Origin of the sequence: Streptomyces sp. NPDC050508 (genome assembly GCF_040655155.1) — a bacterium.
Lineage (GTDB): Bacteria > Actinomycetota > Actinomycetes > Streptomycetales > Streptomycetaceae > Streptomyces.
The window spans coordinates 1-50,316 of the sequence record NZ_JBFAJJ010000037.1 but is presented as its reverse complement, the minus strand read 5'-3'; the positions used below and the strand labels follow the sequence as shown (position 1 = coordinate 50,316).

Here is a 50,316-nt window from a genome sequence, read left to right as displayed (position 1 = left end):
CTTGTCCACCTCGATGCCCCCAATGCCCCCGATGTCCCAGGCGTCCTCGATCTTCGAGCCGAGGGACACGGCACACTCCCGCGCCTCCGGCAGATCACGGCTGTACTGGTATCGCTTCTACACGTCCTGGGGCGCGCCGCTGCCCAGCAGGGCCGACGCGTTCTCGAACGGCGTGAGCTCGTGCACGGGCGCCACCTCGGGCAGTCCGTGGCAGGTGAAGCCGAGCCGGGTCATGGCCCGGATGACCTCGCCGCTGTTGAAGTCGCGGGGGTCCTGCCGGGTGATGACCTGCCCCACCTGCTTGACGGGGTAGCGGCGCCGCCCGATGGTCACGGACTCACCCGTGACCAGCTCGGGCTTGATGCCCTTCATCGTCTCCAGGACACCCAACTTGGTGAGGTCGAAGGGATACCGGGCGATGACACAGCGCATGTTGCCTCACAGAGAGAAGGAGGATCGGGGGCCGAACGGGCGCCCGAAGGCGCCGAGTTGGTCCTCAGGCCGCAGGACCGAAGGACGACCGTCGCTGTCCCCGGCTGCTGCTTCCGCTGCCGCCACTGCTCCCGCTGCGCCGCGCCGCACCACCGGCGGACCGGCCGCCCTCGCCGGCCGGACGGCCACGACGGCCCCGCGACGACGAGGAGGACGGGCTACGGCGGGTGCGCTCGCGCTCCACGACCGGGGCCTGGATGACGACCGGGACGCCGGACGGGGCCTGGGCGCCCGTGATCCGGGTCAGCTCCTCCTCGCCCGACCGCACCGAGGTGACCTCGGGGGTGACCCCGGCCGCGGTCATCAGGCGGGTGAAGTCACGGCGCTGGTCGGGGGTGACCAGCGTGACGACACTGCCGGACTCGCCCGCACGGGCCGTACGGCCGCCGCGGTGGAGGTAGTCCTTGGGGTCGGTGGGCGGGTCGACGTTGACGACCAGGTCGAGGTTGTCGACGTGGATGCCGCGCGCCGCGACATTGGTCGCCACCAGCGCCGTCACATGCCCGTCCTTGAACTGGGCGAGGGTGCGGGTGCGCTGCGGCTGGGACTTGCCGCCGTGCAGACCGGCCGCGCGGACGCCGTTGTTCAGCAGGTGCTTCACCAGCCGGTCCACCGCGTGCTTGGTGTCCAGGAACATGATGACCCGGCCGTCGCGCGCCGCGATCTCGGTGGTCGCCCGCTGCTTGTCCGTGCCGTGCACGTGCAGGACGTGGTGCTCCATCGTCGTGACCGCGCCCGCGGAGGGGTCGACGGAGTGGACGACGGGGTCGGTCAGGTAACGGCGGACCAGGAGGTCCACATTGCGGTCCAGGGTGGCCGAGAACAGCATCCGCTGGCCGCCCGTCTGCACCTGGTCGAGGAGCGCGGTGACCTGGGGCATGAAGCCCATGTCGGCCATCTGGTCGGCCTCGTCGAGGACGGTGATGGACACGCTGTCCAGGCGGCAGTCGCCGCGCTCGATGAGGTCCTTGAGGCGCCCCGGAGTCGCGACCACGACCTCCGCGCCACCGCGCAGCGCCCCGGCCTGGCGGCCGATCGACATACCGCCGACGACGGTGGTCATCCGCACGCTGACGGCGCGGGCGTACGGGGTGAGCGCGTCGGTGACCTGCTGGGCCAGCTCGCGGGTGGGTACGAGGACGAGCGCGAGGGGCGCTCGCGGCTCGGCCCGGCGGCCTGCCGTACGGGCCAGCATCGCGAGGCCGAAGGCGAGGGTCTTGCCGGAGCCGGTGCGGCCGCGGCCCAGTACGTCACGGCCGGCGAGGGAGTTGGGGAGCGTCGTCGCCTGGATCGGGAACGGGACGGTGACGCCCTCGTGGCCGAGCGCGGCCAACAGCTTGGCGGGCATGTCGATTTCGGCGAACGACTCCACGGCCGGAAGGCCGGGGGTCACGGTCTTCGGCAGCGCGAACTCGCCCTGCAGCGCGACCGGTCGGCCGCCGCCGCCCTTGGAGCGGCGCGGCGCGCTGGAGCGGTTGCCGGACGGGGCTGCCGAGCGGTAGCCGCCGCTCTTTCCGGATTCCGGATTTCCATTGCGCTTTCGCGAGAAGCGGTCATTCGTACGTGCGCGGTTCAAAATGTGGAACCTTCCTTGATATGGCACGTATCAAGGAATTCCCGCGGTGAATGAACGGCGCAGAGAATCGCAAGAACGAGCCGGTGGCTTCGGCGGAATAGCGCCGAAAGCATGGGAAACGCAGCGAGCTGGGGCCCGCACCCCAAGGTGCGGGCCCCAGCTGCGAAGTTAACGTCGGTGTTACGCAGGAACGATGTTCTCGGCCGTCGGGCCCTTCTGGCCCTGCGCGATGTCGAAGGTCACCTTCTGACCCTCCTGCAGCTCGCGGAAGCCCTGGGCGGCGATGTTCGAGTAGTGGGCGAAGACGTCAGCGCCGCCACCGTCCTGCTCGATGAAGCCGAAACCCTTTTCCGCGTTGAACCACTTCACGGTGCCACTGGCCATTTTGTTCTCCTTCGGGGCGGTCAGCGGAGTCCGCACTGTGCGGGCTCCGTGTCGCCGTGATGATCACCCCGCCGGAAGAAAAACCGGACACACAAAAAAATGCTCCACCGCCTCGGAGGGCGGTGCGGGCATCTGAAGGGTTTGGCAACCACAACTGCAACTGAGATCAATAGTAGCACGGCGCGATCGGCCGTGTGCGGTCGTTAATTCCGTTTCTCATGTCGCGAACATAGATATTCGATCTCCCGCCGGGCTACGCAAGGCCTTCGATCCAGTCGCGGATGACCTTGGCCGTGGTCGGCGCGTCCTCTTCGAGCACGCTGAGATGGGTGCCGGAGGTGTCCGTGGTGTCCTGGACGCCAGGCCAGGACGACCGCCACTCCGGTGGCATGTCCGCCAGCGGCTCGGAGGCGCGGACCAACAGGGTGGGCACCTGCGTGAGTTCGGGCTCCCAGCCGCGGAACATCCGTGTGTACGCGCCCAGGGACAGCAGCGACAGATCGTCCACCAAGGTGTCGAACCTCTCGCCGACCGCCAGCGGGATCCGTGCGGGCAGGGACAGCAGCCACGGCTCGGCCTCCCGGTCCGGGGTGATGTGGTACGAGTCGATCAGGACGAGTCCGGCCGGGGGAGCGCCGAGGGCGGCTAGCCGGGCGGTGAGCGCGTGCGCGGCCGAACCGCCCATGGAATGGCCGACCACCACGTGGCGGCGGTCACCGAGCTGGTGGCGCACGGCCGTGGCGTGCGACTCGATCAGCGTCTCCAGGTCCCGCGCCACCGCGTCTCCGTGATCGATCCCGGCGTGCTGCACCTCGAATACGTCCCGCTCGCCCTCGAAGCAGGGAGCGAGCCCCGCGTACCAGGGGCGGCCCAGGTTGGAGGCGAAGCCGGGAACGCAGACGAGAGCCGGTCCCCGGGTGCCGGCGGCCAGCCGCAGTGGCGGCAGTGCGTGCCGGGCCGCCGCCTCGGGACCGAAGGCGGGTGCGCCGATGGACGCGGTCACCAGAAGATGCATGGCCGAGACGACGTCACCGGTTTCGCAGACCTGCCGGTACAGCGCCGGCAGCGACTGCCCGGCCCCGCGTCCGCGCCCATGGGACCGGGCCTGTGACGGGACGGTCGTGGTGGCGACCTCGTCGGGCAGTGCGCCGCGCAGCTCGCCGTACAGGTGCTCGGCGAGCTGTTCGGTGTCCGGCCAGTCGTAGGCCACGGTGACCGCCAGCGGTGTCCCGGTGAGCAGGCTCAGCCGGTTGCAGAGCATCACGCGCATCAGGGAGTCGAGGCCCAGTTCCGCGAAGTCCCGGTCCACGGCGTCGACTTCCGTGTGTCCGAGCACGGCGGCGACCTCGGTACGGATGAGCGACCGCAGTGCCGGTAGCCGCTCTGGCGGCGGCAGTTCCGCGAGACGGTTGCGCCAGGACCCGGCGGTGTCGTCCGGCACCCCGCCTCCGGCCGCCGTCGCCGCGGAGGCCGACTGCCGGTCCGTGCGCAGCAGGCCGCGCAACGGCGGCGGGAGAACCGTCCCGGCCGGGAGCGCCCGCGGTGAGCGGTCCAACGGCAGTGGTGCGAGGACCGGTTCGGCGCTGCCGAGCGCGGCGTCGAAGAGCGCGAACGCCTGCTCCGGAGAGACCGCGCGCACCAGGCCGCCGTGCACCCGGCCGCTGCGGGCCGCCATGCCGTCCTCGTCCGCCCACGCGCCCCAGGTCAGCGACAGCGCGGGCAGGCCGAGGGCCGCGCGGTGCCGGGCGAGGGCGTCCAGGAAGGAGTTCGCCGCCGCGTAGTTGGCCTGACCGGGGTTGCCGAGCAGCCCGGCCGCCGAGGAGAACAGCACGAACTGCGACAGGGGCAGCTCCTTCGTCGACTCGTGCAACTGCCAGGCCGCGTCGGCCTTCGGCCGCAGCACCGCCGCAAGCCGCTCAGGTGTCATCGACGCGAGCACGCCGTCGTCCAGCACACCGGCCACGTGCACCACGGCGGTCAGGTCGGGCCCGAACGTCTTGAGTACGGCGGCCAGTTGGTCCCGCTCGGCGATGTCGCAGGCCACCAGGTCCACCTGCGCGCCCGCCTGCTGGAGAGCGTTCCGCAACTCCCGCGCGCCCGGCGCCTGTTCGCCGCGCCGGCTGAGCAGGACCAGCCGCCGGATTCCGTGCCGGTCGACCAGATGCCGGGCCAGCATCGCCCCCAGGGACCCGGTGCCGCCGGCGATCAGGACGGTGCCCCCGCCGAGAGAGCCGTCGCCCTCCGAAGGGGGTGCAGCCGCCAGTCGGGGCACGCTCAACATGCCGTCACGGACGGCCAGTTGGGGTTCGCCCGTGGCCAGGGCGACGGGCAGTCGTCGGAGCGACTCGGGGCGGCCGTCCACGTCCACGAGGGTGAGGCGGCCGGGGTACTCCGCCTGCGCGGTCCGCAGCAGGCCCCAGACCGTGGCGGCGGGCAGGTCGGGTGATGCCTCGGCGGCACCGCGGGTGACCACGGCCAGGCGTCCGGGGCCGGCGAGATGTGTTTGCAGCAACTGCATGGCCCGTACGGTCAGACGGTGTGCCTCGGCGACCGGGTCCGTGCCCTCGCCGCCGGGAGCGGCCAAGGACGCGACGACCGTCTCCGGTGCCTCGTCGGACCAGGAGGCCTCGTCGTCGGCGGAGGCGAGGAACGCGGCCAGGCCCAGGTCGTCCGTCTCCGACACCGCCACGGCGGGCACCTCGCCGGCGGCCGGAACACCGGTCCAGCGCAGCCGGTACAGCTCTCCGGCCGAGGTGGGGCCCATCTCGGGTGCCGGTCGGGTCGTCATCGACTCCAGCCGGGCCACGGGTGCCCCCGTGGGAGTCGCCAGGTCGAGGGTGATCGAGTCCGGGCCGGCCGTCGTCATGCGGACGCGCAGCGCCGTCGCGCCTGTGGAGTGCAGGGTCAGGCCCCGCCAGGCGAACGGCAGGCGGGGAGGACCGGTGGGCGGTGCGGCGAGCAGCCCCGGGTGCAGGGCCGCGTCCAGCAGAGCCGGGTGGAGCATGTGGCGCCGCGCTTCCGCGACTGGCAACGGGCCGACCTCGGCGAACAGTTCCTCGTCCCGCCGCCACAGCGCCGTGACACCCTGGAACGCCGGACCGTACGCCAGCCCGGCCGCGGCCACCCGGTCGTAGGCGCCGGAGAGGTCCACCCGTGTGGCACCAGTCGGCGGCCAGGTGGTGAGCGGGACCGCGCTGTCGAGGGCACCCGGAACGGCAGGGCCGAGCCGACCGGTCGCATGCTGCGTCCAGGCGCCGAGCGCACCCGACTCCTCCAACCGCGCGTACACGTCCGCGGTACGGCGCCCCGCGTCGTCCGGCTCACCCAGAACCACCTGGACCTGGACGCCCTCCTCGTCGTCGGCGGGCAGGAACAGCGGGTTCAGCAGGGCGAGTTCCTCCAGTACGGCGAGACCGCACAGGTCGCCCGCGTGCAGCACCAGGTCGGCGAACGCGGAGCCCGGCACCAGGGTGTGGCCGCCCACGACATGGTCGTGCAGCCACGGCTGGGCCGCACCGGACAACCGGCCGCCGCACAGCAGCCGTTCCGTGCCCGGCACGGTGACCGTCTGCGTCAGCAGCGGATGCCCGGAACCGGCGCTCGCGTCCGTGCCGGTGTCGGGCAGCCAGTAGCGCTGCCGCTGGAAGGGGTAGGTCGGCATGCCGTCGACGCGTCGGGCACCGCTGTCCGCGTACACCCGACGCCAGTCCAACTGCACGCCGTGCACGTGGAGTTGGCCGAGTGTGTCGAACAGGGTCCGTGGCTCGACGCCGTCCCGCCGGGCTGCCGCGGTGAAGAGGAGCTCCTTGCCGGTTCCGGCCAGGCTCGCCGCGGCCTGGGCGGTGAGGTGGGCGTCCGGGCCGAGCTCGGCGAACGCGGTCACCCGTCCGTCGTGCGCCAGCCAGTGGACGGCGTCCCCGAACCGCACGGCCTCACGGGCGTGCCGTACCCAGTACGCGGCCGACCGCAGTTCCTCGCCGCCGGCCGGAAGTCCGGTCAGGCCCGACACCACAGGGATGTCGGGCGATCGGTACGTCAACCCGCCCGCGATCCGGGCGAATTCGGCGAGCATCGGCTCCATGAGCGGGGAGTGGAAAGCGTGGCTGACGCGCAGCCGGACGGTACGACGGCCTCGTACGGCGAAGCGCTCCGCCAGCGTCAGCACCGGCCGCTCCGCGCCGGAGACGACGACCGAGCGAGGGCCGTTCACGGCGGCGACGGCGACCCCGTCGGTCAGCTCGGACCTCACCTCCGCCTCGGTGGCGTCGAGCGCCACCATGGCACCGCCTTCCGGCAGCTCCCGCATCAACCTCCCCCGGGCCGCGACCAGTTCGACGGCATCCGACTCGGACAGCACGCCCGCGCAGTGCGCCGCCGCCAGCTCGCCGACCGAGTGACCTGCCAGGAACTCCGGCTGCACACCCCAGGATGCGAGCAGCCGGAAGACGGACACCTCGAAGGTGAACAGGGCGGCCTGGGCGAAGTCCGTACGCTCCAGCAGCGCGCCCGCGTCGGCGTCCCAGAGCACCGAGCGCAACGGACGCTCCAGGTGTGCGTCGAAGCGTGCGCACAGGGAGTCCAAGGTGGCCGCGAACACCGGGAACGCGTCGTACAACTCCCTTCCCATGCCGGTCCGTTGGGCACCCTGACCGGTGAACAGCAGGGCCAGGCGGGCGGTGGTGCGCGGTGGTGCGGTCGCCGTCAGGGCGTCGAGGGCGGTGAGTGCCGCCGTACGGTCGTCGGCGGTGACGGCGGCTCGGTGGGGGAGCGCGGCCCGGGTGGTGGCGTGGGTGAACGCCACGTCCAGCAGGGCGAGTTCGGGGTGCTCGCGGAGGAAGGCGGCGGTGCGTCCGGCCTGTGCCCGCAGGGCGGCCGGGGTCGCGGCCGAGAGGAGCAGCGGGGGAGTCGCCGTACGAGGAGGGGACGGTTCGTCGGTCGCCTCGGGTCCGGCCTCCTCCAGGATCACGTGCGCGTTGGTGCCGCCGATTCCGAACGCCGACACCGCCGCGCGCCGTGGCCGTCCGGGCTCGGGGAGCCATTCCTCGTCCTGGGACAGCAGTCGTACGGTGCCCGACGACCAGTCCACGTGCGGCGACGGCTCTTCGGCGTGCAGGGTGCGGGGGAGGCGGTCGTGGTGCATCGCCAGCACGGTCTTGATGACGCCGCCGACACCGGCCGCGGCCTGGGTGTGCCCGAGGTTGGACTTCAACGAGCCCAGCCACAGGGGGCGTTGGGCGGGCCGGTCCTGACCGTAGGTGGCGAGGAGCGCGTGTGCCTCGATCGGGTCGCCGAGCGCGGTGCCCGTGCCGTGCGCCTCCACGGTGTCGATGTCGGCCGGCGACAGCCCCGCGTCGGCCAACGCCGAGTGGATCACCCGTTGCTGGGCAGGGCCGTTGGGGGCGGTGAGACCGTTGGACGCGCCGTCGGAGTTGACGGCCGAGCCGCGCAGCACGGCCAGTACGGGATGGCCGTTGCGCCGTGCGTCGGAGAGCCTTTCCAACAGGACCAGGCCGACACCCTCGCCCCAGGCCGTACCGTCGGCCGCCGCCGAGAAGGGCTTGCAGCGGCCGTCCGGCGCCAGCCCGCGCAGCCTGCTGAAAGCGATGAACGGGCCGGGCGACGACATGACCGTGACCCCGCCGGCGACGGCGAGGGAGCACTCCCCGTCGCGCAGGGACCGTACGGCGGAATGCATCGCGACCAGCGACGACGAGCACGCGGTGTCCACGGTCACGGCGGGCCCGCGCAGTCCCAGCGTGTAGGCGATGCGGCCGGAGGCCACGCTGCCGGCCGAGCCGAGGGCGAGATGCGCCTCCAACTCGTGCCCGCCGCGGTGCAGTAGACGGCTCGCGTAGGTGGCGTGCATGACGCCGACGAAGACGCCGGTGTCGCTGTCGCGCAGACCGGCCGGGTCCATGCCGGCCCGCTCCAGGAGTTCCCAGCCGGTCTCCAGGAGCAGTCGCTGCTGGGGGTCGGTGGCGAGCGCCTCGCGGGGCGACATGTTGAAGAAGGCCGCGTCGAAGTCGGCCGCGCGGTCGAGGAATCCGCCCCGGCGGGTGGCGGACTTGCCGAGGCGGTCGGGGTCCGGGTCGTAGAGGTCGGCCACGTTCCAGCCGCGGTCGGTGGGGAAGTCGGAGGTCGCGTCGGTGCCGTCGGACACCAACTGCCACAGGTCCTCCGGGGATTCCACTCCGCCCGGGTAGCGGCAGGCCATGGCGACGACGGCGATGGGCTCCCCGGGTTCGGTGCGCTGGCCGCCGCCGGAGGTGCGCGCGGACCCGGGGCGGCCGTCGTCGTGCAGCGCGTCGCGCACCAGGGCCACCACGGCGGTGGGCGTGGGGTGGTCGAACACCAGCGTCGCGGGCAGCGTGAGACCGGTAGCCGTGCCGAGCCGGTCGCGCAGCAGCACACCGCCGAGCGAGGTCAATCCCTGTGCGCTGAAGGGCACTTCGGAGTCCAGATCCCGGACGGGGACGTCGAGAGTTCGTGACGTCACTTCGAGGACCAGGTCGAGGACGGCGTCGGACGCGGCAGCGAGCCGCTCGCGCAGCGCGGCCGAGGCGGTCGTACGTTCCGCGGCGAGGAGCGCCGGTACCTGCTCGGCGAGCGCGGCCCGGGCGAGCTTGCCGGACGCGGTACGGGGCAGGGACGGGGTCGGATAGATCTCGTCCGGCACCTTGAACCCGGACAGCCGTTCCCGGCAGGCGGCGAGCGCCCGCGCCGTGTCGACCCCGTCCGGGCCGGGCACGACGAACGCCACCGGCACCTCGCCCAGCACGTCGTGCCGCCGGCCGACCACAGCGGCGTCGGTGACATCGGGGAGGGCCAGCAACACCTGCTCCACTTCGGAGGGGTTGATGTTCACACCGCCCCGGATGATCAGTTCCTTGACCCGGCCGGTGACATGGAGGTGGCCGTTCGTGTCGCGTCGGCCGAGGTCCCCGGTGCGGTACCAGCCGTCGGTGAACGCCTCCGCGGTGGCATCCGGACGGTTGTGATAGCCGGTCATCAGCCCGGGACCACGGACCCAGATCTCGCCTTCCTCGGTGGCCTGTCCACCGGTGGACGGATCGGTGATCCGGATGTCCAGCACCAGCAGCGGAAAACCACGCGAGGGGTCGTCACGACGGTCGTCGAGCCGCTCGACCGCGATCTTCCCGCAGGTCTCCGTGGAGCCGTACCCGTCGAGCAGGGGAGCGGCCAGGGCCTGTTCGACCTCGGCCCGCAACTCAGGGGAACAGGGCGCCCCTCCGCTGACGCACACCCGCAGCGACGCGGGCACCGGACGTGCCGTCTCGCGCAGTGACTCCAGCAGCAGGCGGTAGGTGGCGGGCACCCCGCCCAGGATGGTGAACGGCTCGGCGGTGAGCGCCCGGGCGACGTTCGCGCCCGGCGCGAGGATGCGCGCGGTCGCACCGACGGAGACGACACCCAGCAGGCAGACGGAGTGGCCGAGGGCGTGGAACATCGGCAACGGCCAGAGCAGGCGGTCCTGTTGATGTAGTCCGTACGCCGGTACGTAGGCCTCCGCCACGGACCACAGGCCGGAACGCTGAGTGGAGACCACGCCCTTGCTCTGCCCGGTGGTGCCCGAGGTGTAGTGGATCCAGGCCGGCTCGTCGAGCCCGAGGTCGTCAAGGGGTGCCGTACCCGAATCCGTGCTTGCGAGGCTCTCGAAGGCGATCGCGCCCTCGGCCGGGTCGTCCTGCCCGACTATGATCACCCGTTGCACGGAAGCGAGTTGGGTGAGTGGTTCCTCGCTCACCATCGCCACGGCGTTGCAGTCGTCGAGGAAATACGCCAACTCCTCTTCCGAAGCGGCGGGGTTGAGCAACACGCCGATCGCTCCGGCGCGCAGCACTCCGAGCCAGGTCTCCACCAGCTCGACCCGGTTGCCCAGATGGATCGCGACCCGGTCCCCACGCCGTACCCCGAGCCGTACCAGGTGCCCCGCCACTCGGTCGGTGCGCTGCTCCAACTCCCGGTAGGTGACGGCACGTCGGTCGTCCCGGTATGCGGTCTTCTCGCCGATCCGAGTCGCGTGCTCCCGCAGGATGTCCGGCAGTGTACGCACCGACTCGCCCCCGTAAATTCCCATTCCCACCCTTTCGTTCCACCGGCGCGAGCGGTCACCGTACGACAGTCGCCGTCTGACGGCGGCATAGGGCACGCTCTACGGCATGGTGATGTGCGAGTACTTCTCGGCCGCGAGTGACGAGGCCGCCGTCGGTGTCCTCGACGAAGCGGGCGGGCCCGATCCGTCGGTGTTCGACGTGCTGTCGCTCAAGGACATCGACCCGGTGGTCGTGATGGCGCGGCTCGAAGGCATCCTCACCGACTGCACTTACGACGAGGCACGCGCCCGCCCCCGCTCCGGGCAACTGCTCTCGGATCCCGAGGCCGAAGCAGCCTTCGTCATCAGCGTCTCCGACACGCTCCGGGACGCACTGGCCACGGCGTCCGGTAAGCGACTGGACCTGGCGGCAGGGCCGTTCGCGGCTGTCGAAGAACTGAGATTCACGCCCACCAAGACGTCGGAACTGCTCCATCGGTTGTCCGGCCTGGCCCGGAGAGCCGCAGCGGAGAACCGGCGCCTGTACTGCTGGTGGGCCCTGTAAGAACCACAACTCGGCAGTCAGGAGCGGCGCGTGACCACACCCGGCGACCCGCCGACGCCCGAGCCACTCGGTCCGTCGTCAGTGGCCTGGCGGTACTTCAGCGACTGGCGGGGCATGCTGATCGGCCTCTGGGCCGGTTCGATGCAGAACATGCATCCCGCCCTCGGCGCCGGAGTGGAGGAACACTCGCACTTCTTCGACGAGCGCTGGGAACGACTGCTCCGCTCGCTCTACCCGATCGCCGGTGTGATCTACGACGGCCCGGACGCGGCCCGAACGGCCCGCGCGGTGCGCGACTACCACGTCACCATCAAGGGCACCGACAGCCAGGGCCGCCGGTACCACGCACTCGATCCGGACACCTTCTTCTGGGCCCACGCGACCTTCGTCATGGTCCCGGTGCTGGTGTGCCAGTACTTCGGTCGGCCGTTGACGGAGCAACTGAAGGAGCAGCTCTACGCCGAGAGCCTTCAGTGGTACCGGCTGTACGGGGTCAGTGACCGGCCCGCTCCGGCCAACTGGGCAGGATTCAACGCGTACTTCGAGCGGATGTGCGCCGACGTCCTGGAGGACAACCGGGCGGCACGCGCCGTGCTGGACATCCGCCGCATAGGAAAGCCGCCTGTGCTGAGGTGGCTGCCGGACGTGGTGTGGAGGATGATCCGCGGTCCGGTGACGCGGCCCTTCGTCTGGCTCACCGTCGGGATGTATCCACCCACTGTGCGCGCCAAGTTGGGCTACCGCTGGTCGCGTCGCAGTGCGCTCGGCCTGTGGCTGCTGGGTCGTACGGTCGCGCTCGGCTGGCATCTGGTGCCGTTCGAGCGGCGCTATCACCCGCGGGCCCGGGCCGGTTGGCAGCGGGTGCGCGGTCTGGCCGTAGGACCGGTCGAGACGCCGCGACGGAATCTGCCTCCGGAGGAGCACCGGGGCGACGGCAGGCACTATGTGCCGGACGGGTGAGTGTCACGCCAGTACGTCGGGTTCCTCCTCCACCACGAGGTCGGCCAGCAGATTGAAGTTGTGCCGTGCCATGTTGGCGTTGCTGAACTGCCGGTGTGCCAGGGTCACTTCCTCCTCGGTCATGATCCGGGGCTTTCCGGCGGCATCGGCGAGCAGCTGCATCTGGCACGCGCGTTCCATGGTGATGAACCACCACGCGGCCTCTTCGACGGACCGCCCGACCGTCAGCAGGCCGTGATGGCGGAGGATGGCGGCCCTTCGGTCGCCGAGCCGGGCCGCGATCCGCTCGCCTTCGGTCTTCTCCAGCACCAGGCCTTTGTACTCGTCGAACAGCACGTGGTCGTCGTAGAAGGCGCAGGACTCCTGCACGATCGGGTTCAGGAGCCTGTCCAGTGACGCGAAGGCCCTGCCGTGGATCGTGTGGGCGTGCGCCACCGCCACCACGTCCGGGCGGGCGCGGTGGATGGAGGAGTGGATCCAGAAGGCCGCCTTGTTGGTCCGGCGCTCGCCCTCGATGACCCGGCCTTCCTCATCGATGAGCAGCAGGTCGCTGACGCGGATCTTGGAGAAGTGCACCGCGTACGGGTTGACCCAGAACCTGTCGGGGAACTCGGGGTCCCGCGCGGTGATGTGTCCGGCGATGCCCTCGTCGTAGCCGTAGCGGGCGAAGATCCGGAACGCCGCGGCCAACTGCCGCTTGCGGTGCGCGCGTTCGGCCTCGATGGTCTCGCGGCTCTCCGCCAGCCGAGGAATGTCCAGTTCCTCGGCGTCGTCGAAGTCGATGTCGTTGCTGCCGGCGGTGATGGACATCGGTACGTCCTTTCCGGTGCGCGGTTACGAGGAATTTCTTTCAGGCTGCAACCATCCTCTGCTCGTGTCAACCTCGGAGGTAATAAATATTGCCTCCTGGGCATGTCGCTTGTCCGTTCAGTCGCCTCTGCGCCATGCCCCCAGCACCATGAGCGTCTTCGTGCCGATCACGGCGCCTGTGCGCCGGAGGCGGTCGATGACATCTTTCAGGTGCTGCACGTTGGCCACCCGGACCCGGACCAAGGCGTCGGGGTCGCCCGCGACGGTGAAGACCTCCAGGGTCTCCGGGACGCTGGTGGCGGCCATCGTGATCGCCTCGACCTTGATGTCGCCGGCGAACCGCAGCTCGACGAAGGCCTCGAAGCCGCCGCCCAGCTTGCCGTGGTCAAGGGTGACCGTGTAGCCCGCGATGACTCCGACCCGCTCCAGTCGGTCGACTCGGCGTTTGACCGCCGACGGGGAGAGGGCGACCCGTTCCGCGATCTCCGTCATCGTCCGGCGGCCGTCTTCGACCAGCAGATCGAGAATCGCGCGGTCGACGCTGTCGATGAGTCCTGTATCGGTCATGCGCTCATCCTCCTCGTAACGCCCGTTCTTTGCGGGCCATCCGGCTTTTGCTCCAGTTTCTTGCATCACATGCAAGATACCTGCAACGTAATTGCCCTCGACCATGTCCCGCCGGTCCACTGACAACACCTGCAACTGGTCGGCGACCGCCGTTCGAGGGCGTGAGGAAGGGACCCAGCGGTGAAGGTTGAGCGCGAACTACCCTCCAGCGAAGCCCGGGAGCTACTGGAGCTGACGGTCGACATCGCGGACAAGGAACTCGCCCCGCGCGCGGCCCAGTTCGAGGAGGAGGGCCGCTTTCCGCGTGAGGTGTTCAGCCTCCTCGGCGAAGCGGGGCTGCTGACCCTTCCGTTCGGCGAGGACGTCGGGGGAGGTGGCCAGCCCTACGCCGTCTACCTGCAAGTACTCGAAGAACTGGCCGCCCGATGGGCCGCCGTCGCCGTCGGTGTCAGCGTCCACACCCTGTCGTGCCACCCCGTCGCGGCCTTCGGCTCCGCGACACAGCGGCAGACGCTGCTGCCATGGCAACTGAGCGGCGCCGCACTCGGCGCCTACTGCCTGTCGGAGGAACACGCGGGTTCCGACCCCAGCGCCATCCGGGCCGGCGCGGCGCGTGACGGCGAGGTGTGGGTGGCCCGGGGTGCCAAGGCCTGGGTCACCCATGGCGGTCATGCCGACTTCTACACCGCCTTTCTGCGCACGTCTCCAGACCCCCGCAACGGCATCTCCTGCTTCCACGTGGATGCCCGATCGCCCGGCCTGAGCGCGGGTGCTCCGGAGCGGAAGATGGGGCTGCGCAGCTCGACCACCGCGGCGATGAACTTCGACGAGGTACAGGTCCCCGGCGACCGGCTGATCGGCGAGCCCGGCCAGGGCCTGAAAATCGCACTGTCCGCTCTCGACGCCGGCCGGCTCGGCATCGCCGCGGTCGCGGTCGGGATCGCACAGGCGGCACTCGACCACGCGGTCGACTACGCCCGCGAGCGCCGGACATTCGGCCGTCGCATCATCGAGCACCAAGGCGTCGGCTTCCTGCTCGCCGACATGGCCGCGCGAACCGAAGCGGCCCGCGCCACCTACCTTGTCGCCGCTCGCCGCAAGGACTCCGGTCAGGCGTTCAGCCGGCAGGCCAGCATCGCGAAACTCATCGCGACGGACACGGCGATGGCCGTGACGACCGATGCCGTCCAGGTGCTCGGCGGCGCCGGATACGTCCGTGAGCACCCGGTGGAGCGCTACATGCGCGAGGCGAAGATCACGCAGATCTTCGAGGGCACCAACCAGATCCAGCGCCTGGTCATCAGCCGTCACCTTGCCGACTCCTGAACTGGGCCAGGTTTCCCACGACTTGCACGTTTTCTACGACTTGAAGGAAGGCGGGCACCGTGACACATCGCGATGCTGTCGCTGTCATAGCGGGAGGCGGCTCGGGACTTGGGCGCGCGACCGCACACCGGCTGCACCGACAGGGCCGTACCGTCGTACTGTTGGATCTTCCGGACGGTCAAGGGGAGGCCGCTGCCGTCGCGTTGGGGGAGCGCGCCCACTTCGTCGCGGCGGACGTGACCGATCCGGGCCAGGTACGGCAGGCCTTCACGTACGCGGCAGCCCATGGGTCGGTGCGCGCGGCGGTCAACTGCGCAGGAGTCGTGACGCCCGGTCGCATCCTGAGCCGGCGGGGACCACTGCCCGCCGAGGACTTCCGGCGCGTGATCGAGATCAACCTGCTCGGCACCTTCCACGTGCTCGCCGCCGCTGCCGCCGTCATGGCCGACAACGCTCCGGACAAAGGAGATCGGGGCGTCATCGTCTGCACCGCGTCGATCGCCGCCTACGACGGCCAGATCGGCCAGGCCGCCTACGCGGCGAGCAAGGGCGGCGTGGTCTCGCTGACCCTGGCCGCGGCCCGGGATCTCGCCGACTCGGCCATCCGCGTAGTCACCGTCGCGCCAGGGCTGTTCGACACCCCGCTGCTGTCGGGACTGCCGGAGCGGGCACGGACCCAACTGGGCGCCGCCGTGCCGCATCCGTCCCGTCTCGGCTCGCCGGACGAATACGCCGGCCTGGTCACCCACATCCTCGACAACCCGATGCTCAACGGCGAGGTCATCCGCCTCGACGGCGCCCTGCGCATGCCCCCGCGCTGAATCCCCTTACCGACATGGCCAGTTGACCCGCTCTCCGCGTCGAGAGCGTCGCCCGGAAAGAGAGCACGCATGGCACACGTTGTGCAACACCCGCCGTCCGAGACATCGCAGGCCGATCCACCGCTACAACTGCTCGATCCATCAGGGAACTTGAGCACGGACACCCGACTGCCCCTCGACACGGCCACCGTCGACCTCCCGGCCCTCTACCGCGACATGGTGCTCGCCCGCCGACTGGACACGGAGGCCATCGCCCTGCAACGGCAGGGCGAGTTGGGACTGTGGCCCTCGCTGCGCGGCCAGGAGGCGGCACAGGTCGGTGCCGCGCACGCATTGCGCAGCCAGGACATGGTCTTCCCCACCTACCGCGAACACGGCGTGGCATGGTGCCGAGGGCTCGACCCGGTGTCGCTCCTCGGACTCTTCCGGGGCACCACGCTGGGCGGTTGGGATCCCTACGCGCATTACTTCAACCTGTACACACTGGTCATCGGGGCGCAGACCCTGCACGCGGTGGGCTACGCCATGGGCCTGTACCGGGACGGCAGCACCGGCTCGGACGATCCCGCCCGCGATACGGCCGTGCTGGCATTCCTCGGAGACGGCGCACTGAGCGAGGGCGAGACGAACGAGGCGTTCGTCTGGGCCGCCGCCCAGAACCTGCCGGTGGTCTTCTTCTGCCAGAACAACCAGTGGGCCATCTCCGCGCCCTACAGCGTGCAGAGCCGCATCCCCGCGGCCCGACGCGCCGCCGGATACGGCTTTCCGGGCATCCGCGTGGACGGCAACGACGTGCTGGCCTGTCTCGCAGCCACGCGCCAGGCGCTGCACCAGGCACGATCCGGTGGCGGCCCGACCCTGATCGAGGCCGTCACCTACCGCATCAACGCCCACACCACGGCCGACGACGCAGGCAGGTACCGGGCCGCCGAGGAGACCGAGGACTGGACGGCCCGAGACCCGCTGGAGCGGCTGCGCACCCATCTGCGGTCCGTGGGTGCCGTGACCGACGAGTACTTCACCGACCTCGAACGGCGTGAGCAGGACCTGGCCGAACGGCTACGCAGCGGCTGTCGCGGCCTGGCCGAACCCGACGCGTCCGCCCCCTTCGAGCACACCTACGCGCGGATGCCCGCAGATCTGCGCCAACAGCTGCGCGAGCACTTGGAGTTCGTCTCCACCGCGCCGCAGGACGGAGAGCGGAAGTGAGCGTCTCCATGGTGAAGGCTCTCAACGACGGACTGCGTCAAGCCCTGACCGACGATCCCCAAGTCCTGCTCATGGGCGAGGACATCGGCCGGCTCGGCGGTGTGTTCCGCGTGACGGACGGACTGCAGAAGGAGTTCGGCGACCTGAGAGTGGTCGACACCCCGCTGGGAGAAGCAGGCATCGTCGGAGCGGCGATCGGACTCGCGATGCGCGGATACCGGCCTGTCTGCGAGATCCAGTTCGACGGCTTCGTCTACCCGGCCGCCAACCAGATCATCACCCAACTCGCCAAGCTCAGACACCGCTCGGCGGGCCGCATCTCCCTGCCCGTCGTGATCCGCATCCCCTACGGCGGCGGCATCGGCTCGATCGAGCACCACTCGGAATCACCGGAGACGTACTTCGCCCACACTGCCGGGCTGAAGGTCGTCACCTGCGCCACCCCGCACGACGCGTTCCACATGATCCAACAGGCCGTGGCCGACGACGACCCCGTGGTGTTCCTCGAACCCAAACGGCACTACTGGACCAAGGGAGAGGTCGACCCGGCCTCGGCCCTCCCACTGGAGCGGGCCGTCATCCGCCGCGAGGGGACGGACGTGACACTGATCGCCTACGGCCCGACCGTGCCGGCGGCTCTGGAGGCGGCCGACGCCGCATCGGAGGAGGGTCACAGCGTGGAGGTCGTAGACCTGCGCAGTCTCTCTCCGTGGGACACCGCGACCGTCCGCGCGTCCGTGCACCGCACCGGCCGAGCCGTCATCGCACATGAGGCCGCCTTCTCCCACGGGTTCGGGGCGGAGGTCGCCGCGCGGCTGCAGGACGAGGAGTTCCACTTCCTCGAAGCGCCCGTCCTGCGGGTGACCGGATACGACACCCCCTACCCGCCCAGCCGTCTGGAGTCGGACTGGCTTCCGGGTGTCGACCGGATCCTCAACGCCATTGACCGCAGCCTGAGTTACTAGGAGAGGCCACGCCGTGACGAGCCCACAGCAGTTCCTGCTCCCCGATGTCGGCGAGGGTCTGACGGAGGCGGAGATCCTCGCCTGGTCGGTCCGGCCCGGCGACATCGTCGAGGTCAACCAGATCATCGTCGAGGTGGAGACGGCCAAGGCCGCCGTCGAACTTCCCTCGCCCTACGCCGGTGTGGTCAGCGCCCTCCACGCGGACGTGGGGGAACTGCTCGCGGTCGGCCGGCCGCTCATCACGATCGACGCCGAGACACCGGGAGGGGCGGCAGGCGGAGAACCGGAGGGTCCGCCGGTGGAGCAGCCCGAACCGCAACAAGCGGCACTGCTGGTCGGATACGGCCCGCGGGGACCCGGTGCCGGCCGTCGCAGAAGGCGCCCCGCTCACGCGCAGCCGCAACGTGCGGCCGGGATGGAGGACAACGGCCCGGGCCGAGCCGCAGCCCGACCGGCAGCCAAACCGCCGGTCCGCAAACTCGCCAAGGATCTCGGGGTCGACCTGACAGCCGTCGCCCCCACCGGCCCTGGCGGAACCATCACCCGCGAAGACGTCCGCGAGGCCGCCCGACGCGCAGCGCCGGAGACCGCCCCTCTCTCGACCCCTGACACTTCTCGGCCCTCCGAAACGCGCATACCGATCCGCGGCGTTCGCAGGCACACGGCCGCCGCGATGGTCGCCTCCGCCTTCACCGCACCGCACGTCACCGAGTTCATCACCGTCGACGTCACCGCCACCATGCGGCTTCGTGAACTCGTCGCCGGGCGCAGGGAGTTCCGCGAACTGCGGGTGACTCCACTGCTGTTCTTCGCCCGGGCCTTCCTGATCGCCCTGGCCAAGACCCCTGAGGCGAACGCCAGTTGGGACGAGGAGGCGCAGGAGATCGTCCTGAAGCACTACATCAACCTCGGAGTGGCGGCAGCGACGGACCGCGGCCTGGTCGTGCCGAACATCAAGGGCGCGGACCGGATGTCGTTGCACGAACTGGCCCAGGCGCTGGCAACCCTCACCGCGACCGCCCGAGCCGGCCGCACTTCCCCACAGGACATGACCGGCGGCACCGTCACGCTGACGAACGTCGGGGTGTTCGGTGTGGACACCGGTACCCCCATCCTCAACCCGGGAGAAGCCGCCATTCTCGCCGTCGGTGCCGTCCGCCGTATGCCATGGGTCGTCCAGGACGACAGCGGAAACGAACGCATCGAGCCCCGATGGGGCACCCAACTGGCGCTCTCCTTCGACCATCGACTCATGGACGGCCGACAGGGATCCGAGCTACTGGCCAATACCGCGCAGATCCTGCACGAACCGGGGCTGGCGATGCTGTGACGGTCGCCGTGCCGCTCGACGAGTTGGCCTATGAGGCAACTTTATTTGCCCATGAGGTTGACTTGGGTGGGGCTGGACCGTGACTCTGTGGGAAAGACCGAGGGGCTCTGGAGTCTCAGGAGGAGCGGGCTATGGCAACGTTCGTACTCGTACACGGTTCGTGGGGCGGTGGCTGGGTGTGGGACCGGTTGCGGCCCCTGCTGGAGAGCGCCGGCCACACAGTTCTCACGCCCACGTTGACCGGCCTCGCCGAGCGGCACGGTCTCTCCTCGCCGGACGTCGGCCTGGGCGTCCACTCGCGAGAAATCGCCGAACTCCTGGAATCCGAAGGGGTGGAGAACGCGATCCTGGTCGGGCACAGCTACGGCGGCATGGTGATCACGGGAGCGGCGGCGCTCGCCGCCGATCGTGTCGGGCAGGTGGTGTACGTGGATGCCTTCGCCCCCGTGACCGGTGAGTCGGCGTTCACGATGCTGCCGTGGCTGGAGAAGGCGTTCGCCGATGCGCCGGGGCCCGCCGAGTGGGAGGTGGCACCGCTCGACCCCGGGTTGCTCGGTGCGGACGACGAGGGGGCGGCGTGGCTTGCGAGCAGGCTGACACCGATGTCTCGGTTCACTCACGAGGAGCCGCTCGGCCCCGGCAGCGAAGAGGTTCTGGCGAGCAGGGCGGTCACCTACCTCTACTGCGCCGATCAGGCCCTCTTCACCGACATCGCCGCATCGGCGGAGAAACGGGGATTCCGGGTCGTCGCGCTGCCGGACGTCACCCATGTCGACCTGCTGACGAGCCCGCACATCCTTGAGCGAGAACTGCTGAACCTCGTATAGACGGGACCCCGTCCGATGTACCCGACAGGCGCGCTCTATTGCCTCAGAGGCATGTTATCGTGCGGGAATGCCGATCGAGGACACTGATCTGTGGGTTGCCCAACGCCTCAAGGACCTGCGTGGCGAGCGTGGCATCACCCTGACGACACTGGCCGAACAGACCGGCATTTCCTCGGCGCATCTGTCGCGCCTTGAGAAGGGCGTACGCAAGCCGTCCATCGGAGCCCTGCTGCAGATCGCCCGCGTTTACGGCGTATCCATCAGTGAGTTGGTACAAGAACCCGATCAGGACGACTTCCATCTGGTGCGTGCCGACGCGGCGATGACGCGCGACGGACAGGACGGCCGGTACACCGTACTGAGCGGACCTCGGGAGACGATGTCCGTCATCCGGGTCGAATTGGCCGCCGGTAAACACACCAAGACCGCCCGGCATGTCGGCGAAGAATGGCTGCACGTGGTGTCGGGCGCGATCACTCTCGACATCTCGGGCGTATCGCTGGAGCTCGACACCGGAGATTCGGTGCACTTCGACTCGTCGAAGGAGCATCGTCTCACCAACAAGGACGATGGCGCCGCCACCGTGCTCATCGCATCGACAGCGGCGACCGTTCCGATGCGTCACCCCATTCCGGCGTCCCGTCGCAACTCGGCGGACGCGCGCTGAGCGCTGCGTGAAACGCGCGCTGCGGCCTGGTGATTTCTCAGGCATTCCTGCATTCCTGCATGCCGAAACCGCCATGCCCGCGCGCCCTACTGGACAAAGAGGGAAGGTCCACGATGTCGTCACCCATTGCACTGAACCCTGGTGCACTCCCGCCCCTTACCGGTGTGATCTCCCACGGCGTGGCCGTTCCCGGCCTCGGGCTCGTTTACACGTCCGGACAGGTTGCGTGGGACGCCGACGGGCAACTCGTCGGTCGAGGCGACCTGGCCGCGCAATTCGCCAAGGCCTACGAGAACGTCGACGCGGTGCTGGCCGCCGGGGGTTCGAACCGTAGCAAAATCATCAAGGAGACGATCCATCTTGTCGGGTACAACCCGGACAACGCGGAGCAGTTGATCGCGCTCATCGCCGGCTGCCGAGGCGCAGGGCAGACGCCGCCCGCGAGCACGTGCGTGGGGGTGGAGACGCTTTTCGCGGAGGGTTATCTGGTCGAGATCGAGGTGGTCGCGACCGTGTGACCAAAGGGTCTCCCGCCTGCCGCGGCAGGGGTTCCGCCCGCCGTCGCCGGTGCAACGGCTGTAACCGGCCGTCTGGGGTCGCTCCGTTCAGAACGACTCGAAGCTCGGCTGGACGGGGCCGATCTCTCCGGCGGCGACCAGTTCTTCAAGATCCTCCGGCTCCAGGTACTCCAGGGCTTCCGGTTCGATGCCGTGATAGCGGTCCAAGTCGACCAGCCGTCGTACGAAAGCGAGAGCGAAGGTCGAGAACGGTCCGTCGAAGGTCTCGCATCCCTCTTCATGAACCATCGTGACGACCTTCCACCGGTCCGGGTCCGGGTCGCAGGGCAGGAAGAAGTGTTCGTCGCCACCGTGGTCGTACCCCCACGAAACCAGTCCACCGGGTTCGGGGTGAAAAGGGTACGGAACATGCTCGGAGTCCCTGATGCGCAGGGCCCGTTCTCGGCGCTCGGTGAACGTCTGATGCGTCTCGCGCATGCGCTGCAACAACGGGCTTGATCCATGCGGATGGAAGACGACAAGCTCACCGGAGATGGCCCCACTGCCGTAAGCATCGAGGAACATCTTGAAGTCGCTGGGCAAAGCGGAACCCACGTATTGCTCGACTTCGTTCCAGTCGTCCGGGTCCGGTTCCCGGCCGACGGGCTCACCCAGCAGGGTCTGCAACTCATCCAACGAGGACATGCGCTGCTCCAAGAACGGTCGATGCGGGGTGAGGTGTCAGTGACCTCGGGTAGGCCACCGGGTGTGCCGCCCTCCGGACCTTGCCGTAGGTGGATTTCATCATCATGGCGACCTGGGTACCATTGATCGGTGACCAAGACGCCGGGCGCTGCCCGAACCAAGGTCGGCATCACGCTCGATCGTGTTGTCGGGGCCGCATTCGATGTTCTGCAGAGAGACGGCATCGCCAGACTGTCCGCTCGGGCGGTGGCGGCCGAACTCAACGTCAGGATGAATACGGTCATGTGGCACATCAGGACCAAGGATCGGCTGCTTGGCCTGATGGCGGAGTCCATCATGGGCGAGGTCGACCTGGAGAACCTGCGCGGAGACTGGCGCGACCAAGTGGCCGAACTGCTCCGGCGCCTGCGGCAGGCAATGCTCGGACACCGGGACGGCGCCCTGCTCGTCGCCGGAACCTTTCCTGTCGAACCGAACACCCTGGCTTTTTCCGAGCGGTTGGTGACCGTCCTCTTCGATGGTTGTCCCACACGCAAGTCGGCAGCCTGGACGTCTTGGAGCCTTTTCTATTTCACGCTCGGCCTCGTTCAGGAGGAGCAGGCGACACCGGCCGCGTTCCACGATCGCCTGCGGGAATCGGTGAACGATCAGCATTTCCCGGGCCTCCATTCGGTGCTGGAGGACTACGTTTCGATCGACTACAGCGAGCGCTTCGACTTCGGAATCGAGCAGATCCTTCAATCGGCCCCGACGACCAAACCGCGGCCGCACTCCGGGAGTTGAAATCGGCGGCGGTGCCGCGGTGGGCCTGCAGCAGGTGGCTATGGTGGTGCGTGGTTACCGCATCTCGCCCGTCTGCGTCCCGAGTTGGCGTACGGCGGAGATTCCGACACGGGAGCCATTGCTTCGACGCTACGTCGAGTGCTGCTGATGTTCACGGACGGCCTGTTGAGGTCCCGGACCGACCGGGTGCCGGCCGGTGCGGCGACGGGGCCTGTCTGCCGACGGTATGGATCGGCAGACAGGCCCGCGTCGTTGCTACCCGCGACGGCCTGCCGGACCGGGGGTGACCGAGTTCTGGTCCCCCGCACCGGAGATCGGGTCGGCGGTGTCGGAACCGGTGCCCGGGCCGGGCGTTGGCTCGCGAGTCCGGTCGGCGTTGCCGGGCCACCAGGCTGCGTGGCCGATCAGGGCGGTGAGGCTCGGCGTGAAGAACATCGCCATCACGAAGGCGGCGACCGCGATGCCGAAGGAGACGGCGAAACCCATCTCCGTGAGCAGCGCGTTGCCGGCCAGCATCATCGTCGCGAAGGTCGCCGCGAGGATGAAACCGGCCGCGGCCACGGTCGGCCCCGCGTGCCGTAGCGCCATGCTTGCCGCCTCGCGCGGATCGCGGCCCTCGCGAGCCTCCTCGCGGAGCCGGGCGATCATGAGGATGTTGTAGTCCGTGCCGATGGCGACCACGAAGAGATACATGATCACCGGGAGCATGAACATCAGCCCCGGGTGTCCCTGCGCGTCCTGGAAGATCCAGACGGTGGCGCCGAGGGTGGCGCCGAAGCCGAGACCCACCGAGGCGATGAGGTACCACGGTGCGACGACGCTCCGCAGGAGCAGTCCCAGGATCAGCATGATCAGCAGGGCGGCGACGGGGAAAACGGTCCGGTAGTCGTGGTTGACCGCGGTGTTGATGTCCTTGTAGATCGAGGACATGCCGCCGACCAGGGCCTCGGTGCCGTCGGGCGCGGCAGAGTGCGCGACGTCGCGTACCCGGCCCACGGCGTCGATCGCCTTTTCCGTGGACGCCTCGTACTTCAGCGTGACGGTGAAGTCCGCCGTGGTGCCGTCCTTGTTGACCTGGCTCATACGGGCGCTCGCCACACCGTCGACGGCCCCGAGTTTCTCGGCGTAGGCAGTGAAGGCGGACTTGTCGAGCGGCTTGCCGCCGGTGCTGGAGAGGTAGACGTCGGTGGGGGCGGCGGCGCCGGCCGAGTACGCCTTCTGCATCTCGTCCTGGACGACCATCGACTCCTTGGTCTTGGGCATGGAACCGGAGGCCAGGTCGAAGGTCGCCTTGTAGCCGAGCGTGCCCAGGGACAGCGCGACCAGGACAAGACCGGAGAGCGCGGCGGTCAGCGCGGGGCGGCGCTGCACACCGCGGCCGAGGGCGGCGAACCGGGCGTTCTCCGGCTCGCGTTGCCAGGACTTGGAGGGCCAGAACACCTTCGGCCCGATCAGCGACACCACGGCCGGGATCAGGGTCAGACCCGCGATCAGGGTGACGCTGACCGAGATGGCCAGCGCCGGACCCATCTGCTTGAGGAAGCCCAGCGTGGACAACACCAGCGCGAGGAAGGCGATGATGACCGCGCCGGCGGCCGAGGCGATGGCCTCGCCGACCCGGGCGACCGCGTTGATCATGGCCTGCTTCGGCTCGTCACCCGCCCGCAGGCGTTCTCTGTAGCGGAACATCAGGAACAGGAAGTAGTCCGTGCCCACGCCGAACAGCACGACGATCAGGATCGACGAGACGGAACTGTTGGCCTGGAGACCGAACAGCTTCGTGGCGTACGCGATCAGCCCGTTGGCGATGGACGCCACCACCCCGATCAGGACCAGCGGGAGGAAGGCGAGGATCGGCGCCCGGAAGATGATCAGCAGGGTCACCAGGATGATGAGGAAGGTCCCGATGCCGATCAGCGCCTCGCCGCGCTTCGAGGAGTCCTGCTGGTCGAGGGCCTGCGCGGCGGAACCGCCGAGCTTCACGTCGAGGTCAGTGCCCTTGGCGAGTTGCTTGACGTCGTCGCGCAACACCTTGGCGGCATCCGCCTGCACCGGCTGACCGGCGTTCTTGCTGTCCATCTGCACCAGGGTCATGGTGTACCTGCCGTCCTTGGACGGCGGGCCGGGGACCACCTTCTGCACCTGGTCGATGTGCTTCTTGCCCAGTTCGGTGGTGATCCGGGCGACATCCTGTTTGTCGGCGGCGGTCAGCTTGCCGCCGTCGGTGCGCTGGTACAGCGCGATCGCGGACGGGGTGAAGGCGCTGGGGAACGCCTTCACCTGCAGATCCGCCGCTTTGATGGACTCGTAGCTCTTGGGCAGGAAACTGCTCTCGTCGCTGTTGGAGGGCAGGCTGGGGGCGGTGGCGACAATCGCCACCGCGGCGATCAGCCATGCCACGATCGTCCAGACGGGATGTCTGACGACACCATTGCCAATACGTCGAAACATGCGGGAGGTCCTCCTGGGAAGGAAGATCACCGCAGCCCGGGGAGCGGACCCCGGCATCGGCGACCCCGACCGGTCCTCAGCCGTAGGGCCGGTCGAACGGTTGTCTGTGTGCTTGTCCTTGCGGTCACACGTGAAGATTCATAACACACGCATTGTTTGCCGCGGAGGGGGAGTGGCACAGGCCGAACGGGACCCTGAGTTCGCCGCGACATCAGGCCGTCAGGATCCGAACGCGGTCTTGGAGACGTCGTCCCAGTTCCGCCACTCGTCGAGCCGTGTTCGGTACTCCTTGGTGATCATCTCCAGCGGCCCTTCGCCGAAGAAGATCCGCAGGGGCGGGTGTTCCGCGTCCACCACGGTGAGGATCGCTGCCCGTGTCGCGCTCGGATCGCCGCGCCGTGCGGAAATCCGCGTCATGGCCGCACGGAAATCGTCGTAGGCCGGAAGGCGCTCGGACTGCACCGCAGAGGGCCCGGCCCAGCCGGTGGCGTAACCGGCCGGCTCGACCAGGGTGACTTTGACGCCGAAGTCCTTCACCTCGGCGGCGAGGCTCGCGGTGAAGCCCTCCAGGCCGAACTTGGACGCGTGGTAGATGCCGAGTCCGGGCAGCGAGACAACGCCACCGATGGAGGAGACCTGGATGATGTGGCCGGATCCGCGGGCGCGGAGGTGGGGCAACACCGCCTGGGTGACCCAGAGCGCGCCGAACAGGTTGACGTCGATCTGTTCGCGGGCCTGCTGCTCGGTCACTTCCTCGGTCATGCCGAACAGGCCGTAGCCCGCGTTGTTGATGACGACGTCAAGGCTCCCGAACCCGTCGATCGCCTGCTGCACGGCCTTGAATGCCGCCGTGCGGTCCGCCACGTCCAGCTGCAGCGGCAGGACCGCGTCGCCGTACTTCTCGACCAGGTCTTGGAAGGCGGCGTCCGAGCGGCTGGTCGCGGCGACCCGGTCGCCACGTTCGAGCGCGGCTTCCGCCCACTCCCGCCCGAATCCCTTGGACGCTCCGGTGATGAACCATGTCTTCGGCATGACCTCTCCCCACTTGTCTTGTTCGGTGACCAACACGACAAGTGAACTTGGTCGGTGACCAAGATGTCAACCTGTGGCGGCGCATCACGTATTCAGGGGGTGGTGGGGGGTGTGTCCTCGGCGGGCACCGGTTCGTCCTGGACGGGTTCGCGCAAGAAGGCGGAGAGCAGCATCGCGAGCACCGGCACGGTGGCGAGTACCGCGAGTGCGCCTCGGGGACCGTAGTGGGTCGCGATGATGCCCAGCAGCGGCATGAACAGTCCGCCGGCGCTCATCGCGAGGCCCAGAGTGACGCCGGCGGCGGTCCCGGGCCGGCTGGGCAGGTAGTCCTGGCCGAGCTTGATGAGGACGGCGAACGGGATGTTCGAGATCAGGCCGACCAGCAGCGCGAGTGGCAGCGCGGCGTATTTGTCGTCGCAGATCAGCATGAGCCACAGGGCGGGCAGCATGGCCGCGTTGCCGATCTGTACGGTGCGCACCATGCCGATGCGGTCCGCCAGTCGCCCGCCGAGCAGCGTGCCGGCCACACCGCCGCCGAGTTCGAGTGTCAGGGCGAGACCGCCGAGGCCGCTGCTCGCTTCCAGGTGGCGGATCCAGTACAGGGAGATGAAGGTGTTCAGCCCGGTCGAGATGGTGGACCGCACGATCTCGACGGCGGTCAGGGCCGCGAACCGGCCCGGCCGGTCCTTGCCCTGGCGCGGCACCTTCTTGACCGCCGTATCCGACGTGCGGTTGTGGTGGCGCAGCAGGACGAAACCCATGAGGACGGCCGGTGGGACGAAGAGCGCGGTCGCGCCCATCCCGAGGTTGTCCAGGGCCGGCGTGACCAGCGCCGGGGCGACGAAGAACCCCACGCTGCCGCCTGCCGCGAAGTAGCTCATCGCGGTGGCGCTGCCCCCGGCCGCACGGCGTGCGTCGCGCCCCGCGGGCGGATGGAACATCGAGACACCGACACCCGCCATCAGCAGGAGAGCGAAAACCAGCGGGTACGAGGGCGTGAGTCCGGACATGCCCGCCCCGATGCCCGCCAGGCCTACCCCCAGCGGCGACATCCAGCGCAGCCGGAACCGGTCGGCAAGCAGTCCGATCGGCACCTGCGGCAGTGCACTGCCGAGCGTCGCGGCCAGCGCCAGCCCCGAAGCCTGCACGTAACTGAAGTCGCGCTGCAGCACGAAGTAGGGGACCGCGGCGGGTACGAGGCCCTGGTAGAAGTCGTCGACGGCATGGGCGGCGGCCCAGATCCGCATCCGACGCCAGTGCCCGGGCGGACCACCCGCCTCACGGGGCGTACTTGTTTCCTGGATCGTTGTCACACACTCACGATGGACAGGAACACCCCGGGCGCGCTTCCCGTATTCTGCCTATCCATGTCGCAGATCCGCCACGAGCCCGTCGCGCCGACCACCACCCGGTTCCTCGGTGGCGGCGAGACCATCGACCGGCACCGCCACGACGACCACCAGCTGATCTACGTCAGCTCGGGCGTCCTCGCGATCACTACGGAACACGGCTCCTGGATCGCCTCCAACGACCGCGCCGTGTGGGTTCCGGCGAACACCTGGCACGAACACCGCTTCTACGGCCGGAGTCGCTTCCACACCATCGGCTTCCCCGCCCACGGCAGGACGCCCCCGCTCGACGCCGAACGCCCCACGGTCATCGCCGTCGACGCTCTGGTGCGCGAACTGCTCATCGCGCTCACCGGCACCCCCCTTACCGGCACCACCCTCACGCAGACCGAGACCCGGCACATCGAGGCAGTGCTGCGCGACCGACTACGCCGCGTGACAGCCCAGCCCGTCGCCCTGCCCGCAGCCCGCGACCAACGACTGGCCGACGCCTGCCGCCTCGTCGAAGAAGACCTGCACCAGCCCTGCACCCTCGCCCAGCTCGCCGGCCGTGTGCACACCAGCGAGCGCACCCTCTCCCGCCTCTACCGCGACGAGTTCGGCATGACGTTCCCTCAGTGGCGCACCCGTGTCCGGATCTTCACCGCGATGGTCATGCTCGCCGAGGGCGCCACCGTCACCGACACCGCCCACGCCTGCGGCTGGGCGACAACCAGCGCCTTCGTCCAGACCTTCGCCCAGACGGTAGGCATCACCCCCGGTACCTACCGCGCAGGCATGGACAAGCCCCAGCAGGGATGACGGGCAAACCTGTTACTTCGGGTGTGTTACGGAGTCGGGAGCGGAAGTCGTGTCGGCTCTGCGGCGCAGCCACATGTTGCGGCAGGAGATTCCGTATCTGTCCAGGTCCGACCTGTCCTGGAAGAATTCCCCCTGATCGCTGGAAAGCCAGTCCTTTACCGCCGACACGACTCCGCCGGTCTCGCCCGGGGGCTTTATGTGTACGCACAGTTCCGGGGAATCTATTACGCCGTCCTCGACCACGAAAAAACCGTCCTCGGGGATGAACCGGGAGTAGTGACTCAGTGCCGCGAAGGTGGTCTCGTAGGCGTGTCGGGTGTCCTCCACCACGAGGCAGCGTGCGCCCTGGGGAATGCACTCGGCGACTTGGGAGCTGGTGTCCGGATCGAGTATGTCTCCTTCCAGCAGGGTGATGTGTTCGGCATAGCGGCTGTCGGCCGCGGCCAGGACGTCATGGGTGGCCTTCTGGGAGAGGTCGACGGAGATCACGCGGATGTCCGGGGGAACCAGACCGTATGCGGCCAGGGTTTGCAGTCGATCCCGGAACCACAGCGCCGAGCCGCCCGAGTGGGTGCCGAGTTCCACGACGACCTGGGCCCGGGAAAGCCACAGCAGATGCTCGAACATCCGCAGATCCTCGGGGAATTTCATGAGACGGACGCCGGCGTACGAATCATGAATATGCTGGCCCACGCGATCCTGCCAGTAGGTCAGTAGGCTCCCCTCGGCAGGGGCTTCCACCTTGGGAGGAAGTGATTCGGGGTCCTCCACGTGGGGCGGAAGTACCAGTGATTCCTGGTCGGGCATTGCTTTTCCCGTCTGTAAGGATGCAGAAGGAGTAAAGAGGAATTCGTCAATGGCCAACGGCAGCGTCACGTGTGTGGTCAGTGCGGTCTTTCGGGCGTTGGACCTATTGATCGGCAGAGTCGTTCGCCGGCTGCGGGGTCACCAGCGCCGTGGGATGCGACGGCTGGTCCGGAGCCTCGCCGCCGGCCCGCTAAGTGGAGAACCTAGCACCACTTAGAGTCGACCGAAAAGCCTTTCCTGGAGACTGGTGCGCCTTGTAGGCAATGAATATTGCCTACAAGGCGCGTTTGGTGACATAGGCCCTTGCGGGCGAGGTGGGCGGGGGGGAAGAGGGCGAGTTTGCCATGTAGGCCGCGTAGTCGCGGCGGGGATCCTGCGCCGCCCGGTGGTCGACGCTCGACGCTCGCCGGGCGCGTGCCTGCCCCTCGTCACCGGTGACTCAGGAACTGGCCAGACAGCAGTCAACTGCCGCCGCTGCGAAGCTTCGTGGGTGAGGCGGGTGCGAGGCGAACAGGTGGTTGGCGAATGCGTCGACCGCGAAGGCGGACTCGAAGTCGGAGGCAACCGCCTCGACGACCCCGTCTCCCAGTTCGCGATGGCCCATCCTGCCGGGCGGCGTGCGGCGTGATGCTCACCCCGTTCGCGACCGGCCCTGCCCTCGCCGACCGCTTCCTACGTGCACTCGCTCCCAGGTGGACCGGACCCGTGGTCGCCCGTTCGCCGACACCTGCGGCCCGGGCATCAGCCCGAACTCCGATACACCGTAGGGCCGTTCACCCCAGGATGCGCGGCCTGATCCGTGTCCCCCGCGTGCTGGAAGACACGGATCAGGCAACCGGAGTCAGGACTTGACGGGCTTTCCGCGGCCCCAGGCCCAGGCGAGGCGGTCGGCGCCGGACTGGTTGGTGGTGACCAGCCAGGGGCGGGCCGCGTCGCCGATGAGCTTCTGGATCGAGTAGGTGTCGTCGGTGCGCAGGCCGGGCCAGTAGACGGAGCCCATGCCGAGCTCGCGGAAGACGTCGGTGTCGGCCTGGATGAAGTTGACCGAATTGTCCGCGGGCGTCGGCACGTTGTAGTTCAGGCCCGTCGTCATCGGGGCGCCGAACTCGTCGGCCACGGTGCGGTTCGCGCAGTCGCCGAGGCGCACCTTGAGGTCGCTCACCCACTGGTCGTAGGTGGCGTAGTCCTTCCAGAAGCCGTAGTGGTGCAGCGAGAGGTACGTGCCCTTGAGGCGGGGGTCGGCGCAGACCGTGGTGACGTGGTCGTTGTAGCCGGCGCCGCTGACGAAGACGCGGTTGCGCGGCACCGAGGAGTAGGTGTCCAGCCACTTGGCGGCGAGGTCGGCCCACTCGGTGTCGGTGTAGCCGTGCGGCTCGTTCATCGGCTCGAAGTAGACCCGCTGGTTGTGCTGGTACGTCTTGACCACGGTGTTCCACATGGGCCAGTACGTGGCGGGGTCGTCGATGAAGCCGTCCTTGTTGGCGCCCGTGCCCTCCCAGTACGAGACGATGACCTTGAAGCCCTGCGCCGTCGCCGCGTCGATCACCCCGCGGTAGGACTTCCAGTAACTGCCGTTCACCGTGTACGGGTTGATGGGCAGCCGCACCGTGTTCGCGCCGAGGTTGGCGCGGAACGCCGCGATCACCCGGGTCGCCTTGGCGTACGTCTGGGCGTAGGTGTCCGTGAGCGACAGGCCGGACAGGACGACCGGGTCGTCGGCGTAATTGTCGCGCGGGTCGGCCCAGTTGACGCCCTTGAACTGGGACGTGTTCGTGCTCGGCGCGGCGGAGGCGGGGCTGCCGGCCAGAGTGGTGCCGGTGACCGCGGAGATCGCGACGGCCACGAAGGTGGCCCGCAGGCGGGTTCTGGCGGGGATGGTGCGCATCGACTTGCCCTTTCAGGAATGGCGACTCCGCGCATGGCGAGGCCTGCGCGCGGCTGAGCGGCCGTCGGAACGGATACCGGGCGGGACGGGTGATGTCGGCTCGTCGTCCCGAGTCCCGGTGGGCTCGGTGGTGGTGGGGGAGTAGGGGCACGGTGGGCCCTGCTCGCCGGGAGCCTCCTGTCCTCCCTCCTCCACCGGCCGCGACGCGGTGTTTACGTAAACATCCTGCGGTCGGAACGCCGACGGGATCTGTCGGACGGGCCGACCCTGGGGATGTTTACGCAAACATGGCGGCGCCGGAATCGTGGCATCCGGCACCGCCATCGTCAAGGTTTCCCGCACGTAACGTCATTGGTCTCCTACGACGATCTCCAACGACGGCCTCCTGCGACGGGTCTACGGCTTGATGCCCACCCCGGTCCACAGGCTGACCTCGGCGTCCGTCGGTGGCTCAGCCGTGATGCTGTCCTCGTCGGCGGCGTCGGGGCGCCAGCGATGGCCGACGGCGATGCCGGGGTCGAGCAGTTCGAGCCCGGTGAAGAAGCGGGAGACGTCCTTCTGGGAGCGGAACTGCACCGGTGTCCCGGCATTGTTGTAGATCGAGGTCACCTTCTCCCAGGTGGTGGGGTCGAAGTCGGGCGTGCAGTGGCTCACGGCCAGGGCGCTGCCCGAAGGGAGAACCGACAACAGGCGGGCCACGATCCCGTACGGGTCCTGGGCGTCGGTGACGAAGTGCAGAAGCGCGTTGAGGGACAGCGCGATCGGCTGGTCGCGGTCGAGTACGGCGGCCAGTTCGGGGGCGTTGAGCAAGGTGTCCGGGTCGTTGACGTCCGCCTGGACGTACGTCGTGCGGCCCTGTCGGGTGCTGCGCATCAGGCGCTCGGCGTACTTGAGGACCAGGGGGTCGTTGTCGGCGTAGACGACCCGGGCCTCGGGGACCACGGCTTGGGCGACCTGGTGCAGGTTCGGCTCGGTGGGGATGCCGGTGCCGATGTCGAGCCACTGGCGGATGCCGTGCTCCCTGGCGAGGACGCGGGTGGCCCGGTGCATGAACGCGCGGTTCTCGCGGGCGCAGACGAAGATGGCGGGGTAGGCCGCCGCGACCGTTTCCGCCGCCTGCTTGTCGACCTCGAAGTGGTCCTTGCCGCCCAGGTAGTAGTCGTACATGCGGGCGGAGTGCGGCCTGCTGGTGTCGATGTCCCGCGCGGCGCTGGGGTTGGTCATGCTCTCCCTCTCAAGTGGTGTGCATCGGCGTCTCGGGCAGGTCGCAGCCGGGCCGGCTCCAATTCCCCACGCCTGTGGTCTGGTTCAGCCGGCCATCAGATGGTCGGCCAGGCCGCGCTTCACTCCGGCGACGAACGCGGCCATCTCCTGCGGCGTGTAGATCAGCGCGGGTCCTGCGGGGTCGGTCGACTGGCGCAACGCGACACGGCCGTCGGCGAGTTGCTTGGTTTCCACGCACTGACCCCCGTTGGGACCGCTCCAGGGGCATTCCCAGCCCTGATCGCCGAGGTTCGACGCGGGCATCCCGTTGTAGACCGTGTTGTCGGTGGTGGTCATGAGTACTCCTTGCGCATGCGGTTCAAGAGCGCCCTGCTGTCCGCGGACGAGGTCAGCAGCGACATCCTGTTGTGCGCTTCCAGATGGGCCACGACGTCGGATCGCTGGTCCAGGTACATGGAGGCGGAGAGGATCTCGCTGTAGACGACGTCGGGCAGCTCCGGTTCCTCGAACCGGAAATAGGTAAAGGGTGCGCACGCCCCTACGTGGGCACCCGCCGAGAACGGGACGATGTCGACACTGACGTGGTCCAGTTCCGAGACCTCAAGGAGCCGGTCTATCTGGTCCCGCATGACCGCGGGACCGCCCACCACCCGGTGGAGCACGGCTTCTTCCAGCACCGCCCACAGCGTGGGCGCGTCCGGCCTCTCCAGCAGACTCTGTCGGCGCAGACGTAACTGCACCCGCCGTTCGAGGTCCTCGTCGTTGTCGTTCGGGAAGCCGCCACTCAGCACGCCACGCGCGTAGTCGTATGTCTGGAGCAGCCCCGTGACGTAGTGGGGCTCGTAGGTACGGAGGGTCTTGGCGCCGGTCTCCAGGCTCACGTAGGCGGTGAACCAGCCGGGCAGCACATCACGGTAGTCGTGCCACCAGCCGGGCTGGTTGGCGCGCTCGGCGAGGGCGACGAACTCCTCGATCTCCTGCCGGTCGGCGCCGTAGGTCTCCAGCAGCTTCTCGACGTAGAGAGGCTTGAGGCCGACCTCGGCCTTCTCCAGGCGCCGGATGGTCAGGGACTTCACCCGCAGGGCCCTGGCGGCATCCTCCAGGGACACGCCCGCACCCTGCCTCCGCTCCTGCAGCCGTCGGCCGAGGATCATGCGGAGAACCGTGGGTGCACTGGCGCCGGTGCCCGAACGAGCTTCGCTCACGCCCAACCTCCTGAGGGACTGTCACCGGCGTTAGTCTGACAGCGACTTGCTGATGTCGCCAGACAGATTCCGTCGTTCTGAAATTATCAGGGAGTCGGTTGCAGCTTGAACTGACCTATGGGCATAGTTACTTGTGTCAGCGATCTAGGCTTGTCGCCGGAACACCCCCATTCCGGCATATGTGTTGCTGTCGAGCCGCGTCTCCCGCCTGCGCCCGCCCCCGATGGAAGGCGAACCACCGTGTCCCCCCACACGACTCCCTCCCCGCAGCTTTTAGACGTCGCCAGCCCGGACCTGGCGCACTGGCTGGAACTTCCGGCGCACCGCTCCGGCGTCAGGGTCGCCCGCCATGCCATGGGCGCGCAGCTGGCCAAATGGCAGGTGCCCGAGAGCGTGCGTGACGATGCCGTGCTGCTCATCTCCGAGTTGGCCACCAACGGCGTGTGCCACACCCCCAGCGCCCGGCTCCTGTGCGGGATCGGGCTGGTCGACGACCGCTGTCTGCGCATAGAGGTGCACGACCACGACTATGCGGGCAGCAGCCTGTCCCGTTGCGAACCGTGCGACGACGACGAGAGCGGGCGCGGGCTGTTCATCGTGCAGGCGATCGCGGACACGTGGGGTGTCGACCGGTCGGCGCTCACCGGCGGAAAAGCCGTGTGGGCGACCCTCTTGACCGGCCTCTGACGAGAGGCGCACAGGGAGGGGGCGAGGACGTCCGCGGCCTGTTCAGGTGGTCGCGGGCGTCAACTCGGCCAGCAGCAGCGTGCGGTCGTCGGCCCCGGGCGCCGCGGACGGCGCGCGCAGCAGCCGTTCGCACAGCGAGGGGAACGCGTCCGGGCCGCCGGCGGCCGTGTCCAGGGCCCGGGCCAGACCGGCGATCTCCTGGTCGATGTCGGCGTGCCGGGACTCGACCAGCCCGTCGCTGTAGAGCAGCAGCAGGGACGGTTCGGAGACGGTCAGCACGGTGGCCTCGTAGTTGCCGGTGCCGAGTCCCAGGGGCAGTCCCGCGCTGGCGAGTGTGACCGGTGCGGCCGGTCCGTCCGGGCCACGCAGCAGCGGGGGAGGGTGGCCGGCGCCGACGAGGGTGCAGGAGTGCGCCTGGGCGTCCCACTCGGCGTAGATGCAGGTCGCGAAGGACGCGCCCGGGGTGTCGTAGGCCAACTCGTCGAGTCGGCGCATCAGTTCGGCCGGTTCCATGTCGAGCCGGGCCAGCGTGCGCACCGCCGTACGCAACTGGATCATGGCTACGGCGGATTCGGGTCCGTGCCCCATCGCGTCGCCGACGACCAGGCCGACCCGGCCGCCGGGGCGTGGCAGGACGTCGAACCAGTCGCCGCCGATGATGTTGGCCTGGCCGGCGGGCAGATAGCCGTGGGCGATGCGGCAGCCGTGGAACGCCAGGGCCGGGTCCGGGAGCAGGCTGTTGCGGATGGCCAGCGCGGTGCGGCGCTCCCGTTCGTAGCGGCGCGCGTTGTCCAGGGCCACGCTGGCCCGGGCCGCCAGCGACTCCACGGCCACGGCCTCGCCGGGCAGGAACGGGTCCCGCTCCGGGCCGCGCGTGCAGGCGACGAACCCGACGGTGGCGCCGCGCAGTTGGAGCGGCACGACGAGGAACGACGCCGTCCCCAGCAGGTCGTCTATGCGTTGCGCGTCCCCGCCCGCGGAGGCCAGCAGCCGCTCGGAGGTGTGCTTGTCCACTCCGTCGAGAACCTGCGAGTGACCGCTGGCGAGGGCGCGCGCGTACGGGGTCTCGCGCGGAAAGACGACCACCTCGCCGACCGGTAGCACACCCTCCCAGCTCTCGGGCGCCTCCGTGCCCACCCGCACCGCCAGCCGACGCGCCTCGATCTGGGGCGGATCGACGGCGAGGTAGGCGGTCTCCTCCAGAACCCACCGCTCCAGCAGATACACCGACGCCGCGTCGCAGAACCCGGGCGTCAGCGCGTGCACGACATGGCTGCCGGTCAGCCGCAGGTCGAGCTCCGAGCCGATCACGTCCGCGGCGGGGGCGAAGGCCTGCCTGCGGCGTGGGGGCCCGGCAGGGGGTGCGTCACCGTGGTGACTGCGCGGTTCGTTCCGCAGGGTCGTGCCTTTCCGGGTGGGGACCGGCCGCGTGGCGAGGGAGGCAAGCGGTCTGCCGTGCTTTCGTCGGCAACTATATGATGACGCGTCAAGGATCATCGGGCGAAAGGGAGTTGTGGTGCCGGGTAGCGGAGGTCTGCCGCAGGGGATCGATCCCGACAAGGCGAGTGTCGCCCGGATGTACGACGCGATGCTGGGCGGTGAACACAATTTCGCCATAGACCGCGAGGCAGTGGCCGCGTTCACGGCGATCGACCCCCAGGTGCGCACCCTGGCCCGCGCCAACCGCGACTTCCTCGGCCGGGCGGTGCGCTTCCTGATCGCGTCCGGGGTACGGCAGTTCATCGACCTCGGCTCGGGCATCCCCACCCAGGGCAACGTCCACGAGGTCGCGCAGGCGGCCCGCCCCGGAGCCCGCGTGGTCTACGTGGACAACGACCCGGTCGCCGTGGCCCACAGCACCTCCCTCCTCGCCGGCAACCCGGACGCGGACATCGTCGACGGCGACATCCGGCGGCCGGCCGACGTCCTGTCCTCGCCGCAGGTACGGAAGTTGATCGACTTCGAGCAGCCCGTCGCCGTACTGATGATCACGATCCTGCACTTCGTCGCACCCGCGGAGGACCCGGCCGGCATCGTCGCCGCGTTCCGCGACGCGTTGCCCGACGGCAGCTGGCTGGCCATGAGTCACGCCACCAACGAGGACCGCCCGGACACGGCGGCGGCCGTGGGCAAGTTGTACAGCGCCAGGGCCACTTCGCCCGTCACGGCCCGTTCCCACGACGAGATCCTCGGGCTCTTCGACGGCTTCGACCTCGTCGCCCCCGGCCTGACCTACGTCCCTCTGTGGCGCCCGGACCCGGCGGACGAGATCCCGGAGAACCCGTCGGAGTACTGGGTCTACGCGGGCGTCGGCCGCAAGAGCGTGTGAACACGGGCTACCGCCGAAAACGAGGTGTGCGCCCCGGATTTGGCCGAATGAGGGGGAGTGAGTCACGTGAACCGGGGCAGAGGGCTCATGTCGGCAGTTCGTTCGGACGAATGGGGTGGACGTTATGGGAGCCGTGACGGCAGCGAAGGCAGCGGCCACGGCAGGGCAGCGGGTGGCGGCAGAGGGGTCCCTCCCGTTGATCGCCGAGCCGTCGAAGGTGAGCCCGAAGGACGCGCGTGAACTGTCGCGCCAGTTCTTCGACCGGCTGACCTCGCTGGAGGAGGGCACCCACGAGTTCCAGTACGTGCGCAACACCCTGATCGAGATGAACCTCTCCCTCGTGCGCTACGCGGCGGCGCGCTTCCGCAGCCGCAGCAACAACGAGATGGAGGACATCGTCCAGGTCGGCACGATCGGACTCATCAAGGCGATCGACCGCTTCGAACTCTCCCGCCAGGTCGAGTTCACCTCGTTCGCCGTCCCCTACATCGTCGGCGAGATCAAGCGCTTCTTCCGCGACACCAGTTGGGCCGTCCACGTGCCGCGCCGCCTGCAGGAAGCCCGCGTCGAGCTGGCCAAGGCGACCGAGGAACTGCGCTCCCGGCTCGGCCGTACACCCACCACCCGGGAACTGTCCGAGCTGATGTGCCTGACCGAGGAAGAGGTCATCGAGGCCCGCAAGGCGTCCAACGGCTACACCTCCTCCTCGCTCGACGCGGCGCTCAGTGCCGACGCCGGCGCCGAGGGCGAGACCGTGCTGGCCGACGTCATCGGCGAGGAGGACCCGGGGATGGAACTGGTCGACGACCTGAGCTCCCTGGCTCCCCTGATCGCCCAACTCGACGAGCGCGAGCGGCAGATCATCCACATGCGCTTCGTCGAGGAGCGCACCCAGGCCGAGATCGGCGAGGAACTCGGCATCTCCCAGATGCACGTGTCCCGTCTCATCAGCCGTATGCTCCGGCGCCTGCGCGCGGGGCTGCTCGATCCCGCGGTCGCCTGACGGGCCGTCCGGGCCCAACAATCCGGTCTGTTGGGTGCCGTCACCCTCCCCGGACGTCCGTTCCGCGGCACTCTCGTACCGTGGCCGGGCCGGCCTCCGATGTCGGTCCGGCCGTAGTGGGCTGCTGGAAGGGGGAGTTGTGGCATGGCGGAGTGAGGAGTTCGGGGAGTCCCACGAGGGCATCGTGGGTGCGACCCTCGCCGACGGCAGTGAGCCCAAACCGGTGTATCTGGACGTGGGCAGTGGCAGCAACATGTTCCAGACGTGTGAGTGGTGGGCGTACAACGGCTGGCTGGGCCGCCCCAAGGCGGGCGCCTGGCGGGCCTCCTGCGCGTGCGGTTGGCGTGGGGAGAGCCATCCCATCGACTGGGAGCAGGTGGAGGATCACGATCTCGACGACCTGGACACGTCCGCCGCGTACGACGACTGGTGGGAACACATCCTCGCGGTCGAACGCCGGACGGTGCCGCTGCCGGACGAACTCTCCGACCTGATGGAGCAGTTGGAGGAACGCCTCGACACGCTCGCCGAGACGGCGCCGGTGGCCGCGCTGAAGGCGGTGGCCATGCTGGAACGCATGGCGGGCCGGGTCGGCAGAGAGGCCGCCTACGGGGCGCGGGCCGACGACGTGTCGGGTGAGGCACTCGGCAAGGCGCTGGGACTCAGCGTGAACAGGGCCCGCTCCCGGCTCGACCGTTACCTGCGCAGCTACTGAGCGGCACGGCCCGCACGCCGATCTCCGCCGAGGGGAGATCGGCGTGCGGCTGTGCCGTCGCGATGCCGTTCGACCGGGGGACGCGTGCCAGACTGGACGCACCGCTCACGCCTGCTCCGTCATTCCCGCACTTCACCGAGGTTGTCCGTGACCAAGCCCCCGGCCCGAGTCCCCCAGCGACGCAACGCGCGCTCCAACCGGGAACGCATCCTGGCCACGGCCCGGCGGGAACTCGGCCGGAACCCGGACATCACCCTGGAGGAACTCGCCCGCGCGTCCGGCGTGGTGCGACGCACCCTGTTCGGGCACTTCCCCGGCCGGGAGGCGCTGCTGGAGGCGCTGGCCGAGGAGGCGTCGGAGGCTCTGCGGGGCGTGCTGTCCGCCGACCCGGCACCGTCCGGTCCGGGGGCGGAGCCGGCCGAGCGGTCGTTCGCACGTTTCGTGCTGTCGATGTGGACCGTGGGGGACCGCTACCGGCTCCTCCTGGCGCTGGCCCGCCGTGACCTGGGCCAGGAGCGCGTCACCGAGATCCTGGCCCCGGCCCGCCGCGCGGCCACCACCATCCTGGACCGAGGACAGCGCGACGGCGTCTTCCACACCCAACTGCCGCCCGCCGTGCTGAGCGCCGGCCTGGAAGCCCTGACGATCGCCCTCCTCGAAGAGGTCAATTCCGGTGAACTGGAGGACGACGGGACCCAGGCGACGATCGCCGCGCTCATCGCGGCCGGGGTGCCGGAGAAGCAGGCACGGATCGTGGTGGACGAGGTCGCGCCCACGGAGGGCTGAGTATCAAACGCCCTTCCCGTAGGGCGAGTTGACCTGCGCGCCCCCGTTCCGTGACCCGTCGGCCGACCGGAAGGTGACCGACTCGCCCGTCAGCCGGGCGACCAGCCCGCTCTCCGTCGCGGTGACCGACCGCAGGCGCAGGCCCTGAGGGATGTTCCGGAGCTGGATCGGCTGTGCGAAGACCTGGCCGAGCGCCGCACCTCCCACCCCGGGCAGTGGACCGCCCGTGACCTGGAAGTCCTTGAAGGCGATGCGGTTGCCGGACAGCACCGAGACGGTCGCCGTCACGGTGACGGCGTCGCCGGTGGGCACGGGGACGCTCGCGCGCACCTGGCCGGGACGGGTGCCCCGCGAGATCTCCGGTCCCAGGGCGTCGGACAGGTCCGGGTAGGACAGCAGGGCGGTGGCCTGCGCCGAGCGGGCCAGTGCCTCCGTGTCGTCGTCGGATTTCCTCAACTCCGTCAGGCGGAGGGAGAGTTCGGTCACCGGCAATGGGCCGGTGGCATCGCTCGCGGGTATGTCGTGCGCGGTGATGTCCACCTGCCGCAGGGTGCCGGAGGCCAACTGCGTCAGCACCGGGAAGCCCCGCACGCGGACCTGTGGCGCCGACGGGGTGCGCATCCCCTCCTGGAACTCCTCGGCCGTACGAGACTCCACCCGCGTCCTCGCGAGGCGGTCGACGGTGACGGGCACGAGGAGCAGGGCGAGCAGTGCGCCGACGGCGATCACGACCGGTCGCCGGTTTCGCCGGGGCGGGCGCGCGTCCCCGGGCTCGTATGCGGGGACGGTGGCGTCGGCGTGGTCGTACGGGTGCACGGGTCTCCTTCAGTGGGACGGTCGCAGACGGTGGACCGTGGTGGCCGCGAGGTCGGGTCCGACGCCCGCGGCGATCAGGGCCGCGGTGGTGGCGGCCGTGCCGTCGTCGGTCCAGCGGCCGGAGTTGACGGAGTCGAGCAGCGACAGTACGAGTGCCTCCACGGCCCTGGTGAGGGGGACGGGCGGGACGGCGGTGTGGAAGACACCCTGGTACTGGCCCTGGGCGAGGATCCGGGCGACCGTGTCACGGGCCGGGCCGAGCAGTGCGTCGACCGCGTCGGGGTCGAGGTCGCGGTGGGCGAGGGTGATGAGCATGCGGCAGCGGTCGCCGACCGGCCACAGCGTGAGGACGAAGTGGGCCAGGGCGGTCACGGCGTCCGGCGTCGGCGCGCGGGCGGCGGCGCTCGCGCGCCGTACCGCCTCCCCGGCGTCCGCGGCGAGGCCGTGGACGAGCGCGGCCCGCCCGGCGAAGTGCCCGTAGATGGTGCGCCGCGCCACGCCCGCGGCCTCGGCGATGTCACCGAGGCCGCTGTCGGGGTCGCGGCCCAGTTCCCGCCGGGCCGCTTCCAGGATGCGGGCGCGGGTGGCCTGCGCCTTGGCGCTGCTGCGACTGATCACCTCGACACCTCCTGAAGGGCCGGCCCGCCTCGGCATAGTTGCACATTGGTGGGCAATAAAATAGCCTGCACATCAGTGAGCAATTAATGTCCCGCCTAGGAGCCCTCGATGCCGCTCTTCGCCACCACACCCGTCGACAAGATGGCCGGGCCGTACGCACGGCGCTGGTCGGCCCTGATCGTGCTCTGTCTGAGCCTGCTGATCGTGGTCATGGCGAACACCTCGCTGATCGTGGCCGCTCCGGACATGACCACGGACCTGGGCCTGAGCAGCAGCGATCTGCAGTGGGTCATCGACGGCTACACCGTCCCGTACGCCGCACTGATGCTCGTGCTGGGCTCGATCGGCGACAAGTACAGCCGTCGCGGCGCGCTCGTCACCGGCCTGGTGATCTTCGCCGGCGGATCGGTGACGGGCAGCCTGGTCCACGAGACAGGACTGGTCATCGCGGCCCGCGCGATCATGGGTGTGGGCGCGGCGGTGGTCATGCCGGCCACGCTGTCCCTGCTGGTCGCGATCTTCCCCAAGCGTGAGCGGGCCCGCGCCATCACGGCCTGGACCGCGACCTCGGGCCTCGCCATCGCCGTCGGCCCACTGGTCGCGGGCTGGCTCCTTGAGGACCACGCCTGGGGCTCCACGTTCCTGATCAACGTCCCGATCGCCGTCGTCGCGGTGGTCGGCGCCCTGATCCTCGTACCGCCGTCCAAGGCGGACACGACGGCCCGCATCGACTACGTGGGCGGTCTGCTCTCGATCGTCTCGGTCGGCAGCCTGGTCTACGCGATCATCGAGGGCCCGCACTTCGGCTGGGGCACGGGCCCCGTCACCGCGGCCGTCGTCGCCGCCGTCGGTCTGCCCGCCTTCGTGGCCTGGGAGTTGCGCCACCCGCACCCCATGCTCGACGTCCGCAAGTTCGCACAGCGTCCCTTCAGCGGCTCGATGGCGGCGGTCCTGTTCTTCTTCTTCGGCACCTTCGGCGCGATCTACTACGCCACGCAGTTCCTCCAATTCGTCCTCGGCTACGACGCGTTGGAGACCGGTGTACGACTGCTGCCGCTGGCCGGTGCCGTGTTCCTCGGCGCCGCGGTCACCGGGCGGCTGACCCCCAAGCTCGGCATGAAGCCGATGGTGGTGACCGGCATGGTGCTCGGGACCGTGGGCGTCCTCCTGCTCACCCAGGTCGACAAGACCTCCACCTACGGCGACTTCCTGCCGACGATGCTGCTGCTGGGCTTCGCGATCGGGCTCAGCGTCTCCCCGGCCACGGACACGATCATGGGCTCCTTCCCGGAGAACGAGCTGGGCGTCGGCGGCGGCGCCAACGACACCGCGCTCGAACTGGGCGGCTCCCTCGGTATCGCCATCCTCGGCTCGCTGCTGGGCACCAGCTACAAGGACAGGCTGACCGACCTGGTCGGCGGCCACCTCCCCGCCGCCGCGCTGGACACCGCCAAGGACTCGGTGGGCGGCGGCCTGGCGGTCGCCCAGGAGATCGCGAAGACCCCCTCCGCCGGACCGCAGCAGGCACAGGCCCTGGTCGACGCCGTGCACGAGGCCTTCGCCCACGGTGTCGCACAGACCAGCCTGGTCGGCGGGATCATCATGGCCGCCGGGACGCTGATCGTCCTCGCGGTCCTGCCGGGGCGCCGTGCGACCACCGAGTCCGAGCCCGAGCAGTCGGAGAAGGCGGAGGGCGACCGCGACCAGGAGCACGCCGACTCCGTGCAGGGGGCACGCTTCGATAGGTCGGACCATCGTGGATAAACTGGCGCAGTTCCGCCTCGGCGCTCTCTCCCTCTCTTTTTCCCTCGCAGAACACCGTCCCCGCATGGGGCGGTGCCGGGACCGCCGGCGGCTGCGGCTCACTCCACGAAATCGACGGTCCTGCCTGTGCACGCTCCGGACACCACCGCCACCGAACCCGCCGACGCGACCCCGCGCCGCACCCGACGCTGGTTGCGGCCGGTGGTGATCACGGTCCTGCTCGCCCTGTTCACCACCGAACTGGTCCTGGGATGGCCGTCGTTGGCCGCCGCCCTGTCGCAGTTGCGCGCACCGCGACTGAACTGGTTCGCCGTCGCGCTCGTCGCCGAGGTGGCCGCCATGGGCTGCTACGCGCGCATGCAGCGCCGACTGCTGCGCTCCGCCGGCGTGGACGTACCGATCCAACGGCACGTCGCCCTGGCCTACGCCGCCCACTCGCTGAGCGCCACCCTGCCCGGCGGCCCGGCCTTCTCCACCCACTTCAACTACCAGCAGATGCGCCGCTTCGGAGCCACGCCCGCCATCGCCTCCTGGTGCATCGCGCTGTCCGGCATCCTCTCGGCGGCGGCCCTGGCCGTCGTCACCGCGATCTCCGCGATCGCCTCCGACGGCAGCCTCCAGTGGCACAGCCTCGTCACCCTCGGCCTGGCCGTGCTCCTGCTCACCGTCGGCATCCGGCGCATCACCCGCCACCCCGAGAAGGTCGAACCGGCCACCCGCGCCGCGCTGGCCCGGGTCAACCGGCTGCGGCACCTTCCCGAGAACCAGGGCCTGGACCGCATCCGCGGCTTCGTCGAGCAGCTCCGTACGGCCCGGCTGGAACCCCGGCACGCCGTCGCCGCCGCCGTCTTCGCCGTGCTCAACTGGCTGCTCGACGCGGGCTGTCTGTGGCTGTGCTTCCACGCCATCAGCGACACGCAGATCAGCAACGCCCAACTGCTGCTCGCCTTCTGCGCGGGCATGGCCGCCGGGACCCTCACGATCATCCCGGGCGGCCTCGGCCTCATCGACAGCGCGCTGATCCTGGGGCTGGTGACCGGCGGCGTCGCGACCAGTACCGCCATCGCCACGGTCGTGCTCTACCGGGTCATCAGCTTCGGGTTCATCATCGGGGTCGGCTGGATAACGTGGCTGATCATCCGCCGCCACAACCGCCGTGAAGCGGCCGTCTAGCGTTTCACCGAGCTGCCCGACCGTCAGGCCCGTGCGCCCCCGTCGACCCGCAGGACGGTGCCGGTCACGAAGGAGGCGCGGTCGCTGAGCAGCCAGGCCGCCGCCTGGGCGATTTCGTCGGGTTCGGCCATGCGCCCCAGCGGAGTGTGCGTGATGCGTTCCAGGAGACCGGGAGAGTCCGCTTCCCAGGTCCGGATCATCTCGGTCAGCGTGCCGCCGGGGGCGATGGCGTTGACCCGGATGCCTTCCGGGCCGTAGGTGATGGCGGCCGACTCGGTGAGGCTGTTGACCGCGCGCTTCATCGCGCCGTAGGCGGGCAGTTCGGGGTTGCCCATCAGACTGCCGACGGAGGAGTTGTTGACGATGGCGCCGGTTCCCGCGGTGGCGCGGATCGCGGCGACCTGGGCGACCATGGCCAGCCAGACGCCCTTGAGGTTCACGTCGTAGATGTGGTCGAAGTCGCTCTCCGGCAACTCGTCCATCGGGCCCGGGCGTTGGATCGTCGCGCCGTTGTTGAAGGCCACGTCGAGTCGGCCGTACAGGTCCACGGTCCGGTCGACGGCCGTGCGCACGCTGGTCGCGTCGGCCAGGTCGCACACCACGTAGTCCGCGGTGCCGCCTGCCTCCCGGATTTCGTCGGTGACCGCCTTCAGCTGGGCCTCCGTCCGGGCCGCGAGCAGCACGCGGGCGCCCTCCCGGGCGAACAGCCGCGCCGCCGCCGCGCCGATACCGCGTCCGGCGCCGGTGACGAAGGCGATCTTGCCGGCCAGCAGACCGAGGGAAGGGGAAGTGGGTGTGTTGTTCATGGCAGTGAGCCTGCGCCCGTCCCCGGGGCTGATCCAGGCACCGGCAGTACCTGGCTGGACCGGCCGCCTCCCGTACACACTGGGGGAGTGGATCGACGAGAACTGGCCGACTTCCTGCGCAGCAGGCGCGAGCGGATCACCCCCGGCGAGGTGGGGCTGCCGGCGGGACCGCGGCGCCGTACCCCGGGACTGCGCCGCGAGGAGGCGGCGCAGCTGGCGTTCATCTCGACCGAGTACTACACGCGGCTGGAGCAGGCCCGCGGCCCGCACCCCTCGCGCGAGGTACTGGCCGGACTGGCCCGTGCCCTGCGCCTGACGGACGCCGAGCGTGACCACCTCCACCACCTGGCGGGCGTACCGCCGGGCCCGCCGCCCGGTCCCTCGCGCGAGGTGCGGCAGAGCATCCTCGACCTGTTGCACCGGCTGCCGCAGGCCGCCGCGATCGTGGTCTCCGCGACGCACGAGGTGATCGCCTGGAACGACCTGGCCGCCGCCCTCATGGAGGACTTCTCGGCCGTGCCGCGCCGCGACCGCAACCTGCTGCGCCGCGTCTTCCTCGGCCCGCATCCGCAAGGGCAACGCCTGTACGGCGTGTCGGACGCCGACACGTTCGGCCGCCGCGCGGCACAGGACCTGCGCGCCGCCGCCGCCCGCTACCCCGACGATCCGGAGCTGACCGAGCTGGTGAGTGAACTCCTCGCCGGAAGCGAGGAGTTCGCCCGGCTGTGGGCATCCCACGACGTGTCCACCGCGCCCACTCTGCGCAAGACCTTCCAGCATCCACTGGTCGGTCCCGTCACCGTCAACTGCGACGTGCTCGACCTCTCCGACCGGGACCAGCGGGTCGTGATCTACACCGCCGTCCCCGGCTCACCGTCCGAGGGCGCCCTGCGGCTGCTGTCGGTCATCGGCACGCAGCGCATGGACACGACCCCCTGACCCCGATCAGCTCTCCGTACGTGCAAGGAGGTCCAGCGCGATGTCGGTGATCATGTCCTCCTGGCCGCCGACCATGGCCCGCCGCCCGGCCTCGACCAGGATGCTGCGCGTGTCGAGGCCGTAGCGGGCGGCGGCGGTCTCGGCGTGGCGCAGGAAGCTGGAGTACACGCCCGCGTAGCCGAGGCTGAGGGTCTCGCGGTCCACCCGGACCTCACGGTCCTGAAGGGGTCGTACGAGATCGTCGGCCGCGTCCATGAGGGGGAACAGGTCGCAGCCGTGCTTCCAGCCCATCAGGTCGGCGACCGCGACGAACGCCTCCAGCGGACAGTTGCCCGCGCCCGCGCCCTGGCCCGCGAGGGAGGCGTCGACGCGTACCGCGCCGCCCTCGACCGCGACGACCGTGTTGGCCACGCCCAGCGCGAGGTTGTGGTGGGCGTGGATGCCCAACTCGGTCTCCGGGGCGAGGACTTCGCGGTACGCGCGGAAGCGGTCCCGGACCCCGTCCATCGTCAACCGGCCCCCGGAGTCGGTGACATACACGCAGTGGGCGCCGTAGGACTCCATGAGCTTGGCCTGGCGGGCGAGTTCGGTGGGCTCGGCCATGTGGGACATCATCAGGAACCCGGCCACATCCATGCCCAACTCCCGCGCGGCGGCGATGTGTTGGGCGGAGATGTCGGCCTCGGTGCAGTGCGTGGCGACCCGTACCGAGCGGATGCCCAGCGCATGGGCCTGCTTCAGGTCGTGGACGGTTCCGATGCCGGGCAGCAACAGCGTTGTGGGGATCGCCTGTTGTACGACGCCGGTGACGGCCTCGATCCACTCCCAGTCGGTGTGGGCGCCGACGCCGTAGTTGATGCTGGAGCCGGCCAGTCCGTCGCCGTGCGCGATCTCGATCGCCGCCACTCCGGCCGCGTCCAGAGCTGCGGCGATCGCGCGGGCCTGGTCCACGGTGTAGCGGTGCCGTACGGCGTGCATGCCGTCCCGCAGCGTGACGTCCTGGACGTAGAGGGACGTGGTCACTCGGCTGCCTCCTTGCTGGTGCGGGCGGCCATGCGTTCCGCGGTGCGCAGCGCGGCCGAGGTCATGATGTCCAGGTTTCCGGCGTAGGCGGGGAGGTAGTGGGCGGCGCCCTCGACCTCCAGGAACACTGACACCTTCAGCAGTTCGCCCGCGCCCGGTGCGAGGGTGCGCAGCGGGTCGTCGGCGGCCACCGTGTCGTACTGGACCTTCTGCTTGAGGCGGTAGCCGGGCACGTACGCCTGGACGCGGCCGACCATCTCCTCGACGGACGCGGTGACCGCCTCGGTCGCGCAGTCGGAGACCAGGCAGTGCACGGTGTCCCGCATGATCAGCGGGGGTTCGGCCGGGTTGAGGACGATGATCGCCTTGCCGCGTGCTGCGCCGCCGACCACCTCGATGGCCTGGGAGGTGGTCTCGGTGAACTCGTCGATGTTCGCGCGGGTGCCCGGTCCGGCCGAGCGCGAGGCGATGGACGCGACGATCTCGCCGTAGTGGACCGGGGAGATCGCGCCCACGGCGGCGACGATCGGGATCGTGGCCTGGCCGCCGCAGGTGACCATGTTGACGTTCGGGGCGTCGAGGTGGGCGTCGCCGTTGACCGGCGGGACGACGTACGGGCCGAGGGCGGCCGGGGTGAGGTCGACGAGGGTGCGGCCCAGGGGCCGTAGCACCTCTTCGTGGTGGCGGTGGGCGCCGGCCGAGGTCGCGTCGAAGACGATGTCCACGTCTGCGAACTCGTCCAGTTTTACCAGTCCTTCGACACCCTCGTGAGTCGTGGCGACCTTGAGGCGGCGGGCGCGGGCCAGGCCGTCGGAGTCCGGGTCGATGCCTGCCAGTGCGGCGATCTCCAGGGTCTCCGACAGGCGCAGGACCTTGATGAGGAGGTCGGTGCCTATGTTGCCGGAGCCGATGATGGCGACCTTCGTGGTCACTTTCCGTCCCCTTCCGTGGCTTCGTCGGCTTCCTCGGCGAAGCGGACCCGTACCGAGCCCAGGTCCGAGATGCGGGCCTCGAAGGCGTCGCCCGGGGCGGCCGGGGTCATCGGGCCCAGGGCGCCGGTCAGCACGAGGTCGCCCGCGCGCAGCGGGTCGCCCCGCTCGGCGAGGGCCGAGGCCAGCCAGACGGCAGCGGTGAGGGGGCTGCCGAGACAGTCGGCGCCGGTGCCCTCGGAGACGGTCTCGCCGCCCCGGCTCATGGTCATCGTGACCGTGCGCAGGTCGACGGCGGTGAGCGGTACGGGGGTGGCGCCCAGGACGTACAGACCGCAGGAGGCGTTGTCGGCGACGGTGTCGACGAGGGAGATGTCCCAGTTCCGCACCCGGCTGTCGACGATCTCCAGCGCGGGCAGCGCGAAGTCCACCGCGCGCAGCACGTCCACGATCGTGCACTCGCGTTCCGGCAGATCACGGCCGAGGACGAGCGCGACCTCGGCCTCCACCTTCGGCTGGAGCAGTCGTCCGAAGGGCACCTCGCCGTCGTCCGGCACCGCCATGTCCGCGAACAGTGCTCCGAAGTCCGGCTGATCCACGCCGAGTTGACGCTGCACCGCCGGGGAGGTCAGGCCGATCTTGCGGCCGACGACGCGGCGGCCGGCGGCCAGGCCGCGCCGGACGTTCAGCTGCTGCACGGCGTAGGCGGTCTCCAGGTCGCCGTCGTCGAGCAGGTCGCGCACCGGCGGGCAGGCGACCCCGGTACGGGTGGCCTCCGCCAGCAGGTCGGCGGCCTTGACCACGGCCGGGGACACGGCGTCCGGACGGGCGCCGTCGGGCACGGTGGGCACGGGTTACCTCCTGGGAGAGAGCAGTGCGAGTACACCCTCGGTATAGACAGCATCCCCGCAAGGGGACAATGTTTGTTCCGTGACACGGAACAATGCGAGCGGCAGCATGCTGGAGAAGTCCGCGCTCATCCTGGACTGTTTCAGCCCGGACGGCGGTCCGTACCGCCTGTCGGAACTTTCGGAGCGCACCGGACTGCCCAAGCCCACGGTCCACCGGCTGGCCGCCGACCTCGTCCGGCTGGGCTGGCTGGAGCGCTCGGGCCCCCGATACCAGCTCGGCGCGAAGCTGTTCGAGCTGGGCTCGCTGGTGCCGCACCGGCGCGATCTGCGCGAGACGGCCCTGCCCTTCCTCCAGGACCTCTTCGAGGCCACCCGCGAGACCATCCACCTCGGCGTCCGCGAGGGCATGGAGGTGGTCTACCTCGAACGCATCCACGGCCACGAGGCCCTGCGGCTGCCCTCCCGCATCGGCGGCAGCCTGCCCCTGACCTGCACGGCCGTCGGTAAGGCGCTACTGGCCTTCTCCGGCGCCGAGTTGACGGAGGAGGTGCTGTCCCGCCCGCTGCCGAGCCTCACCCCGTACTCGATCACCGACCCGGCCCGCCTGCGCATGGCCCTGGAGAAGATCCAGGTCTCCGGCCTCTCCTACGAGGAACAGGAGGCCGCGTCGGAGGTGAGCTGCATCGCGGCCCCGGTGTTCGCCGGTGACACCGCGGTCGCCGCCCTCTCGGTCGCCGTACCGCGCGCCCGCTTCCGGCCCGCCCAACTCGCCCCGGCGGTACGCACGGCAGCGCTGGGACTGTCCCGTGTCCTGCGTGGTGGAGGGGCTGCGCGGACCCCACTGTCCTGGCGGTGAACCCGACCGTACACTGACAAGTCACGGTAACGGGGGCATTGTTGAGCGGGGGGAGAATCATGTCCGGGGATCAGTACGGGTCTGTCCAGGGGTTCGTCGTGCCACCGATGCCGTCGTCTCCACCACCCGCCCCGCCGGACCGACTCAGATCCGTCGCGGTCGGCCTCCTCAACCTCAGTGGTCTCGGGCTCGGTTACGCGCTGACGCGCCGCTGGCTGCTGATGGCGGTGTGCTGGGTCGCGACCATCGTTCTGCTGCTGGTGGCCCTGCCCGCAGACCCGGACGGCGTCTCGGGCGTCGTAGTCACTCTGTACGTCGTGTTCCTCGTACTCGCCGCCGTCCACGGCGCGTTGGTGGGCCTGCGCACCCGCCTCGCTTTGCCCTCGCCCACACCGGTCGCGGTCGTCCTCGGCCTGGTCCTGCTCGCCGTACCGGCCGGGGGAGTCGTCCTCTACGACAACGCCCGCGACGAGGCGACCCAGCAGATGCTCCTCGACCGGCTGGAGAAGGCCGACCAACTCGTCGCGGACTCGGGGAGGTTGCCGTTCTCGTCGGCCGAACCCCACTACCGGCAGGCGCTGGTCGCCTACGACGACCTCAGTACCGCGCACTCCGGTTCGCGGGCGGCCAAGCGTGTGCCCGATCGGCTGAAGACGTTCTACACGACGGTCGCCGGCGCCTACGCGCAGAAGAACTACTGTGACGCGATACCCCAGTTGAAGTACCTGCGGACCGTCCCCGGCACCATCAGCAAGAAGGAACTGGGCACGCTCACCACCTGGCCCGACGACCGGCTCGCCACCTCCCTGTACGAGTGCGGCTCCACCGGTCTTGCCGCCCAACGCGCGGACTGGTCGACGAACTTCGGCGATCTGCTGGCCACGTTCCCGCAGTCGTCCCAGGCGGGTCAGGTCGAACCGGCCGTCAAGTCGGCCGTCAGCCAGGCGGTGAAGGGTGTGACGGGTAGTCAACCATGCACAGCCGTCAGTGGGTTGGAGAGTCTCTCCACCCAGATCGGGAGTCTTCAGGGCGGTGGGGCGGGTGTGTCCGACGCGCTGAGCGCGGATGCCCAACAGGCGAGCAGCCACGCCGACTCCGGCGCCTATCAGTGCGGCGTCTACCAGTACAAGGACGGCGACTTCGACTCGGCGCTCTCCACGATGAACGACTTCGTGAAGAACAACACGCACGACAAGAACCGGACCCGGGCCAAGAAGATCGCCATCGCCGCCGAGGTGGCGCAGACGGTCCCGGCCGCAGGCAAGAAGCTGCCGACGACCGCGTCCGGCGGCAGCATCTCCGTCACCGTCAAGAACGACAGCCCCGACGACATCACGGTCCTGTACACCGGGCCGGTGACCGGGAGCTTCACGCTCAAGGGCTGCGGGAGCTGCACGTCGTATTCCCTCACCACCACCCTGCTGAAGGGGTTCAAGCCGTGCAGCTCCGGCAAGAACTACCCGCAGAAGACGATCAGTCTGCCGACCGGGACGACGTACTTCGTGCACCGTCCCGACAGTTCGACCGCGACGCCGGCCTCGGACACGGCCAAGCTCAGGTCGGGCTACATCTACACGGAGTGCGCCTACAGCACGGGGGCCTTCGGCACCGGATGACCGTACGGGGCTTGCGAGTTGAGGGCGGCGGGCGCCCCGGCACTTGGGTGTCGGGGCCGAAGCCGCGGACGGTGTGGATGTAGCAGTTGCTGCCGGCTGAAGACCTGGCCGGGC

Annotated in this window: 44 protein-coding genes; 22 read left to right on the top strand and 22 right to left on the bottom strand. The window is 69.6% G+C overall.

Going from position 1 to position 50,316, the window contains the following annotated elements:
• Positions 1-117 precede the first annotated feature (117 nt).
• From AB0I69_RS48165 to AB0I69_RS48150, 4 genes are all read right to left on the bottom strand, one after another.
• Positions 118-432 (bottom strand): SCO5918 family protein, encoded by a 315-nt coding sequence (locus tag AB0I69_RS48165; protein WP_363102209.1) that lies wholly within the window; start codon positions 430-432, stop codon positions 118-120.
• A 64-nt stretch (positions 433-496) separates the two neighbouring features.
• Entirely contained in the window at positions 497-2,068 is a 1,572-nt protein-coding gene (locus AB0I69_RS48160) for a DEAD/DEAH box helicase (RefSeq protein WP_363102208.1), read from the bottom strand.
• A 180-nt stretch (positions 2,069-2,248) separates the two neighbouring features.
• Positions 2,249-2,452, bottom strand: coding sequence for a cold-shock protein (locus AB0I69_RS48155; RefSeq protein WP_019056860.1), 204 nt, complete (start codon positions 2,450-2,452; stop codon positions 2,249-2,251).
• 253 nt (positions 2,453-2,705) lie between these two features.
• Entirely contained in the window at positions 2,706-10,526 is a 7,821-nt protein-coding gene (locus AB0I69_RS48150; protein ID WP_363102207.1) for a type I polyketide synthase, read from the bottom strand.
• Between the two features lie 106 nt (positions 10,527-10,632).
• Here AB0I69_RS48150 and AB0I69_RS48145 point away from each other — a divergent pair, with 106 nt between their 5' ends.
• Both AB0I69_RS48145 and AB0I69_RS48140 read left to right on the top strand, forming a co-directional pair.
• Entirely contained in the window at positions 10,633-11,070 is a 438-nt protein-coding gene (locus AB0I69_RS48145) for a hypothetical protein (protein WP_363102206.1), read from the top strand.
• Between the two features lie 30 nt (positions 11,071-11,100).
• On the top strand, positions 11,101-12,030 hold the full coding sequence (locus AB0I69_RS48140; RefSeq protein ID WP_363102205.1) for an oxygenase MpaB family protein: 930 nt from the start codon (positions 11,101-11,103) through the stop codon (positions 12,028-12,030).
• A 3-nt stretch (positions 12,031-12,033) separates the two neighbouring features.
• Here the strand turns inward: AB0I69_RS48140 and AB0I69_RS48135 are convergent, their stop codons facing one another.
• Complete coding sequence (locus tag AB0I69_RS48135; RefSeq protein ID WP_363102204.1) at positions 12,034-12,840, bottom strand: class II aldolase/adducin family protein; 807 nt, start codon at positions 12,838-12,840, stop codon at positions 12,034-12,036.
• A gap of 117 nt (positions 12,841-12,957) precedes the next feature.
• Positions 12,958-13,407 (bottom strand): Lrp/AsnC family transcriptional regulator, encoded by a 450-nt coding sequence (locus AB0I69_RS48130; RefSeq protein ID WP_363102203.1) that lies wholly within the window; start codon positions 13,405-13,407, stop codon positions 12,958-12,960.
• Positions 13,408-13,587: 180 nt separating this feature from the next.
• Here AB0I69_RS48130 and AB0I69_RS48125 point away from each other — a divergent pair, with 180 nt between their 5' ends.
• The 8 genes from AB0I69_RS48125 to AB0I69_RS48090 all read left to right on the top strand — a co-directional run bounded on the left by AB0I69_RS48125 (position 13,588) and on the right by AB0I69_RS48090 (position 21,070).
• The gene (locus AB0I69_RS48125; protein ID WP_363102202.1) at positions 13,588-14,733 is read left to right on the top strand and encodes an acyl-CoA dehydrogenase family protein; all 1,146 of its coding nucleotides are present in this window, start codon (positions 13,588-13,590) and stop codon (positions 14,731-14,733) included.
• A gap of 59 nt (positions 14,734-14,792) precedes the next feature.
• Positions 14,793-15,554 carry an SDR family NAD(P)-dependent oxidoreductase gene (locus AB0I69_RS48120; protein ID WP_363102201.1) on the top strand — a complete coding sequence of 254 codons (762 nt, stop codon included), beginning with the start codon at positions 14,793-14,795 and terminating at the stop codon, positions 15,552-15,554.
• Positions 15,555-15,623: 69 nt separating this feature from the next.
• A complete protein-coding gene (locus AB0I69_RS48115) occupies positions 15,624-16,763 on the top strand; it encodes a thiamine pyrophosphate-dependent dehydrogenase E1 component subunit alpha (RefSeq protein ID WP_363102200.1) in 1,140 nt (379 codons plus the stop codon).
• 8 nt (positions 16,764-16,771) lie between these two features.
• Entirely contained in the window at positions 16,772-17,728 is a 957-nt protein-coding gene (locus AB0I69_RS48110; RefSeq protein ID WP_363102212.1) for an alpha-ketoacid dehydrogenase subunit beta, read from the top strand.
• Between the two features lie 13 nt (positions 17,729-17,741).
• Positions 17,742-19,058 (top strand): dihydrolipoamide acetyltransferase family protein, encoded by a 1,317-nt coding sequence (locus AB0I69_RS48105; RefSeq protein ID WP_363102198.1) that lies wholly within the window; start codon positions 17,742-17,744, stop codon positions 19,056-19,058.
• Between the two features lie 131 nt (positions 19,059-19,189).
• Entirely contained in the window at positions 19,190-19,885 is a 696-nt protein-coding gene (locus AB0I69_RS48100) for an alpha/beta fold hydrolase (protein WP_363102196.1), read from the top strand.
• Between the two features lie 67 nt (positions 19,886-19,952).
• On the top strand, positions 19,953-20,552 hold the full coding sequence (locus AB0I69_RS48095) for a helix-turn-helix domain-containing protein (protein ID WP_363102195.1): 600 nt from the start codon (positions 19,953-19,955) through the stop codon (positions 20,550-20,552).
• A gap of 164 nt (positions 20,553-20,716) precedes the next feature.
• Positions 20,717-21,070 carry a RidA family protein gene (locus AB0I69_RS48090; RefSeq protein WP_363102194.1) on the top strand — a complete coding sequence of 118 codons (354 nt, stop codon included), beginning with the start codon at positions 20,717-20,719 and terminating at the stop codon, positions 21,068-21,070.
• An 87-nt stretch (positions 21,071-21,157) separates the two neighbouring features.
• Here the strand turns inward: AB0I69_RS48090 and AB0I69_RS48085 are convergent, their stop codons facing one another.
• Positions 21,158-21,754, bottom strand: a complete 597-nt coding sequence (locus AB0I69_RS48085; RefSeq protein ID WP_363102193.1) for an SMI1/KNR4 family protein — start codon at positions 21,752-21,754, stop codon at positions 21,158-21,160.
• A gap of 129 nt (positions 21,755-21,883) precedes the next feature.
• Between AB0I69_RS48085 and AB0I69_RS48080 the strand changes: the two genes are divergently transcribed.
• A complete protein-coding gene (locus AB0I69_RS48080; RefSeq protein WP_363102192.1) occupies positions 21,884-22,537 on the top strand; it encodes a TetR/AcrR family transcriptional regulator C-terminal domain-containing protein in 654 nt (217 codons plus the stop codon).
• Between the two features lie 255 nt (positions 22,538-22,792).
• Here AB0I69_RS48080 and AB0I69_RS48075 read toward each other — a convergent pair whose 3' ends face one another.
• The 3 genes from AB0I69_RS48075 to AB0I69_RS48065 all read right to left on the bottom strand — a co-directional run bounded on the left by AB0I69_RS48075 (position 22,793) and on the right by AB0I69_RS48065 (position 27,267).
• A complete protein-coding gene (locus AB0I69_RS48075) occupies positions 22,793-24,988 on the bottom strand; it encodes an MMPL family transporter (protein WP_363102191.1) in 2,196 nt (731 codons plus the stop codon).
• A 219-nt stretch (positions 24,989-25,207) separates the two neighbouring features.
• On the bottom strand, positions 25,208-26,020 hold the full coding sequence (locus tag AB0I69_RS48070; protein WP_363102190.1) for an SDR family oxidoreductase: 813 nt from the start codon (positions 26,018-26,020) through the stop codon (positions 25,208-25,210).
• Positions 26,021-26,112: 92 nt separating this feature from the next.
• Positions 26,113-27,267: an MFS transporter gene (locus tag AB0I69_RS48065; RefSeq protein ID WP_363102211.1), complete on the bottom strand. Its 1,155-nt coding sequence runs from the start codon at positions 27,265-27,267 to the stop codon at positions 26,113-26,115.
• Positions 27,268-27,387: 120 nt separating this feature from the next.
• Between AB0I69_RS48065 and AB0I69_RS48060 the strand changes: the two genes are divergently transcribed.
• Positions 27,388-28,170, top strand: a complete 783-nt coding sequence (locus AB0I69_RS48060; protein ID WP_363102189.1) for a helix-turn-helix transcriptional regulator — start codon at positions 27,388-27,390, stop codon at positions 28,168-28,170.
• 12 nt (positions 28,171-28,182) lie between these two features.
• Here the strand turns inward: AB0I69_RS48060 and AB0I69_RS48055 are convergent, their stop codons facing one another.
• The 5 genes from AB0I69_RS48055 to AB0I69_RS48035 all read right to left on the bottom strand — a co-directional run bounded on the left by AB0I69_RS48055 (position 28,183) and on the right by AB0I69_RS48035 (position 33,291).
• Positions 28,183-28,977, bottom strand: coding sequence for a CmcI family methyltransferase (locus AB0I69_RS48055; protein ID WP_363102188.1), 795 nt, complete (start codon positions 28,975-28,977; stop codon positions 28,183-28,185).
• A gap of 841 nt (positions 28,978-29,818) precedes the next feature.
• Positions 29,819-30,862 (bottom strand): cellulase family glycosylhydrolase, encoded by a 1,044-nt coding sequence (locus tag AB0I69_RS48050; RefSeq protein ID WP_363102187.1) that lies wholly within the window; start codon positions 30,860-30,862, stop codon positions 29,819-29,821.
• A gap of 396 nt (positions 30,863-31,258) precedes the next feature.
• Positions 31,259-32,086, bottom strand: a complete 828-nt coding sequence (locus tag AB0I69_RS48045; RefSeq protein WP_363102185.1) for an SAM-dependent methyltransferase — start codon at positions 32,084-32,086, stop codon at positions 31,259-31,261.
• An 84-nt stretch (positions 32,087-32,170) separates the two neighbouring features.
• Positions 32,171-32,422 (bottom strand): DUF397 domain-containing protein, encoded by a 252-nt coding sequence (locus AB0I69_RS48040; RefSeq protein ID WP_363102184.1) that lies wholly within the window; start codon positions 32,420-32,422, stop codon positions 32,171-32,173.
• The gene (locus AB0I69_RS48035) at positions 32,419-33,291 is read right to left on the bottom strand and encodes a helix-turn-helix transcriptional regulator (RefSeq protein WP_363102183.1); all 873 of its coding nucleotides are present in this window, start codon (positions 33,289-33,291) and stop codon (positions 32,419-32,421) included. Before AB0I69_RS48035 ends, AB0I69_RS48040 begins: the two co-directional genes overlap by 4 nt.
• 240 nt (positions 33,292-33,531) lie before the next feature.
• Here AB0I69_RS48035 and AB0I69_RS48030 point away from each other — a divergent pair, with 240 nt between their 5' ends.
• Complete coding sequence (locus AB0I69_RS48030) at positions 33,532-33,978, top strand: ATP-binding protein (protein WP_363102182.1); 447 nt, start codon at positions 33,532-33,534, stop codon at positions 33,976-33,978.
• A gap of 42 nt (positions 33,979-34,020) precedes the next feature.
• On the opposite strand, the gene AB0I69_RS48025 is transcribed toward AB0I69_RS48030, so the two are convergent.
• Positions 34,021-35,289 (bottom strand): SpoIIE family protein phosphatase, encoded by a 1,269-nt coding sequence (locus AB0I69_RS48025; protein WP_363102181.1) that lies wholly within the window; start codon positions 35,287-35,289, stop codon positions 34,021-34,023.
• Positions 35,290-35,491: 202 nt separating this feature from the next.
• On the opposite strand from AB0I69_RS48025, the gene AB0I69_RS48020 reads away from it, so the two are divergent.
• The 4 genes from AB0I69_RS48020 (at position 35,492) to AB0I69_RS48005 (ending at position 38,811) form a co-directional block, all read left to right on the top strand.
• A complete protein-coding gene (locus tag AB0I69_RS48020) occupies positions 35,492-36,307 on the top strand; it encodes an SAM-dependent methyltransferase (RefSeq protein WP_363102180.1) in 816 nt (271 codons plus the stop codon).
• A gap of 124 nt (positions 36,308-36,431) precedes the next feature.
• Positions 36,432-37,310: an RNA polymerase sigma factor SigF gene (locus AB0I69_RS48015; RefSeq protein ID WP_363102179.1), complete on the top strand. Its 879-nt coding sequence runs from the start codon at positions 36,432-36,434 to the stop codon at positions 37,308-37,310.
• Between the two features lie 139 nt (positions 37,311-37,449).
• Positions 37,450-38,025, top strand: a complete 576-nt coding sequence (locus tag AB0I69_RS48010) for a hypothetical protein (RefSeq protein WP_363102178.1) — start codon at positions 37,450-37,452, stop codon at positions 38,023-38,025.
• A 147-nt stretch (positions 38,026-38,172) separates the two neighbouring features.
• On the top strand, positions 38,173-38,811 hold the full coding sequence (locus tag AB0I69_RS48005) for a TetR/AcrR family transcriptional regulator (RefSeq protein ID WP_363102177.1): 639 nt from the start codon (positions 38,173-38,175) through the stop codon (positions 38,809-38,811).
• A gap of 3 nt (positions 38,812-38,814) precedes the next feature.
• Here the strand turns inward: AB0I69_RS48005 and AB0I69_RS48000 are convergent, their stop codons facing one another.
• Together AB0I69_RS48000 and AB0I69_RS47995 are read right to left on the bottom strand one after the other, a co-directional pair.
• Positions 38,815-39,627: a DUF2993 domain-containing protein gene (locus AB0I69_RS48000; protein WP_363102176.1), complete on the bottom strand. Its 813-nt coding sequence runs from the start codon at positions 39,625-39,627 to the stop codon at positions 38,815-38,817.
• A gap of 9 nt (positions 39,628-39,636) precedes the next feature.
• Positions 39,637-40,245: a TetR/AcrR family transcriptional regulator gene (locus AB0I69_RS47995; protein ID WP_363102175.1), complete on the bottom strand. Its 609-nt coding sequence runs from the start codon at positions 40,243-40,245 to the stop codon at positions 39,637-39,639.
• A gap of 108 nt (positions 40,246-40,353) precedes the next feature.
• Between AB0I69_RS47995 and AB0I69_RS47990 the strand changes: the two genes are divergently transcribed.
• Together AB0I69_RS47990 and AB0I69_RS47985 are read left to right on the top strand one after the other, a co-directional pair.
• Entirely contained in the window at positions 40,354-42,009 is a 1,656-nt protein-coding gene (locus tag AB0I69_RS47990) for an MFS transporter (RefSeq protein ID WP_363102174.1), read from the top strand.
• Between the two features lie 126 nt (positions 42,010-42,135).
• Positions 42,136-43,182, top strand: coding sequence for a YbhN family protein (locus tag AB0I69_RS47985; RefSeq protein WP_363102173.1), 1,047 nt, complete (start codon positions 42,136-42,138; stop codon positions 43,180-43,182).
• Positions 43,183-43,205: 23 nt separating this feature from the next.
• On the opposite strand, the gene AB0I69_RS47980 is transcribed toward AB0I69_RS47985, so the two are convergent.
• Positions 43,206-43,988, bottom strand: a complete 783-nt coding sequence (locus AB0I69_RS47980) for a glucose 1-dehydrogenase (protein WP_363102172.1) — start codon at positions 43,986-43,988, stop codon at positions 43,206-43,208.
• 87 nt (positions 43,989-44,075) lie between these two features.
• Here AB0I69_RS47980 and AB0I69_RS47975 point away from each other — a divergent pair, with 87 nt between their 5' ends.
• A complete protein-coding gene (locus AB0I69_RS47975; RefSeq protein ID WP_363102171.1) occupies positions 44,076-44,927 on the top strand; it encodes a helix-turn-helix transcriptional regulator in 852 nt (283 codons plus the stop codon).
• Between the two features lie 6 nt (positions 44,928-44,933).
• On the opposite strand, the gene dmpG is transcribed toward AB0I69_RS47975, so the two are convergent.
• From dmpG to mhpD, 3 genes are read right to left on the bottom strand one after another with little or no spacing between them, the layout of a single operon-like run.
• A complete protein-coding gene (dmpG, locus tag AB0I69_RS47970) occupies positions 44,934-45,950 on the bottom strand; it encodes a 4-hydroxy-2-oxovalerate aldolase (RefSeq protein WP_363102170.1) in 1,017 nt (338 codons plus the stop codon).
• Entirely contained in the window at positions 45,947-46,882 is a 936-nt protein-coding gene (locus tag AB0I69_RS47965; RefSeq protein WP_363102169.1) for an acetaldehyde dehydrogenase (acetylating), read from the bottom strand. Before AB0I69_RS47965 ends, dmpG begins: the two co-directional genes overlap by 4 nt.
• Positions 46,879-47,730: a 2-keto-4-pentenoate hydratase gene (gene mhpD, locus AB0I69_RS47960; protein ID WP_363102168.1), complete on the bottom strand. Its 852-nt coding sequence runs from the start codon at positions 47,728-47,730 to the stop codon at positions 46,879-46,881. Before mhpD ends, AB0I69_RS47965 begins: the two co-directional genes overlap by 4 nt.
• Positions 47,731-47,836: 106 nt before the next feature.
• Here mhpD and AB0I69_RS47955 point away from each other — a divergent pair, with 106 nt between their 5' ends.
• A complete protein-coding gene (locus AB0I69_RS47955) occupies positions 47,837-48,586 on the top strand; it encodes an IclR family transcriptional regulator (RefSeq protein ID WP_363102210.1) in 750 nt (249 codons plus the stop codon).
• Between the two features lie 59 nt (positions 48,587-48,645).
• On the top strand, positions 48,646-50,202 hold the full coding sequence (locus AB0I69_RS47950) for a hypothetical protein (RefSeq protein WP_363102167.1): 1,557 nt from the start codon (positions 48,646-48,648) through the stop codon (positions 50,200-50,202).
• Positions 50,203-50,316: the final 114 nt, after the last annotated feature.

What these genes read in the sequence shown, in the direction of transcription:
- AB0I69_RS48145 (WP_363102206.1), top strand. Translation starts at nt 10,633, where the DNA reads ATGGTGATGTGCGAGTACTTCTCGGCCGCGAGTGACGAGGCCGCCGTC.
- AB0I69_RS48100 (WP_363102196.1), top strand. Translation starts at nt 19,190, where the DNA reads ATGGCAACGTTCGTACTCGTACACGGTTCGTGGGGCGGTGGCTGGGTG.
- AB0I69_RS47990 (WP_363102174.1), top strand. Translation starts at nt 40,354, where the DNA reads ATGCCGCTCTTCGCCACCACACCCGTCGACAAGATGGCCGGGCCGTAC.
- AB0I69_RS48095 (WP_363102195.1), top strand. Translation starts at nt 19,953, where the DNA reads ATGCCGATCGAGGACACTGATCTGTGGGTTGCCCAACGCCTCAAGGAC.
- AB0I69_RS48075 (WP_363102191.1), bottom strand. Translation starts at nt 24,988, where the DNA reads ATGTTTCGACGTATTGGCAATGGTGTCGTCAGACATCCCGTCTGGACG.
- AB0I69_RS48135 (WP_363102204.1), bottom strand. Translation starts at nt 12,840, where the DNA reads ATGTCCATCACCGCCGGCAGCAACGACATCGACTTCGACGACGCCGAG.
- AB0I69_RS48115 (WP_363102200.1), top strand. Translation starts at nt 15,624, where the DNA reads ATGGCACACGTTGTGCAACACCCGCCGTCCGAGACATCGCAGGCCGAT.
- AB0I69_RS47950 (WP_363102167.1), top strand. Translation starts at nt 48,646, where the DNA reads ATGTCCGGGGATCAGTACGGGTCTGTCCAGGGGTTCGTCGTGCCACCG.
- AB0I69_RS48015 (WP_363102179.1), top strand. Translation starts at nt 36,432, where the DNA reads ATGGGAGCCGTGACGGCAGCGAAGGCAGCGGCCACGGCAGGGCAGCGG.
- AB0I69_RS48165 (WP_363102209.1), bottom strand. Translation starts at nt 432, where the DNA reads ATGCGCTGTGTCATCGCCCGGTATCCCTTCGACCTCACCAAGTTGGGT.
- AB0I69_RS48040 (WP_363102184.1), bottom strand. Translation starts at nt 32,422, where the DNA reads ATGACCACCACCGACAACACGGTCTACAACGGGATGCCCGCGTCGAAC.
- AB0I69_RS48085 (WP_363102193.1), bottom strand. Translation starts at nt 21,754, where the DNA reads ATGTCCTCGTTGGATGAGTTGCAGACCCTGCTGGGTGAGCCCGTCGGC.
- AB0I69_RS47980 (WP_363102172.1), bottom strand. Translation starts at nt 43,988, where the DNA reads ATGAACAACACACCCACTTCCCCTTCCCTCGGTCTGCTGGCCGGCAAG.
- AB0I69_RS48065 (WP_363102211.1), bottom strand. Translation starts at nt 27,267, where the DNA reads ATGCGGATCTGGGCCGCCGCCCATGCCGTCGACGACTTCTACCAGGGC.
- AB0I69_RS47955 (WP_363102210.1), top strand. Translation starts at nt 47,837, where the DNA reads ATGCTGGAGAAGTCCGCGCTCATCCTGGACTGTTTCAGCCCGGACGGC.
- AB0I69_RS48060 (WP_363102189.1), top strand. Translation starts at nt 27,388, where the DNA reads ATGTCGCAGATCCGCCACGAGCCCGTCGCGCCGACCACCACCCGGTTC.
- AB0I69_RS48050 (WP_363102187.1), bottom strand. Translation starts at nt 30,862, where the DNA reads ATGCGCACCATCCCCGCCAGAACCCGCCTGCGGGCCACCTTCGTGGCC.
- AB0I69_RS48155 (WP_019056860.1), bottom strand. Translation starts at nt 2,452, where the DNA reads ATGGCCAGTGGCACCGTGAAGTGGTTCAACGCGGAAAAGGGTTTCGGC.
- AB0I69_RS48055 (WP_363102188.1), bottom strand. Translation starts at nt 28,977, where the DNA reads ATGCCCGACCAGGAATCACTGGTACTTCCGCCCCACGTGGAGGACCCC.
- AB0I69_RS48110 (WP_363102212.1), top strand. Translation starts at nt 16,772, where the DNA reads ATGGTGAAGGCTCTCAACGACGGACTGCGTCAAGCCCTGACCGACGAT.
- AB0I69_RS48130 (WP_363102203.1), bottom strand. Translation starts at nt 13,407, where the DNA reads ATGACCGATACAGGACTCATCGACAGCGTCGACCGCGCGATTCTCGAT.
- AB0I69_RS48045 (WP_363102185.1), bottom strand. Translation starts at nt 32,086, where the DNA reads ATGACCAACCCCAGCGCCGCGCGGGACATCGACACCAGCAGGCCGCAC.
- AB0I69_RS48070 (WP_363102190.1), bottom strand. Translation starts at nt 26,020, where the DNA reads ATGCCGAAGACATGGTTCATCACCGGAGCGTCCAAGGGATTCGGGCGG.